At 54.5% G+C, this 57,412-nt stretch carries 53 protein-coding genes (2 of these 53 running past the window's edge); 27 read left to right on the top strand and 26 right to left on the bottom strand.

The genetic code is table 11. The features are described 5' to 3' along the window. Together ACQY5R_RS01120 and ACQY5R_RS01115 are read left to right on the top strand one after the other, a co-directional pair. Window positions 1–528, top strand: the 3' portion of a protein-coding gene (locus ACQY5R_RS01120; protein WP_428603502.1) for a DUF4743 domain-containing protein. The gene continues 336 nt to the left of window position 1, outside the view; only the last 528 of its 864 coding nucleotides appear in the window; its start codon lies beyond the left edge, outside the window; its stop codon occupies window positions 526–528. Between the two features lie 88 nt (window positions 529–616). Beyond that, window positions 617–2,704 carry a carboxy terminal-processing peptidase gene (locus tag ACQY5R_RS01115; protein WP_428603500.1) on the top strand — a complete coding sequence of 696 codons (2,088 nt, stop codon included), beginning with the start codon at window positions 617–619 and terminating at the stop codon, window positions 2,702–2,704. 65 nt (window positions 2,705–2,769) lie between these two features. Here the strand turns inward: ACQY5R_RS01115 and pbpG are convergent, their stop codons facing one another. Next, entirely contained in the window at window positions 2,770–3,642 is an 873-nt protein-coding gene (gene pbpG / locus ACQY5R_RS01110; protein WP_428603498.1) for a D-alanyl-D-alanine endopeptidase, read from the bottom strand. Between the two features lie 232 nt (window positions 3,643–3,874). On the opposite strand from pbpG, the gene gshA reads away from it, so the two are divergent. Beyond that, complete coding sequence (gshA, locus tag ACQY5R_RS01105) at window positions 3,875–5,449, top strand: glutamate--cysteine ligase (protein ID WP_428603496.1); 1,575 nt, start codon at window positions 3,875–3,877, stop codon at window positions 5,447–5,449. A gap of 12 nt (window positions 5,450–5,461) precedes the next feature. Here the strand turns inward: gshA and ACQY5R_RS01100 are convergent, their stop codons facing one another. Then, window positions 5,462–6,298, bottom strand: a complete 837-nt coding sequence (locus ACQY5R_RS01100) for an SDR family oxidoreductase (protein WP_428603494.1) — start codon at window positions 6,296–6,298, stop codon at window positions 5,462–5,464. 259 nt (window positions 6,299–6,557) lie between these two features. On the opposite strand from ACQY5R_RS01100, the gene pomA reads away from it, so the two are divergent. The 3 genes from pomA (at window position 6,558) to ACQY5R_RS01085 (ending at window position 8,880) form a co-directional block, all read left to right on the top strand. Then, a complete protein-coding gene (gene pomA, locus ACQY5R_RS01095; protein WP_428603492.1) occupies window positions 6,558–7,319 on the top strand; it encodes a flagellar motor protein PomA in 762 nt (253 codons plus the stop codon). A gap of 5 nt (window positions 7,320–7,324) precedes the next feature. Next, complete coding sequence (tssL, locus tag ACQY5R_RS01090) at window positions 7,325–8,188, top strand: type VI secretion system protein TssL, long form (RefSeq protein WP_428603489.1); 864 nt, start codon at window positions 7,325–7,327, stop codon at window positions 8,186–8,188. A gap of 68 nt (window positions 8,189–8,256) precedes the next feature. Continuing rightward, a complete protein-coding gene (locus tag ACQY5R_RS01085) occupies window positions 8,257–8,880 on the top strand; it encodes a PilZ domain-containing protein (RefSeq protein ID WP_428603487.1) in 624 nt (207 codons plus the stop codon). Between the two features lie 5 nt (window positions 8,881–8,885). Here ACQY5R_RS01085 and ACQY5R_RS01080 read toward each other — a convergent pair whose 3' ends face one another. Together ACQY5R_RS01080 and nth are read right to left on the bottom strand one after the other, a co-directional pair. Continuing rightward, a complete protein-coding gene (locus ACQY5R_RS01080) occupies window positions 8,886–9,320 on the bottom strand; it encodes a DUF1841 family protein (RefSeq protein ID WP_428603485.1) in 435 nt (144 codons plus the stop codon). A 13-nt stretch (window positions 9,321–9,333) separates the two neighbouring features. Further along, the gene (gene nth / locus ACQY5R_RS01075; protein WP_428603483.1) at window positions 9,334–9,969 is read right to left on the bottom strand and encodes an endonuclease III; all 636 of its coding nucleotides are present in this window, start codon (window positions 9,967–9,969) and stop codon (window positions 9,334–9,336) included. A 170-nt stretch (window positions 9,970–10,139) separates the two neighbouring features. Between nth and ACQY5R_RS01070 the strand changes: the two genes are divergently transcribed. Then, complete coding sequence (locus ACQY5R_RS01070) at window positions 10,140–12,227, top strand: ATP-binding protein (RefSeq protein WP_428603481.1); 2,088 nt, start codon at window positions 10,140–10,142, stop codon at window positions 12,225–12,227. A gap of 48 nt (window positions 12,228–12,275) precedes the next feature. Here ACQY5R_RS01070 and ACQY5R_RS01065 read toward each other — a convergent pair whose 3' ends face one another. From ACQY5R_RS01065 to metG, 7 genes are all read right to left on the bottom strand, one after another. Then, a complete protein-coding gene (locus ACQY5R_RS01065) occupies window positions 12,276–12,974 on the bottom strand; it encodes an electron transport complex subunit E (RefSeq protein WP_428603479.1) in 699 nt (232 codons plus the stop codon). Next, on the bottom strand, window positions 12,967–13,602 hold the full coding sequence (gene rsxG, locus ACQY5R_RS01060; RefSeq protein ID WP_428603477.1) for an electron transport complex subunit RsxG: 636 nt from the start codon (window positions 13,600–13,602) through the stop codon (window positions 12,967–12,969). Before rsxG ends, ACQY5R_RS01065 begins: the two co-directional genes overlap by 8 nt. After that, window positions 13,595–14,638, bottom strand: coding sequence for an electron transport complex subunit RsxD (gene rsxD, locus ACQY5R_RS01055; protein WP_428603475.1), 1,044 nt, complete (start codon window positions 14,636–14,638; stop codon window positions 13,595–13,597). The genes rsxG and rsxD overlap by 8 nt, the downstream gene beginning before the upstream one ends. Before the next feature lie 6 nt (window positions 14,639–14,644). Further along, a complete protein-coding gene (rsxC, locus tag ACQY5R_RS01050; RefSeq protein WP_428603473.1) occupies window positions 14,645–16,363 on the bottom strand; it encodes an electron transport complex subunit RsxC in 1,719 nt (572 codons plus the stop codon). 9 nt (window positions 16,364–16,372) lie between these two features. Then, window positions 16,373–16,945 carry an electron transport complex subunit RsxB gene (rsxB, locus tag ACQY5R_RS01045; RefSeq protein ID WP_428603471.1) on the bottom strand — a complete coding sequence of 191 codons (573 nt, stop codon included), beginning with the start codon at window positions 16,943–16,945 and terminating at the stop codon, window positions 16,373–16,375. Window positions 16,946–16,957: 12 nt separating this feature from the next. Continuing rightward, the gene (rsxA, locus tag ACQY5R_RS01040) at window positions 16,958–17,539 is read right to left on the bottom strand and encodes an electron transport complex subunit RsxA (RefSeq protein ID WP_428603469.1); all 582 of its coding nucleotides are present in this window, start codon (window positions 17,537–17,539) and stop codon (window positions 16,958–16,960) included. A 281-nt stretch (window positions 17,540–17,820) separates the two neighbouring features. Then, a complete protein-coding gene (metG, locus tag ACQY5R_RS01035) occupies window positions 17,821–19,860 on the bottom strand; it encodes a methionine--tRNA ligase (protein WP_428603467.1) in 2,040 nt (679 codons plus the stop codon). A gap of 325 nt (window positions 19,861–20,185) precedes the next feature. On the opposite strand from metG, the gene apbC reads away from it, so the two are divergent. From apbC to ACQY5R_RS01020, 3 genes are all read left to right on the top strand, one after another. Continuing rightward, window positions 20,186–21,277, top strand: coding sequence for an iron-sulfur cluster carrier protein ApbC (gene apbC / locus ACQY5R_RS01030; protein WP_428603465.1), 1,092 nt, complete (start codon window positions 20,186–20,188; stop codon window positions 21,275–21,277). Window positions 21,278–21,637: 360 nt separating this feature from the next. Continuing rightward, a complete protein-coding gene (locus ACQY5R_RS01025) occupies window positions 21,638–22,792 on the top strand; it encodes a PilT/PilU family type 4a pilus ATPase (RefSeq protein ID WP_428603580.1) in 1,155 nt (384 codons plus the stop codon). Window positions 22,793–22,956: 164 nt separating this feature from the next. Beyond that, window positions 22,957–23,478, top strand: coding sequence for a deoxycytidylate deaminase (locus ACQY5R_RS01020; RefSeq protein WP_428603463.1), 522 nt, complete (start codon window positions 22,957–22,959; stop codon window positions 23,476–23,478). 11 nt (window positions 23,479–23,489) lie between these two features. On the opposite strand, the gene ACQY5R_RS01015 is transcribed toward ACQY5R_RS01020, so the two are convergent. The 3 genes from ACQY5R_RS01015 to purM are packed head-to-tail and all read right to left on the bottom strand — an operon-like array spanning window position 23,490 to window position 25,950. Continuing rightward, window positions 23,490–24,221 (bottom strand): DUF3108 domain-containing protein, encoded by a 732-nt coding sequence (locus ACQY5R_RS01015; protein ID WP_428603461.1) that lies wholly within the window; start codon window positions 24,219–24,221, stop codon window positions 23,490–23,492. Between the two features lie 11 nt (window positions 24,222–24,232). Beyond that, a complete protein-coding gene (purN, locus tag ACQY5R_RS01010; protein ID WP_428603459.1) occupies window positions 24,233–24,901 on the bottom strand; it encodes a phosphoribosylglycinamide formyltransferase in 669 nt (222 codons plus the stop codon). After that, complete coding sequence (gene purM / locus ACQY5R_RS01005; protein ID WP_428603457.1) at window positions 24,898–25,950, bottom strand: phosphoribosylformylglycinamidine cyclo-ligase; 1,053 nt, start codon at window positions 25,948–25,950, stop codon at window positions 24,898–24,900. Before purM ends, purN begins: the two co-directional genes overlap by 4 nt. A gap of 294 nt (window positions 25,951–26,244) precedes the next feature. On the opposite strand from purM, the gene ACQY5R_RS01000 reads away from it, so the two are divergent. Next, entirely contained in the window at window positions 26,245–27,339 is a 1,095-nt protein-coding gene (locus ACQY5R_RS01000) for a DUF2066 domain-containing protein (protein WP_428603455.1), read from the top strand. Window positions 27,340–27,424: 85 nt separating this feature from the next. Further along, window positions 27,425–27,982, top strand: a complete 558-nt coding sequence (locus ACQY5R_RS00995; protein ID WP_428603453.1) for a CDP-alcohol phosphatidyltransferase family protein — start codon at window positions 27,425–27,427, stop codon at window positions 27,980–27,982. Window positions 27,983–27,991: 9 nt separating this feature from the next. On the opposite strand, the gene hda is transcribed toward ACQY5R_RS00995, so the two are convergent. From hda to arsC, 3 genes are read right to left on the bottom strand one after another with little or no spacing between them, the layout of a single operon-like run. Then, complete coding sequence (gene hda / locus ACQY5R_RS00990; protein ID WP_428603451.1) at window positions 27,992–28,696, bottom strand: DnaA regulatory inactivator Hda; 705 nt, start codon at window positions 28,694–28,696, stop codon at window positions 27,992–27,994. Window positions 28,697–28,699: 3 nt separating this feature from the next. Beyond that, window positions 28,700–29,299, bottom strand: a complete 600-nt coding sequence (wrbA, locus tag ACQY5R_RS00985; RefSeq protein WP_428603449.1) for an NAD(P)H:quinone oxidoreductase — start codon at window positions 29,297–29,299, stop codon at window positions 28,700–28,702. Then, window positions 29,299–29,685, bottom strand: a complete 387-nt coding sequence (arsC, locus tag ACQY5R_RS00980) for an arsenate reductase (glutaredoxin) (RefSeq protein ID WP_428603447.1) — start codon at window positions 29,683–29,685, stop codon at window positions 29,299–29,301. Before arsC ends, wrbA begins: the two co-directional genes overlap by 1 nt. 129 nt (window positions 29,686–29,814) lie before the next feature. Here arsC and ACQY5R_RS00975 point away from each other — a divergent pair, with 129 nt between their 5' ends. Together ACQY5R_RS00975 and ACQY5R_RS00970 are read left to right on the top strand one after the other, a co-directional pair. Next, window positions 29,815–30,333: a TlpA disulfide reductase family protein gene (locus ACQY5R_RS00975; protein WP_428603445.1), complete on the top strand. Its 519-nt coding sequence runs from the start codon at window positions 29,815–29,817 to the stop codon at window positions 30,331–30,333. An 8-nt stretch (window positions 30,334–30,341) separates the two neighbouring features. Beyond that, window positions 30,342–30,599, top strand: a complete 258-nt coding sequence (locus tag ACQY5R_RS00970) for an acylphosphatase (RefSeq protein ID WP_428603578.1) — start codon at window positions 30,342–30,344, stop codon at window positions 30,597–30,599. A gap of 10 nt (window positions 30,600–30,609) precedes the next feature. Here ACQY5R_RS00970 and ACQY5R_RS00965 read toward each other — a convergent pair whose 3' ends face one another. The 4 genes from ACQY5R_RS00965 to ACQY5R_RS00950 all read right to left on the bottom strand — a co-directional run bounded on the left by ACQY5R_RS00965 (window position 30,610) and on the right by ACQY5R_RS00950 (window position 35,146). Further along, on the bottom strand, window positions 30,610–31,485 hold the full coding sequence (locus ACQY5R_RS00965) for a hypothetical protein (RefSeq protein ID WP_428603443.1): 876 nt from the start codon (window positions 31,483–31,485) through the stop codon (window positions 30,610–30,612). Between the two features lie 124 nt (window positions 31,486–31,609). Further along, window positions 31,610–32,455 carry a 3',5'-cyclic-AMP phosphodiesterase gene (cpdA, locus tag ACQY5R_RS00960; RefSeq protein ID WP_428603441.1) on the bottom strand — a complete coding sequence of 282 codons (846 nt, stop codon included), beginning with the start codon at window positions 32,453–32,455 and terminating at the stop codon, window positions 31,610–31,612. Window positions 32,456–32,842: 387 nt separating this feature from the next. Then, window positions 32,843–33,358 (bottom strand): 3-hydroxyacyl-[acyl-carrier-protein] dehydratase FabA, encoded by a 516-nt coding sequence (gene fabA, locus ACQY5R_RS00955; protein WP_428603439.1) that lies wholly within the window; start codon window positions 33,356–33,358, stop codon window positions 32,843–32,845. Between the two features lie 63 nt (window positions 33,359–33,421). Further along, entirely contained in the window at window positions 33,422–35,146 is a 1,725-nt protein-coding gene (locus ACQY5R_RS00950; protein WP_428603437.1) for a proline--tRNA ligase, read from the bottom strand. A gap of 240 nt (window positions 35,147–35,386) precedes the next feature. On the opposite strand from ACQY5R_RS00950, the gene ACQY5R_RS00945 reads away from it, so the two are divergent. Together ACQY5R_RS00945 and ACQY5R_RS00940 are read left to right on the top strand one after the other, a co-directional pair. Continuing rightward, window positions 35,387–36,025, top strand: a complete 639-nt coding sequence (locus ACQY5R_RS00945) for a transglutaminase-like cysteine peptidase (RefSeq protein WP_428603435.1) — start codon at window positions 35,387–35,389, stop codon at window positions 36,023–36,025. A 67-nt stretch (window positions 36,026–36,092) separates the two neighbouring features. Beyond that, complete coding sequence (locus ACQY5R_RS00940; RefSeq protein ID WP_428603433.1) at window positions 36,093–38,054, top strand: EAL domain-containing protein; 1,962 nt, start codon at window positions 36,093–36,095, stop codon at window positions 38,052–38,054. Window positions 38,055–38,517: 463 nt separating this feature from the next. Here the strand turns inward: ACQY5R_RS00940 and ACQY5R_RS00935 are convergent, their stop codons facing one another. Further along, a complete protein-coding gene (locus ACQY5R_RS00935; RefSeq protein WP_428603431.1) occupies window positions 38,518–38,952 on the bottom strand; it encodes a DUF4124 domain-containing protein in 435 nt (144 codons plus the stop codon). Between the two features lie 374 nt (window positions 38,953–39,326). Here ACQY5R_RS00935 and ACQY5R_RS00930 point away from each other — a divergent pair, with 374 nt between their 5' ends. The 10 genes from ACQY5R_RS00930 to ACQY5R_RS00885 all read left to right on the top strand — a co-directional run bounded on the left by ACQY5R_RS00930 (window position 39,327) and on the right by ACQY5R_RS00885 (window position 50,312). Then, window positions 39,327–41,045: an acetolactate synthase 3 large subunit gene (locus ACQY5R_RS00930; RefSeq protein ID WP_428603429.1), complete on the top strand. Its 1,719-nt coding sequence runs from the start codon at window positions 39,327–39,329 to the stop codon at window positions 41,043–41,045. Between the two features lie 2 nt (window positions 41,046–41,047). Then, entirely contained in the window at window positions 41,048–41,539 is a 492-nt protein-coding gene (gene ilvN, locus ACQY5R_RS00925; RefSeq protein WP_428603427.1) for an acetolactate synthase small subunit, read from the top strand. A 111-nt stretch (window positions 41,540–41,650) separates the two neighbouring features. After that, a complete protein-coding gene (gene ilvC / locus ACQY5R_RS00920) occupies window positions 41,651–42,661 on the top strand; it encodes a ketol-acid reductoisomerase (protein WP_428603425.1) in 1,011 nt (336 codons plus the stop codon). Window positions 42,662–42,963: 302 nt separating this feature from the next. Next, complete coding sequence (gene pssA / locus ACQY5R_RS00915; protein ID WP_428603423.1) at window positions 42,964–43,755, top strand: CDP-diacylglycerol--serine O-phosphatidyltransferase; 792 nt, start codon at window positions 42,964–42,966, stop codon at window positions 43,753–43,755. 327 nt (window positions 43,756–44,082) lie between these two features. Further along, a complete protein-coding gene (locus ACQY5R_RS00910) occupies window positions 44,083–45,627 on the top strand; it encodes a 2-isopropylmalate synthase (RefSeq protein WP_428603421.1) in 1,545 nt (514 codons plus the stop codon). 18 nt (window positions 45,628–45,645) lie between these two features. After that, a complete protein-coding gene (locus ACQY5R_RS00905) occupies window positions 45,646–46,527 on the top strand; it encodes a uracil-DNA glycosylase (RefSeq protein ID WP_428603419.1) in 882 nt (293 codons plus the stop codon). A 24-nt stretch (window positions 46,528–46,551) separates the two neighbouring features. Next, entirely contained in the window at window positions 46,552–47,016 is a 465-nt protein-coding gene (gene rimI / locus ACQY5R_RS00900) for a ribosomal protein S18-alanine N-acetyltransferase (protein ID WP_428603417.1), read from the top strand. 86 nt (window positions 47,017–47,102) lie between these two features. Then, entirely contained in the window at window positions 47,103–48,683 is a 1,581-nt protein-coding gene (locus ACQY5R_RS00895) for a peptide chain release factor 3 (protein ID WP_428603415.1), read from the top strand. Between the two features lie 95 nt (window positions 48,684–48,778). After that, window positions 48,779–49,021 carry a BolA family protein gene (locus ACQY5R_RS00890; protein WP_428603413.1) on the top strand — a complete coding sequence of 81 codons (243 nt, stop codon included), beginning with the start codon at window positions 48,779–48,781 and terminating at the stop codon, window positions 49,019–49,021. Between the two features lie 211 nt (window positions 49,022–49,232). Then, window positions 49,233–50,312, top strand: coding sequence for a hypothetical protein (locus tag ACQY5R_RS00885; RefSeq protein ID WP_428603411.1), 1,080 nt, complete (start codon window positions 49,233–49,235; stop codon window positions 50,310–50,312). Between the two features lie 57 nt (window positions 50,313–50,369). Here the strand turns inward: ACQY5R_RS00885 and ACQY5R_RS00880 are convergent, their stop codons facing one another. The 3 genes from ACQY5R_RS00880 to ACQY5R_RS00870 all read right to left on the bottom strand — a co-directional run bounded on the left by ACQY5R_RS00880 (window position 50,370) and on the right by ACQY5R_RS00870 (window position 54,086). Continuing rightward, window positions 50,370–51,884, bottom strand: coding sequence for a fumarate hydratase (locus tag ACQY5R_RS00880; protein WP_428603409.1), 1,515 nt, complete (start codon window positions 51,882–51,884; stop codon window positions 50,370–50,372). A 111-nt stretch (window positions 51,885–51,995) separates the two neighbouring features. Next, a complete protein-coding gene (locus tag ACQY5R_RS00875) occupies window positions 51,996–52,238 on the bottom strand; it encodes a hypothetical protein (RefSeq protein WP_428603408.1) in 243 nt (80 codons plus the stop codon). Window positions 52,239–52,265: 27 nt separating this feature from the next. Then, complete coding sequence (locus ACQY5R_RS00870) at window positions 52,266–54,086, bottom strand: Na/Pi cotransporter family protein (protein ID WP_428603406.1); 1,821 nt, start codon at window positions 54,084–54,086, stop codon at window positions 52,266–52,268. Window positions 54,087–54,432: 346 nt separating this feature from the next. Between ACQY5R_RS00870 and ACQY5R_RS00865 the strand changes: the two genes are divergently transcribed. Further along, on the top strand, window positions 54,433–57,126 hold the full coding sequence (locus ACQY5R_RS00865) for a tetratricopeptide repeat protein (RefSeq protein WP_428603404.1): 2,694 nt from the start codon (window positions 54,433–54,435) through the stop codon (window positions 57,124–57,126). Window positions 57,127–57,323: 197 nt separating this feature from the next. Here ACQY5R_RS00865 and odhB read toward each other — a convergent pair whose 3' ends face one another. Then, window positions 57,324–57,412, bottom strand: partial view of a 2-oxoglutarate dehydrogenase complex dihydrolipoyllysine-residue succinyltransferase gene (gene odhB, locus ACQY5R_RS00860; protein WP_428603402.1) — the 3' end only. Its footprint extends 1,108 nt past the window's final position; only the last 89 of its 1,197 coding nucleotides appear in the window; its start codon lies off the right edge, out of view — the gene reads right to left on this strand; its stop codon occupies window positions 57,324–57,326.

Here is a 57,412-nt window from a genome sequence, read left to right as displayed (position 1 = left end):
GGTATCCGTGCCTATGGCCAACACGTCAATGGACTGGTCAGGGACGAAACGGGTCTCAAGATGTGGGTGAGCCGACGCGCAGATGACCGCTTACATTATCCGGGAAGGTTGGATAATCTGGCCGCCGGAGGCCTGCCCTACGGTCTGTCGCTATCCGAGAATCTGGCCAAGGAGTGCTGGGAAGAGGCGGGCATCCCCGGGCAGTTGGCAAGTCAGGCGATTTCGGTAGGTGCCGTCAGTTATCATATGGACACTGAAAACGGTTTTAAATCCGATACGCTATACTGCTATGATCTTGAATTACCTAAAGAATTTGTGCCATGTTGTATGGATGGCGAAGTCCAGGCCTTCTATCTCTGGCCGATTGAACAGGTGATGGATCGGGTCAGAAACAGTTCTGAATTCAAGCTAAACTGCAATCTGGTGATTATCGATTTCCTTATCCGGCACGGGTATATCGGACCGGATGATGATGCGTATCGGCCGCTGCTTACGGCGTTACGGCCTGTCCAGCCGCTACTTGGTTAGGGGCGTGTTACACTCCACTTATGTTGTCATGAACCTATTGGACGAAAACAGGGTCCAACGGGTGTTTAACAGGATGCGACCCAACTTTATGAAATCCAGATATCTACTTTTTTGGACCTTGCTGCTTGTTCAGTGTTTTGCACTTGCCTGGGGAAGTGTCCGGGAAGTTGCGCTCGATGAGTTGCAGCCGACACGCTCACAGCGGCAATCCACCCTGATTATCCTGAAAGTGATCGATGAGTATCACTACAAGAAACCCCATCTTGATGATGAGATGTCCCGTTCGATTCTGAAACGCTATTTGGAGGTTTTGGATCCGAACAAGAGTTTCTTTACCCAGGGTGATATCGACCGCTTCGATGTGGTGAGTGACCGTCTCGATGACGATCTGAAAGACGCCCGGCTGGATGCGGCATTCAGCATCTTTCGTGTCTATCGTCAACGGGTCGATGAGCGGATCGACTACGCGCTGAAAATGCTCAAGCGGGATTTTGATTTTACTATCGATGAAAGCTATCGCTTCGACCGCCAGAAGTCTCCCTGGACAGCCGATACCGCCGCCCTGAACGAACTGTGGCGCAAAAAGGTAAAGGGCGATGTCCTCAATCTGAAACTGAAGGATAAGCCGCTGGACGAGATCCGCAGTACCCTGGCCAAGCGGTATGCCGGCATCAAACGGCGGACCCGCCAGATGGATTCGGATGACGTGTTCCAGGTGTTTATCAACTCCTATACCCTGAGCCTGGAACCCCACACCTCTTATATGTCACCGCGTGTATCGGAAAATTTTGATATCAGCATGCGTCTTTCGCTGGAAGGGATTGGTGCAGTCCTGAAAAATGAAAATGAATACACGGTGGTGCAGCGGACCGTAGTCGGGGGGCCAGCGGCCTTGAGCGGACAAGTCAATCCCGGTGACCGGATCATTGGTGTCGGGCAGGATGCGACGGGTGAAATGGAAGATGTGATCGGCTGGCGTTTGCAGGATGTGGTGGATCTTATCCGCGGCGCCAAAGGCACTACGGTCCGGTTGCAGTTGTTGCCTGAAAGCGAAGGTTCTGGCGGCCGCTCCAAACTGGTGACCCTGGTGCGCAACGAAATCAAGCTGGAAGACCAGGCCGCCAAAAAATTTGTTATCCAGGGTTTAGGCGGCATGGGAAACAAGCGTATAGGTGTGATCGATATCCCGGCCTTTTATCGGGACTTCCAGGGCTACACCGAGGGTGAGAAGGATTTCACCAGTACCACACGGGACGTGCGTAAATTGCTGCGCGAATTGGAGAAGGAAGGGGTGGATGGCATCGTCATCGATCTGCGTGAAAACGGTGGCGGTTCGCTGATCGAGGCGACGGAACTGACGGGTCTGTTCATCCCCTCCGGTCCGGTGGTGCAGGTTAAAAATGCTTCCGGTGAATTGGAGGTCGAGCGTGATCCGGATCCGGATCAGGTGTACAGAGGGCCATTGGCGGTACTGGTCGATCGTCACAGCGCCTCGGCTTCGGAGATTTTTGCCGGCGCCATACAGGACTATCACCGAGGCATAATTATTGGAGAACCGACGTTTGGCAAGGGGACGGTGCAAACCCTGGTCGATCTAGGCCGCTATGTGCGCGGTGACAAGAATCTCGGTCGATTACGCCTCACTATGGCGCAGTTTTTCCGGGTCAATGGGGGCAGTACCCAATTCAAGGGAGTGGTTCCCGACATTGTTTATCCATCGGCCGTGCAATCGGACGATCTGGGTGAGCGGAGTCTGGAAAATTCGCTTCCCTGGGCAAAAATAGATGCGGTGAACTATCAAGCACAAGGTCTAGGGCCGCTGGAACCCTATCGGCAGATGCACCAGTCGCGTATCAAGGATGACCCCGGTTTTATCTACCTGACTCAGGTCGAGACGATGCTAAAAGAGATCAAGGCCCAGGACACGGTGTCATTACTTGAAAAAGAGCGTGCTGTGGAGTGGGATCAGCGGGAGAAGCGCCGCAAAGCGGAGAAAAACCAATTCCTGGCCGCGGTCGGGTTGGATCCGGAGCCGGAAAACCTGGATGAGGAGAAGAGCCGCGACGAGCCGATACCCGATCAGGATGATCCGGTTACCCGTATTATGCTCAACGAAGCGGCCCATATTCTGGCCGACTATATCGGTGGTCAAAGCCGGGCGGCGATGGTCAATTGATTTGAAGCGCAGGGTGTCTGCCTGGCATTCTCCGGGATCGGGCGATTGCCCCGGGTCTGGCAGACTTACCCTGAGAGTCCGCGTTCGATCCATTTTTTGATTCTGTTTGCATCACCGAACGGTGTCAGTTTGCCAAACGAGTTGAGTAACACGAAGATCAGTTTACGTCCTTTGACCTTGGCCTGCATAACCAAACAGCGTCCTGCTTCATTGATATAACCGGTCTTGCTAAGGGAAATGTCCCAATGCTGATTTTTCAACAGCCGATTGGTATTGCCATAGGTTAGCGGTCCCCTTTTTGGATAGGGCCGTACCTCCATTCTTACTCGGGTGGTCGCTGCTTCAATCAAGGGATAAGTAGCTGCCGCCGTAACCATTTTTACCAGATCTCTGGCGGTGGCTACATTGCCGGCATCCAGTCCGGCGGGATCCGTAAATCGGCTATCACTCATTCCCAGTTGCCTGGCCTTGGTATTCATCGCCCGGACGAAGGCTTCTGTGCCACCTGGGTAAGTACGGGCCAGTGCACTGGCAGCACGATTTTCGGAGGCCATCAAGGCTAGGTCAAGCAGGTTTCCACGGCTCAGAGTGGCGCCATAACCGAGCCTGGATCCGGTGAGCCTGATCAAGTCCCGATCCTGCTTTGTGATGCGAATTTTCTTATCCAGCGGGAGTTTGGCATCCAGTATGACCATGACCGTCATCAGCTTGGTAATTGAGCCGATGGGCGATGGCGTGTCACTCTGTTTGCTATAGATTCGGGTGCCGTGACTGTCAACGATCAGCGCAGAGGCGGAGCGCAGATTCAGCTTTTTGCTGTCGAGCGTTTCCCACGACCGGTTGTCTGCCTGGTGGCGCGACTGGGCGGGCTCTTGGAGGGGGGCGGCGTTTAGTTGGCCCGCAAAGAGCAACAGCGCTAAAAAACACGTTTTTTTCAAACTGTATTTATCCTGACTATTGAATTTCAGCTATCTTTGCCCAACCTGAGGCTAAATGCAAAACGCCGATCCTCTGATACTTGGGGGGTGTCCTGTGGTAATAGTCTGGTGGGCGGGGTTTCTTCATCGGACAGATGGCGACCTCAATGGCTATAATGGCGGTCACACGAGGACTTTGTCCGGAGCCGGTGGGGCGAATAACCAGAATTGACAATACCTGGGACAGTTACGATTGTATCAATCAGTTGAAAAGCGAATCCGGCAATTATCGGATGATATGGGGCGATACCTCTCCAGCGGCGGTGCCGTCGGTCTGGAGAAAGAGTGTCTACGGGTCTCCGAGGATGGCGGCATTTCGCAACGGCCACACCCACAGGCACTGGGTTCGGCACTGACACACCCCTATATCACTACGGATTATTCCGAGGCCCTTGCCGAACTGATCACCCCGCCCTGTGAACGCATTGAAGCCGCCCTGGATTTCCTCAAAGATACGCAGAAGTTTGTCTACGATCATCTTGAAAATGAGTACCTGTGGGCCACCAGCATGCCCTGCGTCCTGGATGGCGGGGATAACATACCGCTGGCCTATTACGGGACCTCCAATCCCGGCATTATGAAGAACGTCTATCGACGGGGACTCGGTCATCGTTACGGCAGAACCATGCAGGTAATTGCCGGCGTCCATTTTAATTTTTCCTTTGATGACGCCTTCTGGCCGCTGTATCGCGGGATCCGCCAAAGCAAACTACCACAACGGGACTTTACCGATGGTGCCTATCTTGAATTGATCAGGAATCTGCAACGTTTTGGCTGGTTGATTCCCTATCTTTTTGGTGCGTCGCCGGCGGTATGCAAATCCTTCCTGGGTAACAAACCCACCGACTTGAAAGAGTTTGATCAGAACACCTATTACGAGCCCTTCGCCACGTCGTTGCGCATGGGAGATATCGGCTATACCAATAGTAAAGAGAAAGGCGTCGGCATCAAGGCCAATTACAATAACTTGGATAGCTATATAAAGAGTTTGACCCATGCGATTGAAACGCCGAGCCCCCTATGGGAAAAGATTGGTGTAGAAGTGGATGGGCGTTATGAGCAGTTGAATGCCAATATCCTGCAGATCGAAAACGAGTATTACACTACCGTGCGCCCCAAACAGGTGTTGGATGGGCTGGAAAAACCGACGCTGGCTTTGCAACGTCGAGGGGTACGCTACATTGAGTTGCGATCACTGGATGTGAATGCCTTTCATCCGCTAGGCGTCAGTGAAGAGCAGCTCTATTTCCTGCGCGCTTTCATGGTGTTCTGCCTGCTATTGGAGAGTCCCCCGATCAACGTCCAGGAGCGCCGGGAAATTGACCAGAATATAGGTGGGGCGGCACACCGGGGACGCGACCCTTCACTTTATCTGTCCCGACAGGGGCGGGATATCCGTCTGCAGGTGTGGGCACGGGAACTGTTACAAGCCATGATTCCCGTGTGTGAGTTACTCGACCGTTGGGATGAGACAAAGCCCTACCAAAAGACGCTGCAACAGCAACTCGCCTGTGTCGACGATCCGGACATGACACCCTCTGCCAGGATGCTACGGGAGATGCGTGATCAGGGAGAAGGCTTTTTCCATTTTGCGCGGCGCAAATCGCTTCAGCATCGGGACTATTTCAGTGGTTATGTTCCCGATAACGGGCGCTACCGGATGTTCTTGCGTGAGGCGGAGGCATCCCTGGAGCGACAGCGGGAGCTGGAACAGACCCCAAGTGGCTCTTTTTCCCAGTTTTTGGCCGACTATTTCGCCCAGCGCTAGGGGCGGGTCTTCTCATACCCGACGCAAGATTCCATCCATAATCCGGTTAGGCAGTAGCCGTTTGAGTGTGCCGAACAGATAGGTGGGGAAGGTCACATAATACCGTATCTGTGGCCGGGGACTCTCCAGGGCGTGAATAACCCGTTTCAGCACCGCTTCCGGCGGCAGGGTAAAGGGTACAGTGGGGCCGTCTTTGGTCAGACGGGTCTGCATCGCCTGATAGGCTGCCTGATGTGGGCTTTGCGCCGGATCGACATAGCGCTGCCACATCGCGTAGGCATTGGCCCGAAAACGGCTCTCGATGGGGCCTGGTTCGATCAGGCTGACGAAAATGCCGCTGCCCTGCAACTCCAGGCGCAGGGTGTCGCTCAATCCTTCCAGGGCAAATTTACTGGCGTTGTAGGCGCCGCGGTAGGCGAGGGCAACGAGGCCGAGTACCGAGCTGTTCTGGATGATACGGCCCTCTCCCTGCTGGCGCATGAGCGGCAGAATCCGGCAGGTCAGTTCGTGCCAGCCAAACAGATTGGTTTCAAACTGGGCACGTAGCGCCTCCCGGCTCAGGTCTTCCACCGCACCTGGTTGACCGTAGGCGCCATTGTTGAAGAGTCCGTAGAGGCGATTGTCCGTCATCCGGAAAACCTGGTCTACCGCCTGCTGGATGCTGTCGGAGTCGGCCAGGTCCAGGACGACCGATTCAAATCCCTCCGCCATCAGACGCTCTACATCTCCGGTCTTCCTGGCGCTTGCGATCACCCGATAACCTTTTTGCTTCAAGCCTCTGGCAACACACAGGCCGATGCCGCTGGAACAGCCGGTGATCAGTACGGGCTTATCGGATGGATTACTCACATTATGCTTCCTTCATGTCGGATTGGATGAGGGTATCGATTGCTCGAATAAGAGAAAGGATCGCAGGCTGCGCGTCTGCAAACAGCCGTCGCATGAGCCCTTGAAGGCTTGTAAGCGGGCGGTATTGATGGCAGATTGTAACGAATTAACCGAATTTGTTGCAGTCTCTGTATCTAAAGTTTCAGTACGCTTGTCCGCTACAGGATTGCATGCTGGATTTATGTATGGGCTTGGTCTGTAGAGTAACGAGGAAGTATTTGTGGATATAGCGACACTGGTCGGGTTGCTGGGAGGCTTTGGTATTATCATCGGTGCTATCGCCACCGGCGGTGATGTTATGTTGTTCGTCAATATACCCTCTGTCCTGATTGTGGTTGGTGGCACCTTCATGACGACCCTGATGCAGGTTTCTCTCAAGGATTTTCTCGGTTCCTTCAGCATTGGCATGAAGGCTTTCTTTTATAAGACGGACGATGCGGCAACCTTGATAGAAGAAGCGGTCAGACTGGCGGATATTGCCCGGAAAAATGGCTTGCTGGCGCTGGAGGGACAGGAGATTGGGAATACCTTCCTGAAACAGGGTATCAGTCTCTGTGTCGATGGCCATGATCCGGCTCTGGTTAACCGTTTGTTAGGTAAAGATATCGACCTGACGATTGAACGCCATGAGGTGGGGCAGAAAATGTTCAAGAGTATGGCCGTTATGGCCCCGGCAATGGGTATGATCGGTACACTGGTCGGTTTGGTACAGATGCTGGCGAACATGTCCGATCCGGCCAGTATTGGACCGGCAATGGCGGTGGCATTGCTGACTACGCTGTATGGTGCGGTGATAGCCAATGCCTTTGCCCAGCCCCTGGCCGATAAACTGGCACGGGCCAGCGCGTTGGAGAAGACCAATAAATCATTGATTATGGAAACGATCGCCGGCATCCAGGAGGGCATGAATCCTCGGGTACTGGAGCAGTTGCTCTCGACCTATCTGCCTTCGAATAAACGCGCCAAGGATGAAGCCGAGTAATCGGTATGGCGGACGATTGCCCTAAATGCGAGGATGGCCTACCGCCCTGGTTGGCAACCTTCGCCGACCTGATGTCACTCTTGATGTGTTTCTTCGTTTTGTTGCTCTCCTTTGCCGAGATTGATGCCATACGGTTTAAGAAGATGGCGGAGTCGATGAAGGATGCCTTTGGTGTGCAGCGCGAAGTACCGGCTCCCGATGTCGTGATGGGGACCAGCGTCATTATGCAGGAATTCAGCCCCACCACTGTACCGGAACCCTCTATCATTGATGAGGTACGTCAACAGACAACCGAGATTGAAAAACCGAATCTGGAAGTACCGGAGGGTGCGGCGCAAGCCGCGGTAGAGGCGGCCAAGGAGAAAGAGCTGCAGGAGGTGGCGCAGCAGGCCGAGGATATCAAGGAGGCGTTGCAATTAGAGATAGAGGAGAATCTGGTCAGTGTGGAGACTCAACAGAGTAAAATCATTATCCGCATTAACGAGAAAGGCTCATTCCCTTCAGGTAGCGCCGATTTAAACGACGATTTCTACGGGGTGATGGTCCGAATCAGTGAGGCGGTGGCCCGTACACCGGGTACGGTTGTTGTGGCGGGGCATACCGATGATGTGCCGATCTCCACCAGCCGTTTTCGCTCAAACTGGGAGCTTTCATCGGCCCGTGCCGTGACCGTGGTGCACGCTTTGCTGGACGATCCCAATATCGATCCGAAACGCATAGCGGTGGAGGGGCACGCCGACTCGGAGCCGCTGGTGCCGAACGATTCACCGGAAAACAGGGCGATCAACCGACGGGTTGAGTTGATTATTCAACGCGGGGCTGACCAGGATAGTGGCGATGTGCTGAACATTCTGACACCGAAAAGTTAGTGTCGCTGTCGTTGCAACACGATTAATAGAAAGTTTTCAGAGATGCCAGAGTCAGGAGTAATAGGTCATTGAGCAGTCAGCAGGATGAACGTCGACAGTTTTTTCGCATCGACGATAGCTTGAGCTTGGGCTATCGTCAGATATCGGTTGATAGTTTGCCGGCATCCGTTGAACGTCTGGAAAACGAGCTGGATAGCGATTTTACCGTAGTCAGTAGCCTGGCAGCCGTGAGTCAGGAGATGATGGGCACGCTGCATAAGATCGAGGCGAGTCGCCCGGAGATCGCCGCTTACCTGAAATCCCTGGATAAGAAGATCGATATCCTGGGACGCGCCCTGTTGGCCCAAACCACAGAGCTGCTGAGTAAGCCGACGCAATCGGTCAATATCAGTGCCACCGGCATCTCCTTTGCGGTGGATGAATATATTGAACCGGGTGCCATCCTGGAGTTAAAGATATTGCTGATGCCCTCTTATGCCGGGATACTTAGCTTTGCCGAGGTGGTGGGCTGCGAACCGGTCGAACAGGATGTCAATAAGCCGGACAAGCGCTACCAATTGCGTACCGCCTTCGCGCACATCCGCGAGCGGGACCGGGATGTACTGATTCAACATGTCATCCAGCGGCAGGGTGCTCAACTCCGCCAAGCGCGGGAAGCGCAGGAACAGATGCAGTTAGAGCAGAAGGAATAGCTCGCTTACCCTGATTTCGCCAATACACGGATGCAATCCAGATAAGCTTGTTCATCCGGCATGCGATTATCCCGTTGCGCTTCCCAGAGCATTTTCCCCAGACACTCCATCATCCGGTGTTCCGCCTGGTGGCGGTCGCCCGCCTGCATGACCACCTTTTGGTAGAGTTGGCGGATCCCTGTTGGACGATCTGTTCCGATCTGTTCCTGTAGGCTGATGTGCATCCCCATGTGCAGGAAGGGATTGGTTTCGCCGAAGTCCGGAAGAAAGTCTTTGTCCAGCATCTTGTCCGGGTTTTCCAGGAACGCATGGTATTCCGGATGCTGGGAGATGACGTCGGCCAGCATCTGCTCCAGTGGGATTAGTGTCTCACCGGCACACGCCTTGCGCCAGGCTTCGGTAAAAAAGCGGCGCATCTCTATACGGTCATTTCCAAACATTGTCCCAGCAGCCTCAGTCCAGATTTTTATCGCGGTATTCACACAGGTCTTCGATAATACAGGAACCGCAGCGCGGGCGGCGAGCCAGGCAGGTATAGCGTCCATGCAGGATCAGCCAGTGATGGGCGTCCAGCAGGAACTCTTTGGGTATGTGGCGCAGCAATTTTTTCTCTACCTCAAGCACATTTTTCCCCGGTGCCAATTTGGTGCGGTTGGCTACCCGGAATATATGGGTGTCGACAGCCATGGTCGGTTGTCTGAACACCGTATTCAGCACCACGTTGGCGGTCTTACGGCCGACACCGGGTAGCGCCTCCAGGGCCGCTCTGTCTGGCGGGACCTGGCCTTGGTGCAGGCGTATCAGCTGTTCACAGGTCTTGATGATATTGCCCGCTTTGCTGTTGAATAGGCCAATCGTCTTGATGTAACGCTTTAATCCCGACTCACCCAATGCCAGGATCGTCTCCGGGGTATTGGCTACCGCGTAGAGTGATTGGGTTGCCTTGTTTACCCCTTTGTCGGTGGCCTGGGCGGAGAGAATGACCGCAATCAGTAATTCGAAAGGGGTGGTGTAATTCAGCTCGGTGGTGGGATGAGGGTTTTGTTCCCGTAACCGCTCGAAGATGGTTCGCCTGATCGCCTGGTTCATAGGTCGGATTTTACCATGACCGACGGCGCCGGGAGTGGCTAAATGTGTACCGGTTAGCCGTTTAGTTGTTCAACTGTCGCTATATTTCAGCTTCATATTTCAGAAAGCAGCAGATATAAAGTAGTATGTTGCCATCGTTACAGGGTTCAGAAAACTTATCGAGGCAAAGGATGCTCACTTCATTACAACCTTCACTTCTGAGAAATCCGGAGTTCCAGTCCGCACTGGTCCGTTTGGCGATCTGGTTGTTCGCTGTTCTTTATATCGGATTTGGGGCAGCGACCGATTATTACAGGATTGATTTAGGTGATTACGCCCTGCTATTCGGCTGTTTTCTGGTGCTGTTTCTGTCGCTGTTGGCGAGTGTGCTGCATCGCCCGGTATGGGAGGCGAGACGCTATCTGTCACTCATCTTCGATGTGTCAGCCACCAGTCTCTGCATCTATCTGACCAAAGATGTGGTGAGTCCTTTTTATCTGCTGTATATCTGGATTTTTATCTCCTACGGCACCCGTTACGGTAAAGATCACCTCAAGGCCGCCTCCCTACTGAGTATATTGGCCTATGCCTTGGTGTTGACGGTGCTCGGGCAGTGGGAAAAATACACATTCGAAGTGATCTTTTTTCTGTTGTTGTTGATCATGTTGCCGCTCTATCAGTACGTACTGCTGCGCAAGCTGCACAATGCGCGCCTCGATGCCGAGCAGTCAGACAGGGCCAAAGGTATCTTTTTATCCAGTATGACCCATGAATTGCGTACACCGCTTAGCGGCATTATGGGCATGTCCCAGTTGCTCAAGAATACAGAGTTGAATATTGAGCAGAAAGAGTATGTGGATTCCATTAGCTCATCCGCCAATATTCTGGACTCCCTGATCAGTGAAGTGCTGGATCTTTCCAAGATGGATACCGAGGGATTTGAACTGAAACCGCGGCTGTTTGATATTCGCGGCCTGTTCAGGGACCTGAGCCTGACGCTGTCACACCAGGCCCTGGATAAGGGGCTGGAACTGATCTGCCATATCGAAGAGAGCGTGCCGACGCAGCTCTATTACGATGAACTGCGCTTGCGCCAGATCGTGTGCAACTTGCTCTCCAATGCGTTGAAGTTTACCGAATCGGGTGAAGTGGAGCTTTCAGCCAAGGTGAGCGCCTCTGGTGGTGAGGACTCGGGTCAAGTGTTGCTGATCGAAGTGAGAGACACCGGTATCGGGATCCCGCCGGCGCAACAGCAGCAACTGTTTGAACGTTTCTGGCAGGCCGATGCCAGTTCCACCACTGGCCACGGGGGGTTGGGACTCGGTACGACAATCACTCGACGACTGACTCAGCTCATGGGGGGGAAGGTGGATGTCGAAAGCAGTCCAGGGCAAGGGAGTCTGTTTCGTATCCGTCTCCCGCTTGCCGGCCAGACCTTGAATCCGATGACAAACGGGACGCACCTGTTTGAGGGATTTAAGGCGCTGATCTATGAGACTAACAAACGTACTGCCGAGATACTCCGCCGCGCGTGCTCCGAGCGCGGAATCTACTGCTATGGCGTGTCCGCCGTCAATGAGCTGTCCGCCGTGGTTCAGTTGGCGGAGACGCACGGTGGCTTGGATTTTGTGATTATTGCCGATTCACCGGGGGGGCAGGATGTCTATCGCATCGGCAGGATATTGCGCCAGCACCTGGGGAGCGATTTGGCCATCATCTATCTGGGTTACATGGAAAGAAAACTGTCCGATAATCATCCTGCCAGTCATTTCCTGATCAAACCTTTTATTTCATCCGAGCTGTTGAGCCACGTCGGGTTGGTTTTGAAACGGGGTGGTTATCAGGAGCGTGGCCGGGTGATCTATTCCCGCGACAAACTGGAGATACCGGTCAATGTACTGATGGCTGAAGATAATGCCATCAATGCCAAAGTGCTGAGTACGTTGTTGGATGGTATCGGTTGCCGTGTCAGCTGGGCCAGGAACGGTGAAGAGGCGTTGCAAATGGTCTTTAGCGATAGTTTCGATATCGCCTTTATCGATCTGAGAATGCCGAAAATGGATGGTATCGCGTTTACCCGCGAGTACCGTGAGCAAGAGAGCGGAGATTGCCGGTTGCCGATTATTGCGCTGACGGCCAATACCTCTTCCAATATCCGCAAAGCTTGTACCGAGGCCGGTATGGATGACTTTTTGGCCAAACCGGTCGATGAGCGGTTATTGCGTCAGACTATTGAGCGTTATACATCGATCGGCAGCTCCCGGGATGGCCGACGATAGGGGATTTAAAATTCCACCGTATCCATCGCTGTCATCCCGGGTGCGAAATTAGGCGGTTCCAGTGCTGAGATTTGCCTTCGTGGCCTTGGCTTTCGCCAGTTTGGTTTTCCGTTGCCGGTTGTCGATGATGTTCTTTAACGCAATCATCAAGCCCATACCCAGGAAAGCACCGGGAGGCAGGATCGCCAGCAGCATGCCCTTGAAGTTTGGACCGAGGGATAGCGTCCAGTTGGCGGCGATATCACCGAACATCAGATCGGCCTGGGAAAACAGAGTCCCCATACCCACCAATTCTCGCAGTGAGCCCAGGGTCACCAGGGCGCAGGTAAACCCCAGCCCCATCGCCAGTCCATCCACGATAGACGGCAACAGATGATTTTTTGAGGCAAAGGCTTCGGCACGCCCGATGATGGAGCAGTTGGTAACAATCAGTGGAATGAAGATGCCCAATATCTTGTACAGATCATGGAACCAGGCATTCATGCTGAGTTCCACGGCGGTGACGAAAGAGGCGATGACAATCACAAATACCGGTAGCCGAACCTCAGGCCGAACCAGGTTGCGGATCAATGAGACGGTGGCGTTCGACATCACCAGTACTGCCGTGGTCGCAATACCCAGACCGAGTCCGTTGACAGCCGTACTGGTCACCGCCAGCAAGGGGCACAATCCCAGTAGTGCCACCAGTGCTTGGTTGTTGCTCCAAAGCCCTTCCCGGATCAGCCGGCCATAGTTTGCATCACTCATCTTTGGCTGCCTTGTCTATTTTCATGAACAGTGATTTGCGGTGCTCTTTAAAATAGAGCAAGGTGTTCTTGATGCCGCCTACCACGGCGCGAGGGGTAATCGTTGCGCCGGTAAATTGGTCAAATTCACCGCCATCCTTTTTTACTTTCCAGCCTGCCAGCGACGGGTTGGAGAGCGATTTGCCGGCGAACCCAAAGATCCAGTCGGAGCGGTTTTCCTCCACCTTGTCCCCCAGTCCCGGGGTCTCTTTATGTGACACCACCCGGACACCGCCGAGGGTTCCGTCAACCTTTACCGCAACCAGCAGTTTGATCGGGCCGCTATAGCCATTTGGAACGATGGGAGAGAATACCGCCGCAACCGGCTTACCTTTTTTTCGTCCCAGATAAACCAGGGTTTGCTCGCCACCCAACAATGCCTTATCGGATACGGTGGTGGTATCGCTGACAATATCGTTATCGATGTTGTCTGCCGGAACCAGCGCGGTAAGGCTCTGCAGCAGCGCTTCGCGTTCATTGGCGGCAATCTTCTCCGCCGTCAAGTCGTTGGTCACCGCCACCAGCGCGGTACCGGCGGTCGCAAACAGCGCCAGCAATATACCGGCCACAGACACGGGATGTTTAATCACGTCCGGCCCCCTGGTGTCCAAATGCCCGCGGCTGGGTGTAATAGTCGATGGTAGGCGCCGCCATGTTTAATAGCAGTACGGCAAAGGCTACGGCATCCGGATAGCCGCCCCAGGTACGAATGATAAATACCAGCAGACCGATACTGGCGCCGTAGACCAATTGACCTTTTTTTGTGGTGCAGGCAGAAACCGGGTCGGTGGCGATGAAAAAGGCGCCGAGTAGGGTGCCACCGGTGAAGATGTGGAACATGCCGAACGGGTAGGCTTCCTGATCCAGCAGGTGAAACAGCATCGCAATTATCAACAGGCTACCCAGCATGGAGACCGGAATATGCCAACTGATGACACGCTTGTAGAGCAGAAACAGGCCGCCCAGCAGATACCAGTTGCCGACCCACTCCCAACCACGGCCACCGAAATCGCCCCAGAGTGGCTGGGCAAGAATCTCGCTCAGCATCTTGCTCTGATCAAGTTGGGTGAACATGGCATCCAACGGGGTAGCCATGGTGAGGGCATCCCAGGAGAGTCCGGTCGGCAGGCTACCGGTAAAGATAGCGCTGGCGCTCTGAAGCAGGGAGAGGGGGTGTTCGTTGAGCATCTCCGGCGGCAGCCAGGAGGTCATCTGCACTGGATAGGAAACCAGTAGTAACACATAGGCGGCCATAGCCGGGTTGAACGGATTGTAGCCCAGGCCGCCGTAGATCTGTTTGACCATCAGGATAGCGAATGCGACGCCAATCACCGTCAGCCACCAGGGTAGTAACGGCGGCACGGCGACGGCAAACAGCAGGGCGGTGAGTACGGCGCTGAAATCCCCGATAACCGGAAGCACTGGTCGGTTCCTCAGGTGCATGGCCAGCGCCTCGCAGGCCACGGCCGTGGCGCTGGCGATTAGCATATTGATCAGTATGCCCCAACCAAAGTACCAGTTCATGGCGGCGGCGCCGGGCAGCAGTGCCAGGATGACCCATAGCATGGTTTTTCTAACGCTGTTGGGGCGGTCGCTGTGCGGAGAAGTTATGGTCGTAAAGCGCATCGGTTGTTATCCACCCTGCTTGTCAGCGGTGACGGCATCAGAGTCGCTGCCGGCTCTGCGCTCATTGGCCTTTTTAATGGCCTGCTTCTGGCCGTCGCTCAGGTCGGTCTGGTTCTTTGGCGTAACGCCCTGTTCCGCCAGTTTGGCCTTTTTCTCGGCGGCGCGTTTCAGGGCGGCGGCGATGGCTGCCTTTTTTGGATCTTCCTCTCCGCTGCTGTCCGCCTTGGTTGCCGGTTTTTTGGCTACAGGCTTTTTCAGTGCTTCTTTCTTTTGCCGCAGTTTGGCCTTACGTTCGGCTTCCAGGCGCTCTTTTCTGGCCAGTTGGGCTTCGTGGCGCTGGCGAGCCCGCTCAGCGGCCCGCTGCTCTTTCTCTTGAGCCCAGCTTTCGGTTTTGGCAAAGCGGAAGTATTGGACCAACGGGATATGGGAGGGGCAGACATGGGAGCAGCAGCCGCACTCGATGCAATCGAATAGGTTGTACTCTTGTACCTTCTCCAGGTCCTTGGCCCGGGCATACCAATACATCTGCTGCGGCAGCAGATTGGCCGGGCACGCGTTGGCACATTGGCCGCAACGAATACACGCCAGCGCCACACCCGGATCGGGTGACTCGGTGGCGTCGGCAATGAGCAGACAGTTGGTGGCCTTGGTGATCGGTATTTCATCGTCGGCCAGGGTAAAGCCCATCATCGGTCCGCCGATGATCAATTTGGATGCCTGCTCATTGTAGCCGCCTGCTTGCGCAACCAGTTCAGCAATCGGTGTGCCGATCAGCGCTTGCAGGTTTCTCGGTTGGTTGACGCCCTTGCCGGTGATGGTGACGTAGCGGGAGATCAGGGGTTTACCCTCGACCACGGCTTCGGCGACGGCGAAGGCGGTCGCCACATTGTGGCAGATCATGCCGATCTTGGCCGGGATGCTGCCAGAGGGCACTTCCTTACCCGTCAGGACCTTGATGAGCTGCTTTTCTCCACCGCTGGGATAGAGGGTGGGAATAGCGACCACTGAGGCCCACGCCTCACCGCTATCGCTAACAGCCTGGCTGAGTCTTTCGATCGCCTCAGGTTTGTTGTCTTCGATGCCGATGAGGCAGCGTTCGGCGCCGACCAGACGGCGAATGATGTGGATCCCGAGCAGGATCTTCTCCGGCTCTCTCTGCATCAGCAGATCATCACAAGTGATATAGGGTTCACACTCGGCGCCGTTGATGATCAGGGTATGGATCGGATTTTCCAGTCCCGGGGTCAGTTTGACGCTGGAGGGAAAGGCGGCACCACCGAGGCCGACGATACCTGCGTTACGTATCCGTTCGCGCAAGAGTGACGGATCCGCCTGTTCATAGTCGGGGATCGGCGCCAACTGGTTACCCCAGGTGTCCTGTCCGTCGGTCTCTATGACCACGCAGGGCGCAGGCAAGCCTGACGGGTGGGGAATGGGCAGGGTGTCGATTGCCACGATCTTGCCCGAGGAGGGGGCATGCACCGGTGCGCTCACGTAACCGTGCGGTTTTGCCAACATATCGCCCTTGCGTACCGAGTCACCCACCTTAACCAGGGGTTCGGCGCTCTCGCCGATGTGTTGTTGCAGGGGGACGGTCAGCCGTTTGGGTATGATCGCCGTTTCCAACGGACATGTAAGCGACTGGCTTTTGTTATCCGGTAGGTGCAGTCCCCCATTAAAGCGGTAGAGGGTCTGTTTCTGCTGTTTTTGTGCCGACTGTGGCATATCGCTTTCCTAGCCTTCGGAGGCGGTTGCCAGAGAACTGTGGTTAGGGGTCTCCCCCGGGAAAGGCCATTTCCAGTTACTGGTGGTGACTTCCAACGGCACCATATCTATACATTCGACCGGGCAAGGCGGCAGGCAGAGCTCACAGCCGGTGCACTCGCTACGGATCACCGTATGCATATGTTTGGCTGATCCAAGAATGGCGTCTACCGGACAGGCCTGGATGCAGAGCGTACAGCCGATGCATTCGTTTTCCCGAATCACCGCCACCGCTTTCGGTTTATCTTCTGCAGCGGCCCCCTCCAGGGGTATTGGATCCTTTCCCAGTAGATCGGCCAGGGCAATCATGGTGGTTTCACCGCCGGGCGGGCAAGCGTTGATCTCCGCCTCGTCATTGGCCAGGGCCTCCGCATAAGCGTGGCAGCCGGGAAAGTTACACTGACCGCATTGGGTTTGTGGCAGCAGAGCTTCGATCTTTTCCACAATCGGATCCCCCTCCACATGGAAGCGGATAGAGGAATAACCGAGCAACAGGCCGAAGGCAAGGGCCAGCAGGGCAATGGCGATAATGGCGATCAGCATTCTGCGCCCACCTCAGCTGGATACCAGTCCGGAGAAGCCCATGAAGGCAATCGACATCAAGCCTGCGGTAATCATGGCGATGGCACCGCCCTGGAAGGGGACCGGCACATCAGAAACGGTGACCCGCTCGCGCATGGCGGCAAACAGCACCAGCACCAGTGAGAATCCGGCCGCGGCACCAAAGCCATATAGGCCCGACTCGATGAAGCCGTGCTGCTCCTGGACATTTAACAGCGCTACGCCCAACACGGCACAGTTGGTGGTGATCAGCGGAAGAAAGATGCCCAGCAATTGATATAGCACCGGGCTGGTTTTGTGCATCACCATCTCAGTGAACTGGACCAGCACGGCAATGACCAGAATAAAGGTGATGGTGCGCAGATATTCCAGGCCGAGGGGGGCCAGCAGGTATTCATTAGCCAGATAGCTGCAGATCGATGAAAGGGTCAGTACAAAGGTGGTGGCCATGCCCATGCCGACCGCCGTCTCCAGTTTTTTGGAGACGCCCATGAAGGGGCACAGGCCAAGAAACTTCACCAGGACGAAGTTGTTGACCAGTACGGTACTGACAAGAATGAGCGCGTACTCTTTCATCGAAAGCAGACCTACACATATAGAGGGATGGCCGATAGTAGTGGTTAACCCTAATACTAACAACCGACAGTTTGTGTGTGTATAACCTTATAACTTTTAGGTATATCCAGCGGTGCACCTGAAGTATATTGCATTATATGCTACTGAGAAACAAAAAATACATGCACAATATTTCATATATTTATCTGTTTCATCAATAGCAATTATCGTTTCGACTGCAATTATCCCCTGTTTTTGGTCATTTAATCGATAAAAAACAGTGGGTTGTTGATTTATATTGCCTATTTCACACGCATGCCCGGTTTGGCGCCGCTATCCGGCGATAGGATGAACAACTCTTTTCCTCCCGGACCGGCAGCCAATACCATCCCCTCAGACAGACCGAAGCGCATCTTTCGCGGGGCCAGGTTGGCCACCATCACGGTGAGTCGTCCTTCCAGTTCGTTCGGCTCATAGGCGGATTTGATGCCGGCAAAGACATTGCGCATCTCCCCGTCCAGATCAAGGGTCAGTTGTAATAGCTTTTCCGCTCCTTCAACCCGCTCCGCCTTGACGATTTTGACGATACGCAGATCGATCTTGGCAAAGTCGGCGTAATCAATGGTTTCGTTGATCGGATCCTCGGTGAGCGGTCCGCTCGGCTGGGTGGCGGCGCCGTCCTGTTTTTCCAGATCTGCTTTGGAAGCGGCAATGATCGCCTCGATCTGGCTCGGCTCGACGCGTGTCATCAGCGGCTTGAAGGCATCGATGTTATGACCCAGCAACGGTTCGCGAAGGGATGCCCAGCTTAGCGGCGCTACCTGCAAGAAGTTTTCTGAGCGTTCGGCGGTTGCCGGCAGGATCGGTCTCAGGTAGCCGATTAGCAGTCGGAACAGGTTCAGGCCCATGGAGCAGACCTGCTGTAACTCGCTATCCCGTCCCGCTTCCTTGGCGATCACCCAAGGTTTCCGTTCATCGATATACTGATTCGCCCGATCGGCCAGGGCCATGATTTCCCGTACGGCACGGCTGAATTCGCGCTTTTCATAATGTTCGGCGATCTGACTGCCGGCCTCGACAAAGTGCTTGAATAGCGCTTCATCGGCGAGTTGCTCGGCCAGTTTTCCGTCGAAACGTTTTTTGATGAAACCGGCGCAACGGCTGGCGATGTTGACCACCTTGCCGACCAGATCTGAATTGACCCGTGCCTGGAAATCCTCCAGGTTGAGATCGATGTCCTCAATTCCGCCGCCCAGCTTGGCGGCAAAGTAGTAGCGCAGATATTCCGGATTCAGATGGTCCAGGTAGGTGCGGGCCTTGATAAAGGTGCCGCGCGACTTGGACATTTTCTGCCCATCCACCGTGAGAAAGCCGTGTGAAAAGACGGCTGTCGGGGTGCGGAAGTCGGCGCCGTTCAGCATGGCCGGCCAGAACAGGGCATGAAAATAGATGATGTCCTTGCCGATAAAGTGGTACAGCTCGGCGGCGGAGTCTTTGTTCCAAAACTCATCAAAATCCAGGTCGTCGCTGCGGTCACAGAGATTTTTAAAGCTGGCCATATAACCGATGGGGGCATCCAGCCAGACGTAGAAGTACTTGCCCGGGTGATCAGGAATCTCGAAACCGAAGTAGGGGGCATCCCGGGAGATATCCCACTCGTGCAGCCCGGCTTCGAACCATTCATCCAGTTTGTTGGCTACCTCGGCTTGCAGATGGCCGCCCCGGGTCCAGTTCTTGAGCATCTCCTCGAAATCGGCCAGTTTGAAAAAGTAGTGCTCCGAATCCCGGTCTACCGGTGTCGCGCCGGAGATGGCCGAGACGGGATTTTTCAGTTCATTGGGCGAATAGCTGGCGCCGCACACTTCGCAATTGTCGCCATACTGATCCGCGGCACCGCACTTCGGGCACTCCCCTTTGATGAAACGGTCCGGCAGGAACATCTCTTCGATGGGATCGTAGGCCTGGGTGATGGCGCGGTTGGCGATATGCCCCTGTTCTTTGTTGCGCTGATAGATCAGCGAGGCGTAATGACGGTTCTCCTCCGAATGGGTGGAGTGATAGTTATCAAAACCCACATTGAAATCGGCGAAATCGGCCTTGTGCTCTTGTGCAACCCGGGTGATCAGGGCTTCCGGCTCGATTCCTTCCTTGCGGGCGCGTAGCATGATCGGGGTGCCGTGGGCATCGTCGGCGCAGACGTAGAGACACTGGTTGCCCCGCATTTTCTGGAAGCGGACCCAAATATCGGTCTGAATATACTCCACCATATGGCCGATATGGATCGGGCCATTGGCATAGGGAAGGGCGCTGGTCACCAGTATTTTTCGCGCTGTCTGATTCATGATTCCACGGCTGTGTCTGGGGGGAAAGAAGCCCGGCCGGCCAAATTGAGGTGCCACACCGCAAATGTCCGTCCAGTAAAACGCACAATTATCACATAATTCGTGGGATTGCGAAAAGCTATCAACTTGGTCACGCCGCTGCAAACAGATCCGAAAAGCCAAGTATCACAGGGATTTAATGGCGGCAGGAAGGACAATTGTCAATGCCGGGTCCTTCAAAGACCTAGCAATTTGGTTGGGCATAAGCGTTTTTTAATGTAGAATGCGCGGCCATCATTACCCGAATTGGCGGCCTCTCTGTGAGGCCTTCCCGTAGGAGCATGCAATGGCTGAAGTAACAAAAGAGTTGATCGAAGAGGCAATCAAAGGGTACACGGAACCTCACCTCGAAAAGGATTTGGTCAGCGCCAAGTTTATTAAAGGGATTGAGATTGACGGCGGCGCCGTGAAGGTGACGGTAGAGCTGGGGTTCCCGGCGAAGGGCTTTAAAGATCAGTTGGCGGATGCGTTGAAGGCGCAGATCACCGCCGTGGAGGGTGTCTCCTCGGTCGATGTGGATGTCGACTGGAAGATCACCGCCCACTCGGTGCAGAAATCGCTGAAGCCGATTGACAATGTGAAGAACATTATCGCCGTCGCCTCCGGAAAGGGTGGTGTGGGTAAATCCACCACGGCCGTGAATCTGGCGTTGGCGCTGGTGGAAGAGGGCGCCAAAGTGGGACTGCTGGATGCAGATATCTACGGCCCTTCACAGCCACGCATGCTGGGCGTTTCCGGGCAGCCGGAGTCGAAAGACGGCAAGAGCCTGGAGCCGATCGAGAATTACGGTATTCAAGCCATGTCTATCGGTTTCCTGATTGACGAAGAGACCCCAATGATCTGGCGTGGCCCCATGGTCACCCAGGCGCTGGAACAATTGCTGAACGATACCAACTGGGCCAACCTGGATTATCTGATCATCGATCTGCCGCCGGGCACCGGTGATACCCAGCTGACCCTGGCTCAGAAAGTGCCGGTGTCGGGCGCGGTGGTGGTGACCACGCCTCAGGATATCGCCCTGCTGGATGCGCGCAAGGGCTTCAAGATGTTTGAAAAGGTCGAGGTGCCGGTATTGGGTATCGTGGAAAACATGAGTATCCATATCTGTTCCAACTGTGGCCACGAAGAGCATATCTTCGGCGAGGGTGGCGGTCGGCGCATGGCCGAGCAGTACGGGGTCAATTTCCTCGGCGCCCTACCGCTGGATATCCGCATTCGCGAAGAGACCGATGGCGGCAAGCCGACCGTGGTAACAGATCCCGATGCACGCATTTCGCAGATCTACCGTGAGATTGCCCGCAAGACCACGGCTATCCTGGCCTTACAGGCTAAGAGCTATGCTGCTAAGTTCCCCAATATCGTGATTCAGAACAACTGAACCGGAACCCGGAACTATTGGATCAAGAAAAAGCCCGCCGTTGCGCGGGCTTTTTTTATCAAAAACAAACCTGATTACCCACAATGCTGATCCAGTTTCGGAATCCGTTAATAAGGCCGCAAATAGACGTGAGTAATAATAAAATCGTTTCACTAGCTATTGAGCAATAGAACAGATCTCTCTCTGAAAATGTATGATGGCTTCTCGATAAGGAGACGAAATATATGGGGATTTTCAGCATTCGCGTTCATTCGCGACTACTATTTTCCTAACCGTGGCTGAGCCAGATGAGTCGTCAGAAAAGTAAATGTACGGTTATGCTTTGCTTCATCTTTTTCGTAGTCAGTAAGGGTTCTGCCTATCATGTTTAAAAATTACCTGAAAATCCTCGCTTCGAAAGACGGTTCCGATCTCTATCTGTCGACCGGGGCACCGCCGGCGGCCAAATTCCATGGCCAGCTCAAGGCACTGGCCAAAGAACCGATGGTCCCGGGGCAGGTGAAGCAGATCGCCTATGAAATTATGGACGAGGAACAGATCGCCAGTTTTGAACAGAAGCCCGAGATGAATCTGGCTATCAGCGAGCCGGGGGTGGGTCGGTTTCGGGTCAATATCTTCAAGCAGCGAAACGAGATCGCCATGGTGGTGCGGAATATCAAAACCGATATTCCCAGCGTCAAGTCACTTGGGTTACCGGAGATCCTGACCCGGGTGGTGATGGAGAAACGGGGGCTGGTACTGTTTGTCGGCGGAACCGGTTCCGGAAAGTCCACCTCCCTGGCGGCCTTGATTGACCATCGCAACAGCCATAGCTCGGGGCATATTATTACCATCGAGGACCCGATCGAATACGTCCACCCCCACAAGAAAAGTATCGTTAATCAGCGGGAAGTGGGTGTGGATACCGACTGTTACGAAGATGCCCTCAAGAATACCCTGCGCCAAGCGCCGGATGTGATCCTGATCGGTGAAATCCGCGACCGGGAGACCATGGAACATGCCATGGCGTTTGCCGAGACCGGACATCTCTGCATTTCCACACTGCACGCCAACAATGCCAACCAGGCACTCGACCGCATTATCAATTTTTTTCCGGAAGAGCGGCGGCCACAACTGCTGATTGACCTATCACTGAATCTGAAAGCCTTTGTTTCCCAGCGCCTGATACCTACGGTGGATGGCAAGCGGGCGGCAGCGATCGAGATTCTGCTTGGGACATCGACGGTGGAAGAGTTGATCAAGCGGGGTGATATTTCCGGCATCAAGGAGGTGATGGAGAAGTCCGAGGCGCTCGGTATGCAGACCTTTGACGGGGCGCTGTTCAATCTGCTGCAACAGGGTCGGATCAGCCGTGAAGAGGCGATCAAGAATGCCGACTCACCCAACAACCTGCAACTTAAGATAAAACTGAAACAGGGACAGGCATCCGCCGCTTCCGTGGGCAGTTCGCTCTCCCTGGAAGAGATCAAGGTGGAAGAGGACGAGGAGGCGTCATCAGAGGGAGAGGGTGGCTAGGGTAAACCCCTCTGTTGACCTGACGGCATCACTACTTCAGACTAGCGCCGGCTGGCAGAAAGGGTTGCGGCCAGCTTGGCGTGCCAATCGGCACAAACGCGCTGTATCACTTGATGGCGGATTCTACCCGTCTCAAACCCGGCAATCCCCGTGAGGTCTTATCGATGAGTGTCAAATGGGATACCCGTTTCCTGGGGCTGGCGGCCCATATTTCCGCCTGGAGCAAGGACCCTTCATCTCAGGTCGGGGCGGTGATCACCGATGGCAACCGCATCGTTTCCGTCGGCTATAACGGTTTTGCCGCCGGGGTGGAGGATCGAACTGAACGGCTGACAGATCGTAACTGCAAACTGAACCTGACCATTCACGCGGAAGAGAACGCCATGATCTTCGCCAAGCGGGATCTCACCGGTTGTACCGTCTATGTCACCCATCCTCCCTGTCCACGTTGCGCCTCGAAACTGATCCAGGAAGAGGTGAAGCGGATTGTCTGTATTGCGCCGAGTGAGGATTTCCTCTCCCGCTGGGCCGATGATCTGAAACTCTCCCAGGAAATGTACCAGGAGGCAGGTGTGGAGTACTGCAGTTACGCACTGGATCAGGTCAACGTCGACGACGCCCAGATCACGGTGGCTCCGGGTGGTTTTTTCAAATCGGTGATGAGCCGGCTGCTACAACGCGACTGATCGGTGATCGCTCAACTCTTCTGATCTAGCCAGGAGACGGAGATCAACTCCATGACATAGTCGCCATCTTTTTCGTGTTTGGCGATACGCACCGGCAGGAAGTTGAGATCGGGTGCAAACCAGAGGGTTGTTCGGGACGGCTTGTCACCCTTGTTCCTTTCCAGCTTAATGGTTTGATAGTGACCTGATTCGATCCGGATCGGCTCTCGGCTGATCTCCGTATAGCGGTAGCTCTTCAATAGTCCGCCGTCGGCGACCTGGTATTCGGCACTCTTTTCGCCCCGACTGAGTGCCAGGCTCAGTGCCAATTGTTGACTGAACTTGTCCTGCGTTCCCTCGTGAATCTCCATGCTCCAGTTTGAGTCGGGTGTCCGGTTTGCCACCCGCCCGGTACGCCAATTGAAATCGAGATTGACCTGGCGCGTCCGTTTCGGGCGCTTGTGGGTATAGAGATAGCGGGAGGGGATGACCTGGTCGTTGCGTAACCGTCCCTCGCTCAGTTCGGTAATTTCGTCTTTGCGGAACACCGCGGCCAGACCGACCGGTGCGGTGAAGGCGCGGTAGGTGTAACGGTCGTCACTGCTCAGGCTGAGGGTGATGGTTGCCCGGCCAATCACAAAACTGCCTTTACTGACCCGGTACTCGGCGCTATAGGGCTTCAGGGAAACGTCGGTCTCCCCCAGTACGAGGTCCGGTAGTAGCAGGGTCCAGCCTGCCAGCAGCAATTTGCCGAGTGATCTCATGTTGAGATCACTCATACGGCGTTTAACTGATTGAATTCCATGACAATCGGTCCTTGTAGTGGTTGTCCATCCAGTTCAATCGATCCCGCTGTGACCCGCAAGCGGCCTTCGGCAAACCAGCGAATGACCCTCGGGTAGATCTGATGCTCTTGCGTCAGCACGCGGGCAGCCAGTGTGGACTCGTCATCACCGGGCTCTATCGGTACACGAACCTGCAGTATCACCGGCCCGCCGTCCAGCTCTTCGGTAACCAGATGAACGCTGGCGCCGTGAACCGGGTCGCCAGCTTCGAGTGCCCGTTGATGGGTATGCAAGCCACGATACTTGGGCAACAGGGAAGGGTGAATGTTCAGTAGTTTTCCCTGGAAGTGATTGACCAGTGCCGGTGTCAGAATACGCATGAAACCGGCCAATATCACCAATCCCGGTTGAAAACTGTCGATCAGCTCCACCAACGCCCGGTCGTAGGTCTCCCGGTCCGGATAGTTGGTATGGTCGAGTATCCGCGTGGGGATGGCGGCGCGCTGGGCCCGTTCCAGACCGAAGGCGTCTGCACGGTTGCTGATGACGGCCCGTATTTCCACCGGGAGATCGGCGGCGGCGCCATCAATGATGGCTTGAAGATTGCTGCCGCTGCCTGAGATCAATACGACTATGGGCAGTTTTTGCACTTGGGTCACGATACCAGTTCCACGCAGGGCGCGCCGTCGTGCGCCTCGATCCGACCCAATTTCCAAACGGTTTCGCCTTCTGCCTGTAGCAGTGTGATGGCTTGTTCCGCGTCTGCTTCGGCGACACAGACCACCATGCCGACACCGCAGTTGAAGGTGCGCAGCATCTCGGCCTCCAGTACATTGCCCTGTTCCTGCAACCACTGGAATACCGCCGGCCGCTGCCAGGAGTTACTGTCGACCAGGGCACGGGTACCCGCTGGCAGCACGCGCGGCAGGTTCTCCGGTAAGCCGCCGCCGGTGATGTGCGCCATGGCGTGGATATCGATGGATTGGTGCAATGCCAGCAGCGACTTAACATAAATGCGGGTCGGGGTGAGCAAGGCGTCTCCCAGTTTGCGGTCACCCAGCGGCTGGTTCAGGTCCGCACCCGATACCTCCAGGATCTTGCGGACCAGGGAATAACCGTTGGAGTGGGGGCCGGAGGAGGCGAGTCCCAGCAACACATCGCCGGGTTGCACCCGGTCCGGTTGAATAATACGGGATTTCTCCACGATGCCGACACAGAATCCGGCCAAGTCATAGTCGCCGGTTTCGTAGATGCCCGGCATTTCGGCCGTTTCCCCGCCGGTGAGCGCAGCGCCGGAGAGCCGGCATCCCTCGGCAATGCCAGTGATCACACTGCTGGCTACGTCTACATCAAGGTGGCCCGTGGCGTAGTAGTCGAGGAAGAACAGCGGTTCCGCACCGGTGACGATGATGTCATTGACGCACATGGCGACCAGGTCGATGCCGATGGTGTCATGCTTCTGCAGCGCCAGGGCCAGTCGCAGTTTGGTCCCCACGCCGTCGGTGCCGGATACCAGTACCGGCTCCCGGTAACGGTCCAACGGCAGTTCGAAAAGCGCACCGAATCCCCCCAGCCCTGTCATTACGCCGGGTCGGAAGGTGTTTTTTACAATGGGTTTAATCCGCTCGACCAGGCTGTTCCCGGCGTCGATATCGACACCGGCATCCCGGTAACTGAGAGAGACGGAGTCGGTTTTGTTCTGATCCACTGATCACTCCAGGCTAGGTGCGCGTTAAGAGAACGGGCTGCAGTTGTTGATTCTACCAAATCCACAGGGAGGGATCAGGCAAAGGGAGCGGAATTATACCATCGGAAATGATAGCGGGTGATTTTTCCGGTTGCCGAAAGAGACGGCATCGAATGTCTGTAGGCGATTAATGGATTTGCGGCGGGGGGCAGGCTAGAATCGACCGGATTATTACGTCAGTCGGACTCCTATCACATGCCCAGTTGTTTAACAGCCCCATCTCATCGCACGCTAACCCTAAGCCGGATATTACTGTTGCTGGCACTATTTGTCGGGGGCATCTCGTTTGCCGCTGCCAGCCAGGTAACCGGACTTTACAGCGCGGAGGTGGCGGTCGATGGGCAGTCCGCCGAGCAGCGGACCGACGGCATACGGCGTGCCTTCGCACAGATGTTGGTGAAGGTGACGGGGAATCGGCATGTCGCGCAGCGCCCGGAAATACAGAACGATATCGAGCAGGCACCACGCTACGTCCAACAGTTCCGTTATCGCCTTGATGCCAGTCGTGTACCGACCGGCGAATCCTCCGCGACGGAGGCCGGTACCGCTTCGGTTGGTGAGATATCCGCCCGCCTGCTGACCGTGCAGTTTGATACGGCTGCCGTACAGCGTTTGCTGAGAGAGCGGCGCTTACCGGTGTGGGGGGAGAACCGTCCCTCGGGGTTGGTTTGGCTGGGGATAGAGAGTCAGGGACAGCGCCGGGTAATGCGCCCCGAATCGGATGAACCCCTGCTCTCCGCCATGACTGCGGCGGCCGCGCAACGTGGTATCCCCTTGTTGCTGCCGCTGATGGACCTGGAGGATCAGGCGGCGGTACAGGTGGCCGATCTGTGGGGTGATTTTGAGCAGAATATCAGCCGGGCCTCCCAACGCTACACACCTGACTTGATCGTTACCGGTAGATTGACCCAGCTCTCGAGCAAATTGTGGCGGGTTACCTGGCGTCTCTACCACGGTGACCGCCAGTCCAACTGGCGTGATGAGGGGGATGATCCCGCCGCATTGGCCCATGCCGGGATTGAGCATGTGAGCGATTTGCTGGCGGAGCTGTACGCACCGGTCGGTGGCGAAGCCAATTTGTCCCGGATCAGGCTTCGAGTCAGTGGCGTGTCGGATTTAACCCAATATGTCGGGATAGGCCGTTTTCTGCAGTCCCAGAGTTCGGTGGAGCGGGTCGATATGATGTCGGTTGAGCCGGATGCGATCACCTATGAATTACAGGTAAGAGGGGGTGTGCAGGTCTTGGAACAGGGTCTCGCCCTGGGAGGCATGATTGAACCGATCACGGATCTGCCGGATGTATCGCTTCCGCTTATCGAGGGAGTCGATCTCTTCTACCGTATGCGTTAACCTCAAAAACAGGGAGTGGTGGAAAAAAGGAGCGTATGCATAGTCGCCGCGCGCTTTTTTCTACCCTAGGGGTGACAAGATTGTGATGTTGAAACGCGAAGATATACCCAATCTGATCAGTATATTGCGTATCTTCATGTCGGTGCCGGTTGTCTGGATGCTGCTGGAACAGCAGTTTGGCGTGGCGCTGGTACTGTTTGCCGTGGCCGGCATATCAGATGGCTTGGACGGTTACCTGGCTAAACACTATGGTTGGCAGAGTCAGCTGGGTGGGTTACTGGATCCGCTGGCGGACAAAGTGTTGCTGGTCTCCAGTTACCTTACCCTGGCCCTGATCGAGGTGATCCCGGTTTGGTTGGTGCTGTTGGTTATTTTACGGGATCTGGTGATCGTCACCGGTGCCCTGGTCTACCACTTCCGTGTAATGGAGTTGACGGCCAATCCAAGTTTTATCAGCAAAATCAATACCTTCTCCCAAATCATGCTGGTGTTGGCCGTGGTCCTGGACCGCGGCCTGTTGGCCTTGCCCGGGGTTTTGATCGAAAGCCTGGTGTGGCTGGTTATGGTTACTACCGTCGCCAGCGGCGTGAATTACGTATGGGTTTGGAGTCGTTTGGCGATGGCCCATCAAAAGGATCAGTGAGTGGTCTATTTACCCGTCAGTTTGTCGATTCAGGAACGCCTTGATGAAGGGGATGGTCAGCGCGCGTTTTGCCTCCAGCGAAGCGTGATCGAGCTGTTTCAGCAGGCGTCGTAGCGAACCCATATCCCGTTGCGTGTGGCGCAGGATGTAACGTGCCGTCTCTTCGCTCAAGGTCAGGCCGCGCCTGGCGGCCGCGGCCGTTAGCGCTGCTATCTTATCGTTATCATCCAATGGTTGCAGTTGATAGCAGAGACCCCAGCTCAGCCGCGAGCGCAGATCGGCGAGGGCGATCGGCAGGTTCAGTGGGCCGCAGTGGGCCGTCACCAGCAGTGATTTCCCCTGCTCCCGCAGCCGATTGAACAGATTGAAGACACCTGTCTCCCAGTCTGGCTGGCCGGCGATCTGTTCGATGTCATCCAGGCAGATAATATCCATCTGTTCCAGGTCGTCAAAGATGGCCGGTGACAGTTGGGTGGCTTGATCCAGTGGGATATACAGGGCCGATCGTCCGGCCTGATCCGCCAGTTGCGTGGCGGCTTGAAGCAGATGGCTTTTCCCGGTCTGAGTCGCCCCCCAGAGATAGATAAACGGCTCGCCCGTCCCTGTGGCACAGGTGGAAAGGTCAGAGACCGCCTGTTGGTTGGCGGCGGGCAGATAGCTGTCAAGGTTGGTACTCTCTGGCAGAGTGAGTCCGAGGGCGAGTTGTTTGGGCATCGATCAGGGGTTGTCGGTCAGTTTTTGAGCGAAGCTGGCGATCCGTTTGCCCAGGGCACGGCAGAGCAGTTTCTCGTCTTCAGTGAGCGGTAATTTGCTATCTACGCCGGCCAAGTGGCTTGGACCGTAAGGCGTCCCCCCTGAGACGGTGTGCAATAGCGTCGTCTCGCTATAAGGCAAGCCGGTTATCAGCATGCCGTGGTGGAGCAGGGGCAACATCATGGAGATCAGGGTGGTTTCCTGTCCGCCGTGCATACTGGATGACGAGGTGAAGACAGCGCCCGGTTTGCCGGCCAGACCTCCGGTCAGCCAGAGTGGGCTGGTGCTATCGATAAACTGCTTCATTGGTGCCGCCATATTGCCGAATCGGGTCGGACTGCCGAGGGCGAGGCCGGCGCAGGACTCCAGATCGGCTGTGGTGGCGTAGGGGGCGCCACTGTCCGGAACGGCCGGTTCGGTCGCTTCACAAACCGGGGAGACCGCCGGAACGGTACGCAGCTTGGCCTGCATTCCCGGTACCTCTTCGACCCCCCGGGCGATCTGTCGGGCCATTTCGGCCGTCGCCCCATAACGGCTGTAGTAGAGCACCAGTATCTCCGCCATCAGAGTATATCCAGTACGCGTTGCGGCGGGCGTCCGATGATTACCTGGCCATCTTTGACGACGATCGGACGTTCAATCAATCTGGGATGGTCCAGCATGGCCTGGATCAACTGCTCATCGGAAAGATCCGGGTTGTCCAGCCCGGCCTGCTGGTATTCCGCTTCACCCTGGCGCATCAAGTCCCGTGGGCGCATGCCCAATGCCTGGAGGATCTGGGTCAACTCTTCCCGGCTGGGTGGTTGTTTTAGATATTCGATGACTTCGGCTGCTACACCTTCCTCTTGCAGAATCTGCAGGGTCTGGCGGGATTTACTGCATTGTGGGTTGTGGTAGATCTTTACCGTCATGATAATCTCGACGCTCCTCTCCGAATAGCGGCCGCCCATTGTAACCAAACCTATGGTGTTGAAACAGCGGCGAAGGGTGTGCTTTTTGCCGCAGTGGTGAATGCGCGGGTGATGTCGACGGTGGGTGTATGATATGGCGTCATGGTGTTTAAGATTTGCAGGGCCTAGATGATGCGTAGTATCTCTCGACTAATTGGAGCGGTGTGGTGGCTGCTGTTCAGTGTCTCTGTTCAGGCGGTGGACTTTACGCTGCCGGATCTGCAGGGCAAGGATCGGACGCTTGCTGAGTTTCGTGGACAGTGGCTACTGGTCAATTTCTGGGCAACCTGGTGTCCCCCCTGTATCGAAGAGATGCCGGAGCTGGAGCGTTTTTATCTGGATCACAAAGATCGGGATGCCCGGGTCATTGGAATCAATATGGAGGATATCCCGTTGCAGCGGCTCAAGGAGTTTGTGGAGGAGGCCTTTATCAGTTATCCGATATTGTTGGCGCCTGCCGATGGCTATACTCCTTTAGGGCCGATACCGGCACTACCTACTTCTATCCTGATTTCTCCACAGGGAGACGTGGTGGCGAGACATGTGGGAGGTATGACGGCGGTGATGATCGAGCGGTTACTGAAACAGGCGGAGCAATCGCAAAAGCCCGCTCTGGCTGATAGCGAAAACGGGAGGCGTGTCCATTGACGATCTGTATGCGGTATCTGGTATCCGGAAAGGTTCAAGGGGTGTTCTTTCGTGCCTCAACCCGGTTTGAAGCCGAACGTCTGAAAATTACCGGCTATGCCAAGAACCTCACCGATGGCCGGGTCGAAGTGCTTGCCTGCGGTGAAGCCGAAGCGCTTGATCAGTTGCGTAGCTGGCTGACGCATGGACCGCCCCAGGCCAGCGTGGCGGGGGTTTCCAACGAACCTGTTCCATTCCAAGAGCTGGTGGAGTTTAGTGTTCGCTGATCGCTGATCGCTAACGCGCTGTCTCTTCGGCCGGTGCCTCTATTCTTGGGTCTGTCCAGGGCCTGAATTTCGCCGGCGCACCATTCACTCTGTAATCATGGCCTTGGTTTCTGCTGTCCTGCGGAGCCGATTCTCCCGGCAACGGGGTGACAGGAGCATCGGGCTGTTCCTGCGGGTATTGGCTCGAGGGTGGCGGGTTCAGGTACGCTCCCTGTTCGTCCCAGCCAGGGGGGGCAGGCTGTGTCGGAACATATGACGGTGGTTGCTGCTGGCGCAGCGGCGCTGCGGGATAGTAGGGGGTGTCGTCCGGAGCATACCCGGTGTTGGGGTAATAGTAGCCATTTTCATATCCGGGTGCGGGTTGGGTCGGGTACCCGTACTCTTGTCCGTAGCCTTGTGGATAACCATATTCCAGCGGGGCGGCGTATGGGGGGTAGGAAGGCGCCGTCGGGTACGGATAAGGGTATCCGTAAGCGGACGGCTGATCATACCCGGAGGAGTAACCGGGAGCGGCCGGGTAGCCCCAAGGGGTTGCCGAATACTCTGGCTGATAAGGGTAAACCGGTGGCACGGACGTTTCATCGGCACCTGAGCTGTAGGGATAGGGAGCAGAACTTGCCGTCTCGCCACTGGGGTATGTGCCGTCATAGGGGATAGCCGGTGCGGATAGCGGATAGCCGTTGGACGGATAGCCTTGTATTGTGGAGGATCTGGACGGTTGGCTGGATATGCCTGTCGCATCGATTGTCTGGGCGGGCCTCTCGGCAGGAGTGGTCTCAATGGGACGCCAATTGGTACCCGTATCGGCGAAGCGCCGTGGTTCATCCGCCAGAACGGCAGTGACGGCGAGTGTGAGGCAGAAGGCACCGTGAAAGAACCTTTGCATGGTTATGCTCCCTTTTATTGACCGGATGAATAGCCGCTCCGGTTCTTGTCGTTGCCGTTATCATAACCGGAAAAAAGGGATCATGTCGCCGTTAGGCGAGAGGGTTCGGTGCCGCAGGAGTCGCTCAGTAACCGGCCGTTTTCAGGTCGAGGCCGGGGGGGAGTTCGGCGATTCGTTCAATGCCGGTATTGATGCGACCATCTGGCAACAGCTCCAGCCAGCGAAATCCGGGCGGGGTGGTGCTGATCCCGAACTTATCCTGGTTTTCAATGAATTGAATACAGGTAGAGGGCGTTCCCATCATCTTGATGCCGTTGAGTTCGGTATCAAAGGTTTGATGAATATGGCCCCATACCACTCCTTTTACATTTCCATGCCGATTCAGGATGGATAAAAAGGGCGCTGGATTGTCCAGGGCCATTTTATCCATCCAGGCGCTGTTGATATGTATCGGATGATGATGCAGGGCGATGAGTACATGGTGTTCCGGATGGTTGCCCAAGGCGTTATCCAGTGTCTGCAACTCCTGGTCGCTCAGATGTCCCCCTTCAGAATGCGGTAGGGTGGAGTCGAGCAGGACGATTAACCAGTTACCCAATTTGATCTCTTTGGGGGTCTCGACCAACCGGCCCTGCATGTGGGTGCGGAGCATGTCCGGTTTGTCATGGTTTCCCGGCAGGCAGCAAGCCCGAATGCCGAAATCCTCAACATATCGTTTGAGGCGGGTGTAACCAATGGCGGAGGCGTCGTGAACCAAGTCGCCGGTTAGCAGTAGTAAATCGGTTTCCGCTTTATGCCGCTCAGCCAGGGACATCACCCACTCGAAGCTGAGTTGGGTATTGATACCGGCCAGTTTCCACTCTGTATCGGTATGCAGGTGACAGTCAGTGACCTGCAAAATCCTAATGGCTTGCCGTTTCCGCGAGGATGCAGGTTTCTGACTGTTAAGGTTGACGATGTCTTGGGCCATATTAAAACCAGATGTCGACCGATATAGCTGAATATTAAGTCATGAAGGGCAATTTTGTATCTGGCGCGGATGTGATGAACGCGGCAATACCGCTCCACTATAAGGATTTTTTCTCTGAAACCTGCTTTTTTGTGGACTGGGTCACATTTTTTTAGGTTCCTATTTCGTTGCAGGATGTGTCTGTATTAGTTCAACAAGTCGCTATCCTGGTTTGAAAAGCGTGCTAGGAGGGCCGCGAGTTGTGGACTTTTGGACGGCGGGAAGCTAAAGCAGGTTGGATAAGGGGCCGGTTCCCTGGACATGCAAATAGGGAGGTCATAACGGATGGGTTACGTCAGTTCGATTTCACCCATCTGTTTGGTTGTCCGGTCCGGTCGGTTACGTGGTTCAGAAGTTGTCGGTTGAGACAAATAGGCCTACACGCAGGTCTTTAGCGCTATAGATTTCCCGTCCATCCACCTTCATGACCGCATCGGCAACCCCCATGACCAGACGACGGGTAATAACCCGCTTGAGGTCTATGTGGTAGGAAACTTTTTTTGCGCTGGGCAACACCTGTCCGGTAAATTTTACTTCGCCGACACCCAGTGCCCGACCATGGCCAGGATTGCCTAACCAGGCCAGAAAGAAGCCGACCGCCTGCCACATGGCATCCAGTCCCAGACAACCTGGCATGACCGGGTCGCCGGGGAAGTGGCAATCGAAAAACCAGAGGTCTGGCGTGATGTCCAGCTCCGCTTCAATCACTCCCTTTCCGTAGGCGCCACCTTCATCGGAAATCCGGGTGATCCGGTCCATCATCAGCATGTTGGGGACAGGCAACTGCGCGTTGCCTTCGCCAAACATTCTGCCGTAGCCGCAATCCAGCAGCTGCTCTCTTGTAAAGCTTTCTACTTTTGCCATGAATCCAGTTTCTCTGTTGTGATTGTCTTCAGGTATGAGACGCGATGCCTGACTCCTTGGAAATCAGGTCTGTGGGCTCAATTGCTCCTGCAGGAAGGGTACGATTCGATCTATTTCGATCATACTGTTGTCACTGTCACACCTGCCGCGGTATTCCAGTTTACCTTCGTCCAGACTGCGCTCGCCGATTACGATCCGGTGAGGAATACCGATCAATTCCATGTCCGCAAACATGGCTCCCGGACGGGCACCGCGATCATCCATCAGTACCTCAATGCCTACGGCGCTTAGCTCCCGGTAGAGTTGCTCAGTGGCTTCACGAACCCGATGTGATTTATTCAGTTTCATTGGACAAAGAGCGACCTGGAAGGGGGCGATGGCGGCTGGCCAGATGATCCCCTTGTCGTCGTGATTCTGTTCAATGGCGGCGGCGGCCACGCGGGAGACACCGATGCCGTAGCAACCCATTTCCATTACCAGGCTCCGGCCATTTTCATCCAATACCGATGCCTTCATCGCCTCGCTGTACTTATTTCCCAACTGGAAGATATGCCCGACCTCAATACCCCGGGCCAGGGTTAGGGTGCCCTGGCCGTCCGGACTGGGGTCCCCCTCCTGCACGTTACGGATATCCGCAACCTTCGGTGTGGGCAGGTCACGTTCCCAGTTGATGCCGAAATAGTGCTTCCCATCCTGATTGGCCCCGGCGCTGAAATCCGCGGTCAGGGCGACAGTCCGGTCGATGATGCAGGGGATCGGCAGATTGAGCGGGCCCAGGGATCCGGGGCCGGCACCGATCGCTTCACGGATTTGCTCTTCGCTGGCGAAGGTCAGGGGTGCTGCCACCTCAGGCAGTTTCTCTGCCTTGATTTCATTCAGTTCATGATCACCCCGTACCAGTAGGGCAACGTAGTCGGCCGGTTCCTCCTCGGCGGCGACAACAATCAGTGTTTTTATTGTTTTTTCAATGGGTTGATTGAATTGGTCAACCAGGTTCTGAATGGTTTTGGTCTCGGGTGTGTCGACCAGTCGCAATGTCTCGTTTGGCGCGGCGAGGCCAGTACCAAGCGCCACCGCTTCAGCCGTTTCGATATTGGCGGCATAATTGCTCTCGGTCGAGAAGGCGATGGCATCTTCACCGGAATCGGCCAATACATGGAACTCCATCGAAGCGCTGCCGCCGATGCTGCCGCTGTCCGCCTGTACCGCCCTGAACTCCAAACCGCAACGGGTAAAGATACGGCTGTATGTCTGGTGCATCAAATCATAGGTTTGCTGCAGGGAGGCTTGGTCGACGTGGAAAGAGTACGCATCCTTCATCAGGAATTCGCGCGCACGCATGACGCCGAAACGGGGCCGAATCTCATCGCGGAATTTGGTTTGAATCTGGTAGAAGTTGATCGGCAGCTGTTTGTAGCTGTGCAACTCGTTACGGGCCAGGTCGGTGATGATCTCTTCGTGGGTAGGACCGTAACAGAAAGCCCTTTTGTGCCGGTCGTTGAGGCGCAGCAGTTCCGGGCCGTACTGCTCCCAACGTCCCGATTCCTGCCATAATTCGGCCGGTTGGATGGAGGGCATCAGTACCTCCAGTGCACCGGAACGGTCCATCTCCTCCCGGACGATGGCTTCGACCTTGCGCAGCACCCGCAGGCCCAGCGGCAGCCAGGTGTAGAGACCAGCGGCGAGTTTGCGGATCATGCCGGCTCGGATCATGAGCTGGTGACTGCTGATCTCGGCGTCGGAGGGAGTCTCCTTGACGGTCTGAAGAGGAAATTGGGATGTGCGCATGTCCGGGGTCCAGGGGGTGTGGGTGCAAAATGCGCCTATTCTAACGGTATGCCCTGGTCGGGACAAATGGATGACGACGATTAGATTGGGGTTGCCGCTTTATCTGCCGGGGCTACAGCATTCCCGCTAGCTGCCGAAAAAACTCTATTGGATATTGATTTTATCAGCGGTAGCCCATTGTTCATTGCACCAGCCACAGCTTATCACCCTGCTCCGCTTGCCAGAATTCACTGGCATTGGATGCGTTGGATTGTGTTGGCAATAGCGCTGTTACTGGGTGGTGTGGTAGCTAGCGACTCTCTGGTCAGTGCCGCGCTGATCCAGTGGGCCAAGCAGACCTATGGCGAGCTGGCTGCAAACAGAATAGTCGAGTGGCAGAATCTGATGGAGACGCATCCAGACGCGAACGAAACGGAAAAACTGACCCTGGTAAACGACTTTTTCAACCGGCTTACCTACCGTTCCGACCTCAATATCTGGGGTAAGGAAGATTACTGGGCTACACCGGCGGAAGCACTGGGACGCGGCCAGGCCGACTGTGAGGATTACTCCATCGCCAAATACTTTACGCTGCGGGAGATGGGGGTGCCGGAGGAGAAGATGCGCATTATGTATGTGAAGGCTCTGGAGTTAAACCAGGCGCACATGGTATTGACCTACTACCCAGAGAAGGGGGCGATTCCCCTGGTGCTGGACAATCTCAACGGTCAGATCCTCTCGGCTGACAAGCGTGGTGATCTGGCTCCGGTATACAGCTTCAATGCGGAGGGGCTGTGGCTGGCCAAGAGCCGGGGACGGGGTGAGAAGGTGGGGTCGTCGAGCCGCATTAGCCTCTGGCAGGACCTGAAGGCACGCATGGCCCGGGAGACGGCGCAATGAAGCCCAAGCAATACAGTCGATTTCTTACACAACAGAATAATAAGCGGAGCGCTGAGGTAAGCCTATTATGACCTTGCCAAAACAACTGGTGGCACTGATTGTCACCCTGCTGCTGTTGGTCTTTGTCGGGACCTTTCTGATCACGGTACATAACACCCGGGATTATCTGGAAAAGCAGTTGGAGTCGCATGCCCAGGATGCCGCTACTTCGCTGGGATTGTCGATCTCTCCCTACATGGCGGATATGGATCTGGCGACGATCACTTCAATGACCGATGCTATCTTTGACCGCGGATTCTATCGCTCCATTCGAATCGAAGATATGCAGGGTAAGCCCTGGGTAGATCGGGTGTTGCCGGTGCAGCTTGAAGGTGTACCGGAGTGGTTTATCAACATGTTGCCGCTAACGACGCCGGAGGGTGTATCCGTCCTCATGGATGGCTGGGTTCAGCGGGGGCGGGTTGTTATCAGCAGCCATCCCGGCTACGCCTATCGTCAACTATGGGAAAACATCGCCGGAACATTGCGTTGGTTCCTGGTCAGTGCCGTTGCCGCTCTAGTAATCGGTGTGTTGATACTGAAGAGGGTATTGGGGCCCCTGAAGTCGGTTGAACAGCAAGCCAATGCCATCTGCAACCGTGAATTCCCGATCCTGGATCCATTACCCAAAACGCCTGATATACGACGCATGGTAGAGGCGATGAACCGGATGTCGGCTAAGGTGCGACAGATGTTGGATGAACTGGAGCGTCTCGCTGCCGGATTCCGGCGCCAGGCTCATCAGCATCCGGTAACCGGTCTGGCCAATAAGCGGTTTTTTATGGATCTGCTGGTTAACCAGATCGACTCCACCGAAGAGTTTTCCCGCGGTGCGCTTTGCCTGGTGCAGCTGAAGGATTTCAAACGCTATAACGATGCGCATGGTTATAGTGCGGGTGATGCGCTATTGGGGCAGACGGCGAGGGCGTTGGAGACGGTATCCGCCCAGTGGCCGAGAAGTCAGCTTGCCCATCTTGCCGGTGCCGATTTTGCGCTGCTGGTAGAAGAGTGTGCCGATGACCAGATTCCACGCTTGGCTGAGCAGTTGGTGGCGCTATTGACCGGTCTTTACGGCAGTGGAAAGCTGGATAACCCGGATGTGGGGCATGTCGGTATTGGCTTGTTTGATGGTCGCCAGAGTGCCTCCGAACTGCTGGCGGAGACCGATATGGCGTTGCGTATTGCCCAGAGCAAGGGTGCCAATGGGTGGCATCTTAGCCGGCCCGAAGAGGGGCAGGCGAGCCCGATACGGGGTGCTGCCGAATGGCGTGCGTTTATCGGTGAGGCGTTACAACGTGAGCGAATTCAACTTCACTATCAGCCGGTGGTGACCCGTGCGGACCGCCAACTGTTGCACCAGGAGGTTTTGGTCAGGATCCCACAGGATCTGGAGCATCCTGATCAAGCCCGTTTGTTGACCGCAGGGCTGTTCATGCCACAGGTAGAGAGCCTGAATATGACCGCAGAAATTGATAAGGCCGTGATCAGTCAAGTATTGCAACGTCTGCGAGCGTCCGGCGAAGATCAGACGCGCTATGCCGTGAATCTCTCACTGCAATCGATCACGACAGCCGGATTTATGAAGTGGCTGGCGGAGCGATTGGGAGACAATCGCGAGCTGACATCACGCCTTATTTTTGAATTGCCGGAGTATGGGGTTGTGTCGTTGATTGACAAGGTCAACGCATTGCTAGATCTGGTCACTGGCTTTGGCGCAAAATTGTCGATCGATCATTTCGGCAGGAGCTTCAGTTCGCTAGCCTATTTACGCTCGATGAAGATCGATTACCTGAAAATCGATGGCAGCTTCATGCGTTCCATCGATGACAGTAAGGATAATCAGTTCTTTGTGCAAGCCCTGACGGAAATAGCCCACGGTCTGGAGATCGTCGTCATAGCCGAAGCGGTTGAGACAGAAGCGGTATGGGAAATTTTGTCGTCGCTGCATGTGGATGGGGCACAAGGCTACTATATTGGCCGGCCCGAGTAGGTAGAGGGACAGGCGCCGCGGCGGTCAGTTGCCTTGAATATGTTTTTTGACCTGATCTCCGGGCGACCAAGGCGCGTGGCTGAATGGTGAGCAAAATAAAAACCCCGAAGACATCCTTACCTTCGGGGTCACCGTCGTATTCTTTTGGCAGAAAGCGGAATCCTTTCACCCATCCTTGAAGAGTATCACCGATCCGTGGTCTTCCTTGTTGACGGTGAGTAAAGTATGGGAGATCGTGTGGTTATTGTCTGTAGGGGGAACACGGTCGCCTTGTAGGAAATTTCCTAAACTGGCAAATGACGTTAAACAGAACCGTTAACAGTTAAAAATATATATTTATTAATGGTTTATGTTGCTAGTCTGTTTGCGGGCGGATGGTTGTGGGTGATACCGTTATTAGTACAGGTAAATTTGCAGTGGCCTGTTGTAGCCGGCCACTGCAGTGACAATGGGCCAGTATTGGTTATTTGTCGCAAAATTCCTTGATCTGATTCTGGCTATCTTTGATTTTTTGCTGGCGCTCTTCCTCTGTCAGGCGTTTGTAGAGGCCATCCGGTGTCTTCACCAGCTTTTTTCCCAGGTTGGTATACAGGTTGAGGTTGTAGCGGGCGGCAGTGCAGTTCTCCGATTTTATCTTGTTGGATGCAGCAATCTCCTCTTTGCTGGGACTATCAGCCTCAGGCTTGGCCTCGTCTGCGTTGGGTGTCCTAGTTGCGTCGCTCTTTGGCGGTGCCGGGGGCGCGACGTGGACCTTGATCTCCGCCGCTTTGCCTGAAGGAGGTGGGGACTGGGAGTAAACCGTTGTGCCATTCTCATCGACCCAGCGATACATACGGGCCTCCGCCACCCCGATACAGGAGATTGCGAGCAGCAGGGGTAGCAGTAATCGGATAATCATGCGCATCATCCTTATTTATTAGTGTTGGAAGAGACTTTTTTCATTGTAGGGTTTGCATTCGGGGTCAGCAAGGATGGATTTCGCAAAACGGTACTATTTGGGTCGCAGCATAAGCGCATGAATAATCATGGGAAAGCCGATCGCCAGTTCATCGGTTTTCGATGGTGGAGTCATTGCCCGAACATTTGATAACTGAGATTTTGCGGGTACGGGTTAGGTATTGGACGCCGCGCCTGCCAATTTTTCACTTAGCCTGTTTGCGGCTTGACCTGTCTGTCGTATGTGAGTAATTTGTACCGTTCGATTTTTCCCCTGTATATTGTGCCGATCGGCGTGGGTAGGAGCCCAGAAACCGGTTGGTTGGGAGGTTATTTGTGGAATTGAGTGGTGCCGAGATCGTCATTCAGTGTTTGAAAGACGAAGGCGTTGAACATGTGTTTGGTTATCCTGGCGGTGCGGTACTTCATATTTATGACGCGCTTTTTCAACAGGATTTCGTAAAGCATATTCTGGTGCGGCATGAGCAGGCAGCAACCCATGCGGCGGACGGCTATGCCCGCTCCACCGGCAAGCCGGGTGTGGCCTTGGTTACTTCAGGCCCCGGTGCGACCAACGCCGTTACCGGTATTGCAACAGCCTACATGGATTCCATCCCGATGGTAGTGCTTACCGGGCAGGTTCCGACGCCCTTTATAGGTAGTGACGCCTTCCAGGAGGTTGATACGGTCGGTATCACTCGGCCCTGCGTAAAACACAACTTTTTGATCAAGGATGTCAAGGATATCGCAGAGACCCTCAAGAAGGCTTTTTATATAGCCACTTCGGGCAGACCGGGACCGGTTGTGGTGGATATCCCGAAGGATATCACGGACCCCAACAAGAAAATTCCCTACGACTATCCGAAAAAAATCAAGATGCGTTCCTATAGCCCGGTGGTGAAGGGACATCTGGGACAGATCAAGAAGGCTGTCAACTTAATGTTAAGTGCTGAACGGCCGGTTTTTTACACCGGCGGCGGCGTTGTGATCGGTGACGCCAGCGAGGAGTTGACGGCGTTGACCCGGGAGTTGGGTTTCCCGATCACCAACACCCTGATGGGGCTGGGGGCCTACCCCTCCAGCGATAAGCAATTCATCGGTATGCTGGGTATGCACGGTACCTATGAGGCCAACATGGCTATGCATGACACCGATGTGCTGATCGCCATCGGCGCCCGTTTTGATGACCGGGTCACCGGCCATATTGCCCACTTCTGCCCGAACGCCAAAATTATCCACGTGGATATCGATCCTTCATCCATTTCAAAGAATGTGCGGGTCGATGTGCCGATCGTGGGGCCGGTGAAGTCGGTATTGCAGGATATGCTGAAGGTACTCAAGGAAGGCAAAAAGCTACCCAATGCGACAGCCTTGAAAAAGTGGTGGGGACAGATTGACAGTTGGCGTGGTGCCGATTGTCTCAGTTACGACCACAGTCACCCGCAGATTAAGCCACAATTTGCTGTTGAAACTCTGCATAAGGTGACCGGAGGTGATGCCTTTGTCGCCTCTGATGTGGGGCAGCACCAGATGTTTGCAGCCCAGTTCTACGGTTTCGACAAGCCGCGGCGCTGGGTCAATTCCGGTGGCCTCGGCACCATGGGTTTCGGCCTGCCGGCTGCCATGGGGATTCAGATCGCTCACCCTGGCGCCGATGTGGCGTTGGTGACCGGTGAGGCAAGTATCCAGATGTGTATCCAGGAGCTGGCGACCTGCAAACAGCATGACCTACCGATAAAAATCATGCTGCTGAACAACGGTTACATGGGCATGGTGCGGCAGTGGCAAGAGTTTTTCTATGACGGGCGCTATTCGCACTCTTATGTGGATGCCTTGCCGGACTTTGTGAAGCTGGCCGAAAGTTTCGGCCATGTAGGTATGAAGATAGAGAAGCCGGGGGATCTGGAGGGGGCCATGAAAGAGGCCTTCGCACTGAAGGATCGCTTGGTATTTATGGATGTGGTGATCGATCCCACGGAAAACGTTTACCCGATGATCGAGGCGGGTAAGGGTCATCACGAGATGTATCTTCCCCCGAAAAGTGAGCTGGTCTAACCATGAGACATATAATTTCAATCCTGATGGAGAATGAAGCCGGGGCGTTGTCACGGGTGGCCGGTCTGTTTTCTGCACGTGGCTACAATATCGAGTCCCTGACGGTTGCGCCGACCGAAGATGCTTCACTGTCGCGCATGACCCTGGTGACCCGCGGGGATGAGAACATCATTGAGCAGATCACCAAACAGCTGAATAAGTTGATAGAGGTGGTCAAGCTGCTTGATCTCTCGGAGGGTCCGCATGTGGAGCGGGAGATGATGCTGATCAAGGTGCGGGCGGAGAAGAGCCAGCGTGACGAAATCAAACGGCTGGTGGATATCTTCCGCGGCAAGATTATCGATGTCACCGATTCCAGCTACCTGATCGAGATGACCGGGCAAGCCAGTAAACTGGATGCCTTTGTTAAAGCGGTGGAAGAGGATCTGATCGTCGAAGTGGTGCGTACCGGACCGTCCGGTATCTCCCGCGGTGCGAAAGGCCTTAGCCTCTGATACAACCGCTGACCGGCCCACCAGCCCGATAGATTAATAACGTTAAATTGACATGCTGATAGTGTGTCCCTGGATAGAAGCCAATATTTTGAAGGTACTACTGAAATGACCATGAATATCTATTACGACAAAGACGCCGACCTCTCTCTGATCCAGGGTAAAAAGGTCACGATTGTAGGGTACGGCTCCCAGGGGCACGCCCATGCCAACAATCTGAAAGATTCCGGCGTTGATGTCACCGTCGCCCTGCGTGAGGGTTCCGCCTCAGCCGTGAAAGCGCAGAATGCCGGCCTGAAAGTACAAAGTGTGGAAGCGGCGGTTGCCGAAGCTGACGTAGTGATGGTTTTGACCCCGGATGAGTTTCAGTCAATCCTCTATCGGGACCAGCTTGAGCCTAATCTGAAGCCGGGCGCCACCCTGGCATTCGCCCACGGCTTTGCCATTCACTACAATCAGGTGGTGCCGCGTGCCGATCTGGACGTGATCATGATTGCACCCAAGGCACCGGGCCATACCGTGCGTTCCGAGTTTGAGCGTGGCGGTGGTATTCCTGATCTGATTGCTGTGTTCCAAGACGCCAGCGGTCAGGCCAAGGACATTGCCCTCTCGTACGCCTCCGCTATCGGCGGTGGTCGTACCGGCATCATCGAAACCACCTTCAAGGATGAGACCGAAACCGATCTGTTCGGTGAGCAGGTGGTACTCTGCGGTGGTGCGGTGGAACTGGTAAAAGCCGGTTTTGAGACCCTGACCGAGGCTGGTTATGCCCCGGAGATGGCCTACTTTGAGTGTCTGCATGAGCTGAAGCTGATTGTCGACCTGATGTACGAGGGGGGTATCGCCAACATGAACTACTCCATCTCCAACAATGCCGAGTACGGTGAGTATGTAACCGGCATCAAGGTGATCAACGAGGAGAGCCGGGCAGCGATGCGCGAGTGTCTGAAGAATATTCAGAGCGGCGAATATGCCAAACGTTTTATCTCCGAGGGCCAGTCCAACTATCCCGAGATGACGGCGCGCCGTCGCCTGAATGCCGCGCACGATATCGAGGTGGTGGGCGAGCGTCTGCGTAGCATGATGCCGTGGATCAAGAAGATCGTGGACAAGTCCAAGAACTGATTCGCTTCTAGCCGATAAAAAACCGCGGGTTGCTGTTTGCGTACCCGCGGCTTTTTTTTGTCCGGAAATGGAGTGATGCCGCGTAGGCCAGGTATGGATTTAGGGCTGACTCCTCGTCGTTACCCTTGGAGCGGGCAGGGACAGGGTCCTGTCCCTACAGGCCGGATGGTGGATGGATGTTTTCTGATACTGAGCAGGGTCAACTAAGGGGGCGCTATAAAACCACCCGACCCATATTCGACTGTCTTTGCCTGCCAACTCCTCTATAATCAGGCCAGTTTAATCTAACAGGAAAAGCACCCATGCCGGAGACCCCTCTGCAGCAGAAACGCAGCCGTGGCATTTATCTGTTGCCGAATCTGTTCACCACCGCGGCCCTGTTTAGTGGTTTTTATGCCGTGCTGGCTGCCATGAACGGCAAGTTTGAGCACGCCGCCGTGGCGATATTTGTGGCCATGGTGATGGACGGGCTGGATGGTCGGGTGGCGCGAATGACCAATACCCAAACCGCTTTCGGCGCCGAGTACGACAGTCTTTCGGATATGGTGGCATTTGGCTTGGCGCCGTCCCTGGTGATGTATGTCTGGTCGCTCAATCACCTGGGTAAGCTGGGTTGGTTGGCCGCCTTTGTCTACACGGCGGGTGCTGCGCTACGTCTGGCCCGCTTCAATACCCAGGTTGGCACCGCTGATAAACGTTACTTCCAGGGATTGCCGAGCCCCGCCGCCGCCGCCATTCTGGCCGGCAGTGTCTGGGTCGCCGTGGAGTATCAGGTTCAGGGTGTCGATGTCTCTTATCTCGCTTGCCTGATCACCCTGGCTGCCGGCCTGCTTATGGTCAGCAATGTGCGCTACAACAGTTTCAAAGAGATCGATTTCAGGGGCAAGATTCCCTTCATGACGGTGGTGGTGATGATGCTGGTATTAGCCGTGGTCATCAGCCAGCCGCCGACGGTGTTGTTTGTCCTGTTTATGGTCTACGCGATATCCGGACCGGTGCTGACACTGCGATACCTGCATCAGCGTAGAGCGGAGCGACAGGCCATTCAGCGTGGTGAAGCAGAGAAGAAAGATGAGGCGCAATCGGAAGAGTGATTGGTTGCAGTGCTGCGCGGCACGCGGCGGGAAATAGATCACGCGGATCTTGGCAACGGGAAAAGCTTGCGGTATATTCGGTCGAAGCCCAAATTGGAATATCGATGAAATCATTCAACGCACAGACCTTGCGACACACTGCCCCCCGGGCAGTTGTGTCTGTGCGCACCCGCCAAGCTCTACTGCTCTCCCTGCTACTACTGCCCTGTGGGGCATAAAACGACACATGCCCTGGCGAGGGCCAAGCACGCAGACAAATCGACATTTTAAGAATAGAGCACACGGTGATTCGTCGCATAGGCGATTGGATCAACCCGGGAGCAGATTATGAGTAATCCAGATAAGTTGTACATCTTTGATACCACCTTGCGTGACGGCGAACAGAGTCCAGGGGCTTCCATGACCAAGGATGAGAAGCTGCGTATCGCCAAGGCGTTGGAAAAAATGCGGGTGGATATTATTGAGGCCGGTTTCCCGATCGCCAGTCCAGGGGATTTTGACGCCGTGCAGACAATTGCCCGTACCATCAAGGACAGTACCGTCTGTGGCCTGGCCCGGGCACTCGAGGCGGATATCGATCGCGCCGGTGAGGCGTTGAAGGACGCCAATTCCGGTCGTATTCACACCTTTATAGCCACCTCACCCATCCATATGCAGCAGAAGTTGCGGATGACGCCGGATGAAGTGGTGAAACAGGCGGTCTGGGCTGTCAAACGGGCTCGCCAATATACCGATAACGTGGAGTTTTCCCCGGAAGATGCCGGCCGTTCCGAGATTGATTTCCTGTGCCGGATTATCGAGCAGGCGATTGATGCCGGCGCAACCACGATCAATGTGCCGGATACCGTGGGCTACAATTTGCCGCAACAGTTTGGTGAGACCATTCGCACCTTGATCGAACGTATCCCCAACTCCGATAAGGCGATCTTCTCTGTGCATTGTCATAATGACCTTGGCTTGGCGGTCGCCAACTCACTGGCCGCCGTCTCTCAGGGGGCGCGCCAAGTGGAGTGCACCATCAATGGCCTGGGTGAAAGGGCCGGCAATGCCTCACTGGAAGAGGTGGTCATGGCGGTGCGCACCCGCCGCGATCTGTTTACCTGTGACACCAATCTGGATACCACCCAAATTGTAAACTGCTCGCGCCTGGTTTCCGGTATTACAGGTTTCCCGGTGCAGCCGAACAAAGCGATTGTGGGGGCCAATGCCTTTGCCCATGAATCGGGTATCCACCAGGATGGTGTGCTCAAGCATCGCGAAACCTATGAGATCATGCGCGCCGAAGATGTGGGCTGGAGCCAGAACCGCATGGTGATGGGCAAGCACTCTGGCCGCAACGCCTTTCGCACACGCTTGGAAGAGTTGGGTATCAGCTTCGATTCCGAAGAGGAGATCAATGACGCTTTCCGCCGTTTCAAAGACCTGGCCGATAAAAAGCATGAGATCTTCGATGAGGATCTCCAGGCGCTGGTTTCGGATGCCGGATTCAGTGCCGAAAATGAGCGTATCAAGTTGATTTCACTCAAGGTCTGTTCGGAGACGGGAGAGATTCCCCATGCCCGGGTCGTGCTTTCGGTGGATGACAAAGAGCGCTCGGGCGATGCCACCGGCAGTGGTCCGGTGGACGCGGCCTTTAAGGCGATCGAGTCGATGGTTCAGAGTAACTCGGAGTTACAACTCTATTCGGTCAATGCCATCACCAGCGGTACCGATGCCCAGGGTGAGGTGACCGTCAGGCTGCAGCGAAATGGCGGTATCGTCAACGGACAGGGTGCCGATACCGATATAGTGATTGCATCGGCCAAGGCTTACATCAACGCTGTCAATCGACTGGACCAGGAGCACAAGGCCCACCCCCAGGGCGATGTCTAATCCTTGATGCGAACCGAGATGAACGAAGCGGAACGACGGCAATATCTACAGGCGATGGGGATCCAATACTGGATCCCCAGGTCTGCGTCCGAAGATACTGTTGTGGAAAGGGAGACTGTCGGAGATCATCAAGCGGCAGAGCCGGTAGAGGTTGTGGCCGCACCGGTTTCCAAAGCTAATTCCAGACCATACATGGGTACGCCAGACCGTTCACTTCCCGACGATGAACCCCCTCCCTGGTTGGATGAGGTGCCTCCCCCGTCCAATGAGTATCTCCCGACGGAGGATCTGGTGGGCCATGCCGATCAACCGGGTTCCGATGATTTCCTGGATGACGGAGTGAGTCGGCTGGACTGGGCGGGGCTGGAGGCACGCGTCACCCAGTGTCAGGCTTGTGAGCTGCACAAAACCCGCATCCAAACCGTTTTCGGTGTGGGGAAGCGTGATGCCGACTTGTTGGTTATCGGCGAAGCGCCCGGTGCCGATGAGGATCGAAAGGGTGAGCCCTTTGTCGGGCGTGCCGGCCAGTTGCTCAATGCCATGTTGAAAGCGATCGGCCTGCAGCGCGAGCAGGTCTATATCGCCAATATTCTCAAATGTCGTCCGCCCGGTAATCGAGATCCGCGCGTGGAGGAGGTGGTGCACTGTGCGCCCTTCCTGCAGCGTCAGGTGGGGTTGATCAAACCCAGGGCCATCCTGGCGGTGGGTGCGGTGGCGGCAAAAAATCTGCTGCAGAGTGATGAGGCGGTGGGTCGACTTCGGGGAAGGGTGCATCAGTATAATGGTATCCCGGTGGTAGTCACCTATCACCCCGCCTATCTGTTACGTTCGCCGGAACAAAAGGCGAAGGCATGGCACGACCTGCAAAAGGCAGCTAAATTGATCCTGGCCAAGCCGTGAATCGGTCAAGCTGAAACGCATGCCATGAGTGCCATACTTCGGGATCCGCTGCTTCGGCTTCGCCCGCTCCGAGAGAGTGATATCGACGCCATCATGACGGTGGAGCACCGCTGTTACGAACACCCCTGGACCCCCGGTATCTTCCGTGATTCGCTGCGGGTCGGCTATATCTGCTGGGGCTACTTCTTGGATCAGCGGCTGGTCGGCTATGCCGTTATGTCGGTGGCGGCGGGCGAAGCCCATGTGCTGAATATCTGCACCGATCCGGAAATGCGTGGACAGGGATTGGCCCGCCGATTGATGCAGCGCCTAATCAATCAGGCCCGGGAGCGTGAGGCCGATACGGTATTTTTGGAGGTACGGGTCAGCAATCGGGTCGCATTGGGTCTCTATGAGTCCATGGGATTTAATGAGATCGGTCTGCGGCGCGGCTACTATCCGGCGGCCAAGGGTAGGGAAGATGCGATTCTCCTGGCCAAGGCGCTATAAACGTCGTACCAACCGTTTTGCATAGTACGCTCCTGAGTTACCTGAATTCCTGTATAATCCCGCTTTTGTCTGCGCAATAGATCCCCATGTCCGAACTTCTCAAGCAACTTCAACGGCGGCGCACCTTCGCCATCATCTCCCATCCGGATGCCGGTAAAACCACCTTAACCGAGAAGCTGCTGCTGTTCGGCGGTGCGATCCAGATGGCCGGAACGGTTAAGGGGCGCAAGGCGGCCCGGCATGCTACCTCCGACTGGATGGAGATGGAGAAGGAGCGTGGCATTTCGGTCACCTCCTCGGTGATGCAGTTCGCCTATGGCGACGGCATCGTGAACCTGCTGGATACGCCGGGACACGAGGATTTTTCCGAAGACACTTACCGCACCCTGACGGCGGTGGATTCCGCTTTGATGGTGATCGATGTGGCCAAGGGTGTGGAATCCCGCACCATCAAACTGATGGAAGTGTGCCGCATGCGTGCCACGCCGATTCTCACCTTCGTCAACAAACTGGACCGGGAGGGACGGGATGCCCTGGATATCCTCGATGAGATCGAGCAGGTGCTGGAGATCAAGTGTGCACCGGTAACCTGGCCCATCGGTATGGGGAAGCGGCTTAAAGGGGTTTTCGATCTGCGTACCGAAACCACCCATCTCTTCTCCGCCACCCATGGCGGAAAGATCCAGGCTGGCGAACTGATCCAGGGGCTGGATAATCCGCGCCTGGATGAGGTGTTGGGAGATATGGCGGATGAGTTGCGGGAAGAGATAGAACTGGTTCGGGGTGCCAGCCATGACTTGGATCTGGACGCCTACCTGCGAGGCGAACTGACTCCGGTGTTCTTTGGATCGGCTATCAACAATTTCGGTGTGAAGGAGTTGTTGGATGCCTTTGTGGAGTATGCCCCGGCTCCACGACCCCGGGAGACGCGGCAGCGCTCGGTCGAACCTTCGGATGAGAAGTTTTCCGGTTTTATTTTTAAGATACAGGCCAATATGGATCCGGCGCACCGGGATCGCATCGCCTTTATGCGGGTCTGCTCCGGCAGCTATAAGAAAGGGATGAAGATGCGTCATGTGCGTATCGGCAAAACGGTGCAGATCAGCAACGCCATCACCTTTCAGGCGGATGAGCGTAAGCATGTGGAAGAGGCGTGGCCGGGTGATATCATCGGGCTGCATAATCACGGCACCATCCAGATCGGCGATACCTTCACCGAAGGGGAAGAGCTGAAATATGAGGGCATTCCCTATTTCGCTCCCGAACTGTTCCGCCGCGTGGTGCTGAAGGATCCGCTGCGCTTGAAAGCGTTGCAGAAAGGAGTGTTGCAGCTCTGTGAAGAGGGGGCCACCCAGGTGTTTCGTCCACTGAAGAATAACGACCTCATCCTCGGTGCGGTTGGGGTGCTGCAGTTCGAAGTGGCGGCCCATCGGTTGAAGGGGGAGTATGGTGTAGAAGCGATTGTTGAGCCGGTCAGTGTGAATACCGCGCGTTGGGTTGAGTGTGATGACCCGAAGATGTTGGAACAGTTTCGCGCCAAGGCCCATGATAATCTGGCTCTGGATGGCGATGACCAATTGGTCTATCTGGCGCCTACACGGGTCAATCTGAGCTTGGCCGAAGAGCGTTGGCCAAAGATTCGCTTCCTGGCCACCCGAGAACTTTAATCGATAGCCGGTGTTGAATACACCTGCCATATACCTGTTAAACCCGCCTATTTACTGGGTTATGATCGGTCAAACATGCTTACGAGGTAGCAGTGATGGAAATTGATGCGATAGTGAATCTGATTGAGACCGGTTTACCCGGCTGCCAGGCGGTGGTTACCGGAGATGGACGCCATTTTGAGGCCGTGGTAATCAGTGATCAGTTTGATGGTAAGACGCCTATCCAGAAGCAGCGGATGGTTATGGCGACGGTGAAGGCCCAGTTGGAAAGTGATGAGCTGCATGCCTTGTCGATCAAGACCTACACCGAAGAGCAATGGAAGGCTTTGCAGGGGTAATCCAGACGGTCCGTTTTTCTCTTTCCCCCTATCTTCTTTATGGCCAGAGTCACCAGGAGGTGGCTCTGGTCTCCCCGCTAATAGTCGCTAACTGATTGATTATTTAGTCATTAGCTTCTCTGTTGCTGGTTCAAGTCCGGCGATTCCCGGCCGCTAGTCTGATAACTGCATATATATTTCCTGCAGACCCCGTCTGACTGGGAGGTGTTCGATGATTATTGCCGATTCCAAGGTGTCGCTTGCCAGTGATCATTCACTGGTTACTCGAAATGAAGAGCGTGAACGGTTGAAGATGTGGCGCGATGGTCAGTCCGATCAAACGATAGAGCGGTCTGATAAAGGTAGCGGAATCGGACGACTGGTAAGCGCGTTTGCCCGTGAAGCGCCCCGGCTCACGCTGTCGAGCGAAGCCGTTTCACTTCAGCCTGTGAAAATGGAGTTAAAAGAGCCGGAACCGCTGGAGCCCGCTGCAGAGCTGGAAGTCTCCCTATTGAAGCTGCTGGTTGAGCGGTTGGTTGGGAGGGCATTCAAACTGGTTGATACCGCTTCAATCAAAGCCGATACAGAGGCGGAGATGCCTGACGCCCCGGCTACTGAGGACCCGAGTGCATCCTCCGAGCGTGTGGGTTGGGGGATGACCTATGACTATTACGCTTCTCGGTATGAGTCCGAACAGACCCATTTTTCTGCAACGGCCGAAGTGAAAACGGCAGAGGGTCAATCCCTAACGGTTTCGATTAGTCTCAATATGAGTCGGGAATTTTATGCGGAACAGAGAATCAGTCTGCGTGCGGGTGATGCGTTGAAAGATCCGCTGGTGATCAACTTTGATGGGACGGCTGCGCAACTGACCCGCCGGGATTTCAGTTTTGATATTGATGCAGATGGGCGACTCGATCAGATTGCCTTTGTTGGCGAAGGCAGTGGTCTGCTGGCTCTCGATAAAAATCAGGATGGTCAAATCAACCATGGCGGGGAGCTGTTTGGCGCATTGACCGGGGACGGTTTCAAGGAGTTGGCGGCCCTGGATGAGGATGGAAATGGCTGGATCGATGAAGCGGATACCATCTATGACCGTTTACGTATCTGGAGTAAGGACGCCCAGGGAAATGACCGGCTGGTTGGTTTGGGACAGCAGGGTGTCGGGGCGATTTATCTGGGGAATGTGGCGACGTCGTTTTTGATCAACGATGCCGAGACTAACGCACTGGGCCAAGTACGTAGCAGCGGCATCTACCTGACAGATTCGGGTTCCGCCGGAACTGTTCAGCAGCTCGATCTGGTGGTTTAGCGGATCGATGTTCCCGGATAGCCATGTCTCTCTCGACTATCCGGGACCTTAACCTGATTAAGCCTTCAGTTTAGCGATTTTTACTTTCCATTCAGCCGGACCGCTCTGATGCACCGAGTTGCCCTGGGTATCCACGGCTACCGTTACCGGCATATCCTCGACTTCAAATTCCCTGATCGCCTCCATGCCAAGATCTTCAAAGGCCACCATCCTTGATGAACGGATCGCCTTGGAGACCAGGAAGGCCGCGCCGCCTACCGCCATCAGATAGATAGCGCCGTGCTTTTTGATGGCTTCAATCGCTACCGGGCCGCGTTCTGCCTTGCCGACCATACCCATCAGGCCGATCTCACCCAGCATCATTTCACTGAATGAGTCCATGCGGGTAGAGGTGGTGGGGCCAGCCGGTCCCACAACTTCGTCTCGGACGGGATCGACCGGGCCGACGTAATAGATAAAGCGATTCTTGAAATTGACGCCGTCCGGCAGGGCTTCCCCTTTGGCTAGCATATCCTGAATCCGCTTGTGGGCTGCGTCCCGTCCGGTCAGCAACTTACCGGAGATCAGTAGACTTTCCCCGGGTTTCCAACTGGCGATCTCTTCTTTAGTAATATTGTCGATATTGACCCGGCGTGCGCCGGCACCACCTTCCAGGCTGATTGTCGGCCAGTCTGAGGTCTTGGGTGGCTCCAGTACGGCTGGACCGCGGCCATCCAGGGTGAACTCCACGTGTCGGGTAGCGGCACAGTTGGGGATCATCGCCACCGGAAGGGAAGCGGCGTGGGTCGGATAATCTTTGATCTTTACGTCCAGCACGGTGGTTAAGCCGCCCAGACCCTGGGCACCGATACCCAGTGCATTCACCTTTTCGAACAGCTCCAGACGTAACTCCTCCACCCTGTTGTTCGGTCCGCGCGCTATCAATTCGTGGATATCGATGTGCTCCATTAGGGACTCTTTGGCCAGCAGCATCGCCTTCTCTGCCGAGCCGCCGATACCGATACCGAGCATGCCGGGTGGGCACCAGCCCGCACCCATGGTCGGTACCGTGTTCAGAACCCAATCCACCAGACTGCCCGAAGGATTAAGTACCGTGAATTTGCTCTTATTTTCCGAGCCACCGCCCTTGGCCGCCAAACTGATCTCGACTTTATCGCCGGCAACGATCTGGGTGTGTATCACTGCCGGGGTGTTGTCGCGGGTATTGGTGCGGTCGCCGGCAGGATCGCTCACCACCGAGGCGCGCAGCACGTTGTCGGGGTTACCATAACCTTGGCGAACGCCTTCGTTGACCATCTCTTGCAGGCTCATGTCGGCATCCCACCGAACATCCATCCCTACCTTGAGGATGGCGGTTACCATGCCGGTGTCCTGACAGATGGGGCGATGGCCTTCGGCGCACATCCTTGAGTTGACCAGGATCTGGGCCATGGCGTCCTTGGCGGCTGGCGATTCCTCTTTCTCCCAAGCGGCGGTCAATGCTTTGATGTAATCTGCCGGGTGGTAGTAGGAGATGTACTGCAGGGCATCCGCGATGCTTTGGATCAGATCGTCTTGCTTGATAGTGGTCATGGTTTGTCCCAGATGTAGTGGTTATCTGAGGCGCCATTATACCTTTGAATGGATGCCAGGGGTAAAAAAGCAGCAGGAAAAGCGGATGACTATCCAAATATTATTCTGGGCCTATTTCAACTCCTTGAGTACAGCGATGCCTTTCATTCGCTGTGCCCGCAGGATGCTCAACTCCTTTGTTAACTGGGCGTGCTTGGCCGGATCCGGCTCATGGAGCATGCGCTTCTTCAATTTATGCTCTTTTTCCCGCAACTGCTTCAGCACCTGGCGCATTTTTTCGCGCTTGTTTCGCAGGGAGCGTTGGTCGAGACTGAGGTAATCGGCCAGTTTCCTCAAGAGCTTTTTCCTTTTCATAACGGCACGGTTCCTGATGGTAGGGGGTTATGGCTCCAGCTTTTCAGCTTGATGTTGATCGGAAACGGCCTGAAGCTCGTTATCGTCCAGCGCAATGGTGCGCACGACCTGTGCCAGCTCTCTGGGGCCCGAAACGAACAGGGTCTGGGCGGCACGAATCAAGTTCATGGCAATGCTGTAGGTATAGTTACTGTCGTTCATGAGGGATGTACCTTTGTCCGGAGAAATACTCCGTTGACGTATCCGCTCGATCAAAGATAAATAGAATGTCTCGTGCGTCTCTTTTACCATCAGCTTCAACGCATCCAGCGAAAGTATCGCCGTATCCCCTTCATCTGTCAGTCTAATGTCTTCAAGTTGACGTATTATTACAGCGAGTTGGCTACGTAGTTGGTCATAGGCATTACGCATCGGCATATCGACCGAGTTGATATAGCGGGTCATGTTTTTCTGCAAGTGTTTAACATCTTTAATCGCCTCGACCACATGCTGATTGGCTTCTCGCAAATGATGGAGATCAGCGGACTGTTCCATCTGCCAGGAGAAATTGATGCGGCTAATGAAGGCGACGATTTCACTATAGAGACCCTTGATGCTGCGCTCATAGGCAGCGTCAATATCCAAACGGGTCAGTTTCTTCTGTTTTGTGGCTATTTCCATGAGATCGACGGTGGAGAGCACTTCCGGTCTTCTGAAGCCGAGGGCATGGATCAATATGCCCTGGGCATTATCATAGACATGCAGCGACTCTTGTAGCACCGCCTTGACAGCGGTCTCTGGGAAATCGACAGCTGACTCCGTGAGATATTTCGGTCGGTCAATCTCCACTTTTTTCTCTTTGATCACCCGTTCAAGAAAATTGACCAGCGGCTTGATGAGCGGTGTCATGATCAACACGCCAATTAGATTAAACAGGGTATGGAATACCGCCAGTTTCAGGGTGTAATCATTTTCCCTGATACCGCTGATTAGGCTGATTTCGTCGACAGCATTCTTCAATTGGTAGACAAACAGGATGGCGACAAATCCGGTTACCATATTGAATATCAGGTGCGCGCCGGCCAAGCGCCGACCCTGTGCATTGGCGCTGATCGAGCCCAGTATGGCAGTGATGGTGGTACCGATATTGGCACCAATAGCCAGCGCCAGTGCATTTTCGTAAGTGATCTGTTGCGCCGCCAAGGCCGTAATAATGAGCACCAAGGTGGCGTGGCTGGATTGCATGACTAATGTGGCGAAGGCGCCAACCAGGGTAAAGAGGAACAGCCCTGGATAGCCCTTGACGGCATATTCGACCAGATTGATGCTCTCCTTGAATGCCTCGAACCCCTCTTTCATGTGGTGGATACCGAGAAACAGAAAACCCAGGCCAACCAAGATATAACCGAATCCATTCAGATTTTTCGCTTTTTGGAATATCAGCAGTACACCAAATACCAGCATCGGCATGGCATAAGCGGCAATATTTACCTTTAGACCAAAGCCGGCGATTAACCAGGCGCCGGTGGTGGTGCCCAGGTTGGCGCCAAAGATAATGCCGATACCGGCCATTAGGGAGAGTAGGCCGGCACTGAGGAAAGAGATGGTAATGACAGACACCAGAGAACTGGATTGCATAATGGTGGTGGAGACAATGCCGAAAACCAGGCTTTTCCAGTGACTGGACGTGGTTCTATTAATCAAACGCTCCAGGATACCGCCGGTAAATGAACGGAAACCCTGTTCCAGCGAGAGCATGCCAAACATAAAGATGGCTACACCGGCGGATATCTCCTTGAAGTCCTCACTCAGCCAAAATCCATAGGCGAGGATGACGAAGATGGTAGGGAGCAGTATTTTTTTCAGCATGTCTGCTACATCGTACCTGGTGGGCGCATCGAGTGGCGCCGTTCTATTGTTATCCTTTATTGAGGGTGTCCAGGGGTGGGACCTGAACAAACTCAATTTTAGTATATATAACTGTAAAAATATTAAATCTTATGCGAACTTCCCCTGTGCTGATCGTAATGATCAGGTTGTTTTACTTCTAGGACAAGAAGGATGAACTCATTGGTATGGTCTTATGATGCCTGCCCGGTTCAGCCGATTGGGCTTATTGTTAAATTCTGCAAGGAATACTCGTTTACTGGATCTTTTACAAGTTGTATGTTTTGCAAGTGATTGCCGCAAATCAGATAAATATTCAGGATTAATAATGGGTCTGACAGAGAAACAGCTCCGCGACGTGAGCGGTATTTTGGCTACCGCGGTTAATCTACACCAACAGGGTGAGCTGCAGCAGGCAGAATCACTCTACCGCCAAGTCCTTGATATTGATCCCAGGAATGCGGATGCATTCAATTTACTTGGTGTGATCGCAAAGCAGATTGGTGAATTGGAAGCTTCTTGTAAGTTAATTAAAAGGGCAATCCGAATAAATCCGCAAGAGGCGCAGTTTCATTACAATTTGGGTGTCACTTATCAAGAGATGGGTGAGCAGCTGAAGGCTGTCAGTGCCTATCAACAATGTATTCGCCTAAATGCCGGCTACTTGCAGGCCTATGAGAATTTGTCGATCGTATATAGGGACCAGAACAACACCAGGGCCGCTTATGATATCTGCGAAAAAGCGCTAGCGTTAAGCGAAAGCTCTCTTACCGCGAATTACAATATGGCGGCACTGCTTTTTAACAGCGGCCGTCATAGGGAAGCTTTGGGCTATGTTGAGCGAGTCCTGGAGATGAGCCCAGCATACGCCGATGCCCACTGGCTAAAGTCGGCCATACTTTTGTCACAAGGTGATTTCGAACTGGGCTGGGCTGAATATGAGTGGCGCTATTTTGTTAGAGAGCACACCGCTTCAAACGCAGTACGGGTGATCCCTTTTCCCGTGTGGGATGGTAGTTCCCTAGTCGGGAAAAAAATATTAATCACATCGGAGCAAGGTGTAGGTGATGAAGTCTTGTTCTCATCTTGCTTCCATGAAATTTCCTCTCAAGCTGGAAAATGCGTCATTGAATGTGATCCCAGGTTAGTTGAATTATTCAGCAGATCGTTTCCACAGGCGACGTTTATTGCGCGATCTGAAGAACGGGATTTTTGCTGGAATTCGGATATGCCGAATTTTGATTTTCAGCTATCTGCAGGATCTTTGCCCCGTTTTTTTCGTCGCCGGATAGGTGATTTCTCCACCGCGTCCGATTATCTGGGTGTCGATAGGGAGTTAAAACAAAAATGGAATAGGAAACTCTCGCAGCTAACGCATCCGATAAATATAGGGATATCCTGGCGAGGCGGCGTCGTAGACAAAGTTAAGGCGGCAAGATCTATCCCCCTGGATCTTTGGGTAACACTATTTCGAAATCATGATGCCAACTTTATAAATCTTCAGTATGGAGATTGCCGTAGAGAGATCGATTCATTTAACAAAAAACATCGTCTGCACCTGCATGACTTTGAGGAACTTGATGCACTGAGGAATATAGATGACTTGTGTGCATTAATTTCAGAACTTGACCTGGTTATCTCCATCGATAATTCAACCGCTCATATGACGGGTGCCGTGGGTACGCCTGTATGGGTTTTACTTTCTAATAATCCAGTATGGGTATGGGGTGAATCTCGGGAAAATACCGAGTGGTATCGATCTGCGCGGTTATTTAGGCAAGACGAGACGGGTAATAACGCTTGGCAAGGCGTACTTAGAGACGTGGATGCTCAACTGGCGATTTATTTAGAGCAGGGGTCGTTGGTATCTCATGAACAACAGTTATCGGTACCCCGCATATCTGTGCAGGAGCCAAATGTTGCGCAGATGCCAACGGCCGTGTCGAAGGCGCTGATTTTGAACGACACATCATCCTGGTATCACTGGGGATGCTCATGTACCTCGCTGGCTATCCATGCAAGGTTACGGGAGAGCTGGGGTTCGGTTGTCTCTCTACCGATCTATGATACAAGCCGTCTCTTAGGCCTTCCTGATTCGATAGAGGGATTTGATGATGATGATATTTATCAACAATTTACGCAGGTGAATCTGGGTATCATCGAACGATTGGGCGATGTGGACGCTGTCTATGTAAATGGTGAAGGCAGTTTGCACGGTATTAGTTCCATCGCGGTCGGTCTGCTTTACCTCTCTTACATCGCTAAAACCCGATTGAAGAAACAGGTGCGAATCATTAACCACTCCTGTTATCCAGAGGATAATTTGGTGGTATCTGATAGTGTTGTCTTTCAAATGTATAAGAAGGTTTATCGAGTTGTGGATACAGTAGCTGTTCGTGAACCGGCCAGTTACCGATTAGTTTCAAAAATGGGGATTGATGCACGCCTCTCCTTCGACTGTTTACCACTTTTTGTTGAACGCTATTACGTTGAAAAATCAAAATCGCCTGATAAAAAGATCACGATTGCCGGATCTGTCGCCTGGAGTGATAAGACGATCCGGGTGATTGGGGATGCAATCGTTAAACTTTTTGATATGGGATACACGGTAACATTCCTTATAGGCGCCAAGGCAAATCTTGCTCCCGACGATGTGGTGTGCGCTGAGTTGTTGAAGAAGCAATCCGGTAACGCATTTCAACTCTATTTGGCCACATCGGAGCTGGACTGGTTGCGCACTATTGCCGATTCAATACTGCTGATATCGGGCCGTTTCCACCATTCGATTGCAGCGGCTGCCCTGGATACCCCATTTCTTCTCTTAGAAAGTAATACCCCTAAAGTGGATGGCCTTATGGAGGCGCTTTCAATAAACACCCGGGTTTTTGCAAGTGATCCCGATCTGGCAGATACCCTCATCTCCCGGGCAGTCGACTTGATTGAATCTCCTGAGCAATATCTGCTGACTCATGAAACCAAGCAGAAACTTGTTGATCTGGCAGAACAAAATTTCGTTATATGACTTGCCCGGATAGCTTGATAACCAGCCGGATCCTGACATGACCGATTTGAACCCGTGTGCGGTGGCATATAGTTATTTGCAAGAATCAGATAGAGGTTGCCGTGATTGACCAACGTAAAAGCCCCAGCGAAGAGGCTGGGGCTTTTGATGAGAAACGCCTTTGGGTTGAAACGACCGAAGGCGCTACCCGGTTAGTGCTAGACCTGCAGCAGCAGTCGGGTGGGATCTTCCAGCATGTTCTTAATGGTTACCAGGAACTGAACCGCTTCACGTCCATCAATGATGC

The sequence above is a fragment of the Sedimenticola sp. genome (genome assembly GCF_050289425.1).
Taxonomy (GTDB): domain Bacteria; phylum Pseudomonadota; class Gammaproteobacteria; order Chromatiales; family Chromatiaceae; genus Sedimenticola.
This window is presented reverse-complemented; position numbering and strand designations above follow the sequence as displayed.

What these genes read in the sequence shown, in the direction of transcription:
- ACQY5R_RS01115 (WP_428603500.1), top strand. Translation starts at nt 617, where the DNA reads ATGAAATCCAGATATCTACTTTTTTGGACCTTGCTGCTTGTTCAGTGT.
- tssL (WP_428603489.1), top strand. Translation starts at nt 7,325, where the DNA reads ATGGCGGACGATTGCCCTAAATGCGAGGATGGCCTACCGCCCTGGTTG.
- ACQY5R_RS01080 (WP_428603485.1), bottom strand. Translation starts at nt 9,320, where the DNA reads ATGTTTGGAAATGACCGTATAGAGATGCGCCGCTTTTTTACCGAAGCC.
- nth (WP_428603483.1), bottom strand. Translation starts at nt 9,969, where the DNA reads ATGAACCAGGCGATCAGGCGAACCATCTTCGAGCGGTTACGGGAACAA.
- ACQY5R_RS01070 (WP_428603481.1), top strand. Translation starts at nt 10,140, where the DNA reads ATGCTCACTTCATTACAACCTTCACTTCTGAGAAATCCGGAGTTCCAG.
- ACQY5R_RS01065 (WP_428603479.1), bottom strand. Translation starts at nt 12,974, where the DNA reads ATGAGTGATGCAAACTATGGCCGGCTGATCCGGGAAGGGCTTTGGAGC.
- rsxD (WP_428603475.1), bottom strand. Translation starts at nt 14,638, where the DNA reads ATGCGCTTTACGACCATAACTTCTCCGCACAGCGACCGCCCCAACAGC.
- rsxC (WP_428603473.1), bottom strand. Translation starts at nt 16,363, where the DNA reads ATGCCACAGTCGGCACAAAAACAGCAGAAACAGACCCTCTACCGCTTT.
- rsxB (WP_428603471.1), bottom strand. Translation starts at nt 16,945, where the DNA reads ATGCTGATCGCCATTATCGCCATTGCCCTGCTGGCCCTTGCCTTCGGC.
- rsxA (WP_428603469.1), bottom strand. Translation starts at nt 17,539, where the DNA reads ATGAAAGAGTACGCGCTCATTCTTGTCAGTACCGTACTGGTCAACAAC.
- metG (WP_428603467.1), bottom strand. Translation starts at nt 19,860, where the DNA reads ATGAATCAGACAGCGCGAAAAATACTGGTGACCAGCGCCCTTCCCTAT.
- apbC (WP_428603465.1), top strand. Translation starts at nt 20,186, where the DNA reads ATGGCTGAAGTAACAAAAGAGTTGATCGAAGAGGCAATCAAAGGGTAC.
- ACQY5R_RS01020 (WP_428603463.1), top strand. Translation starts at nt 22,957, where the DNA reads ATGAGTGTCAAATGGGATACCCGTTTCCTGGGGCTGGCGGCCCATATT.
- ACQY5R_RS01015 (WP_428603461.1), bottom strand. Translation starts at nt 24,221, where the DNA reads ATGAGATCACTCGGCAAATTGCTGCTGGCAGGCTGGACCCTGCTACTA.
- ACQY5R_RS00995 (WP_428603453.1), top strand. Translation starts at nt 27,425, where the DNA reads ATGTTGAAACGCGAAGATATACCCAATCTGATCAGTATATTGCGTATC.
- hda (WP_428603451.1), bottom strand. Translation starts at nt 28,696, where the DNA reads ATGCCCAAACAACTCGCCCTCGGACTCACTCTGCCAGAGAGTACCAAC.
- wrbA (WP_428603449.1), bottom strand. Translation starts at nt 29,299, where the DNA reads ATGGCGGAGATACTGGTGCTCTACTACAGCCGTTATGGGGCGACGGCC.
- arsC (WP_428603447.1), bottom strand. Translation starts at nt 29,685, where the DNA reads ATGGGCGGCCGCTATTCGGAGAGGAGCGTCGAGATTATCATGACGGTA.
- ACQY5R_RS00975 (WP_428603445.1), top strand. Translation starts at nt 29,815, where the DNA reads ATGATGCGTAGTATCTCTCGACTAATTGGAGCGGTGTGGTGGCTGCTG.
- ACQY5R_RS00970 (WP_428603578.1), top strand. Translation starts at nt 30,342, where the DNA reads ATGCGGTATCTGGTATCCGGAAAGGTTCAAGGGGTGTTCTTTCGTGCC.
- ACQY5R_RS00965 (WP_428603443.1), bottom strand. Translation starts at nt 31,485, where the DNA reads ATGCAAAGGTTCTTTCACGGTGCCTTCTGCCTCACACTCGCCGTCACT.
- cpdA (WP_428603441.1), bottom strand. Translation starts at nt 32,455, where the DNA reads ATGGCCCAAGACATCGTCAACCTTAACAGTCAGAAACCTGCATCCTCG.
- fabA (WP_428603439.1), bottom strand. Translation starts at nt 33,358, where the DNA reads ATGGCAAAAGTAGAAAGCTTTACAAGAGAGCAGCTGCTGGATTGCGGC.
- ACQY5R_RS00950 (WP_428603437.1), bottom strand. Translation starts at nt 35,146, where the DNA reads ATGCGCACATCCCAATTTCCTCTTCAGACCGTCAAGGAGACTCCCTCC.
- ACQY5R_RS00945 (WP_428603435.1), top strand. Translation starts at nt 35,387, where the DNA reads ATGCGTTGGATTGTGTTGGCAATAGCGCTGTTACTGGGTGGTGTGGTA.
- ACQY5R_RS00940 (WP_428603433.1), top strand. Translation starts at nt 36,093, where the DNA reads ATGACCTTGCCAAAACAACTGGTGGCACTGATTGTCACCCTGCTGCTG.
- ACQY5R_RS00935 (WP_428603431.1), bottom strand. Translation starts at nt 38,952, where the DNA reads ATGATTATCCGATTACTGCTACCCCTGCTGCTCGCAATCTCCTGTATC.
- ilvN (WP_428603427.1), top strand. Translation starts at nt 41,048, where the DNA reads ATGAGACATATAATTTCAATCCTGATGGAGAATGAAGCCGGGGCGTTG.
- ilvC (WP_428603425.1), top strand. Translation starts at nt 41,651, where the DNA reads ATGAATATCTATTACGACAAAGACGCCGACCTCTCTCTGATCCAGGGT.
- pssA (WP_428603423.1), top strand. Translation starts at nt 42,964, where the DNA reads ATGCCGGAGACCCCTCTGCAGCAGAAACGCAGCCGTGGCATTTATCTG.
- ACQY5R_RS00910 (WP_428603421.1), top strand. Translation starts at nt 44,083, where the DNA reads ATGAGTAATCCAGATAAGTTGTACATCTTTGATACCACCTTGCGTGAC.
- ACQY5R_RS00905 (WP_428603419.1), top strand. Translation starts at nt 45,646, where the DNA reads ATGAACGAAGCGGAACGACGGCAATATCTACAGGCGATGGGGATCCAA.
- rimI (WP_428603417.1), top strand. Translation starts at nt 46,552, where the DNA reads ATGAGTGCCATACTTCGGGATCCGCTGCTTCGGCTTCGCCCGCTCCGA.
- ACQY5R_RS00895 (WP_428603415.1), top strand. Translation starts at nt 47,103, where the DNA reads ATGTCCGAACTTCTCAAGCAACTTCAACGGCGGCGCACCTTCGCCATC.
- ACQY5R_RS00890 (WP_428603413.1), top strand. Translation starts at nt 48,779, where the DNA reads ATGGAAATTGATGCGATAGTGAATCTGATTGAGACCGGTTTACCCGGC.
- ACQY5R_RS00885 (WP_428603411.1), top strand. Translation starts at nt 49,233, where the DNA reads ATGATTATTGCCGATTCCAAGGTGTCGCTTGCCAGTGATCATTCACTG.
- ACQY5R_RS00880 (WP_428603409.1), bottom strand. Translation starts at nt 51,884, where the DNA reads ATGACCACTATCAAGCAAGACGATCTGATCCAAAGCATCGCGGATGCC.
- ACQY5R_RS00875 (WP_428603408.1), bottom strand. Translation starts at nt 52,238, where the DNA reads ATGAAAAGGAAAAAGCTCTTGAGGAAACTGGCCGATTACCTCAGTCTC.
- ACQY5R_RS00870 (WP_428603406.1), bottom strand. Translation starts at nt 54,086, where the DNA reads ATGCTGAAAAAAATACTGCTCCCTACCATCTTCGTCATCCTCGCCTAT.
- ACQY5R_RS00865 (WP_428603404.1), top strand. Translation starts at nt 54,433, where the DNA reads ATGGGTCTGACAGAGAAACAGCTCCGCGACGTGAGCGGTATTTTGGCT.